This window comes from Listeria booriae, assembly GCF_000766865.1.
Classification (GTDB): Bacteria; Bacillota; Bacilli; order Lactobacillales; family Listeriaceae; genus Listeria_A; species Listeria_A booriae.
Window position 1 is genome coordinate 173,015 of record NZ_JNFA01000024.1, and the last position, 57,671, is coordinate 230,685.

Annotated in this window: 54 protein-coding genes (2 of these 54 running past the window's edge); 40 read left to right on the top strand and 14 right to left on the bottom strand. The window is 43.1% G+C overall.

Annotation, left to right across the window (positions count from 1 at the left end):
* Window positions 1-844: the 3' portion of an N-acetyldiaminopimelate deacetylase gene (locus tag EP57_RS10505; protein WP_036086543.1), read on the top strand. The gene continues 278 nt to the left of window position 1, outside the view; only the last 844 of its 1,122 coding nucleotides appear in the window; its start codon lies beyond the left edge, outside the window; it ends in the stop codon at window positions 842-844.
* Window positions 845-1,015: 171 nt separating this feature from the next.
* Window positions 1,016-1,696 carry a YoaK family protein gene (locus EP57_RS10510; protein ID WP_206539135.1) on the top strand — a complete coding sequence of 227 codons (681 nt, stop codon included), beginning with the start codon at window positions 1,016-1,018 and terminating at the stop codon, window positions 1,694-1,696.
* Window positions 1,697-1,734: 38 nt separating this feature from the next.
* Here the strand turns inward: EP57_RS10510 and EP57_RS10515 are convergent, their stop codons facing one another.
* Together EP57_RS10515 and EP57_RS10520 are read right to left on the bottom strand one after the other, a co-directional pair.
* Window positions 1,735-2,661, bottom strand: a complete 927-nt coding sequence (locus EP57_RS10515; protein ID WP_036086549.1) for an acyltransferase family protein — start codon at window positions 2,659-2,661, stop codon at window positions 1,735-1,737.
* A gap of 154 nt (window positions 2,662-2,815) precedes the next feature.
* Window positions 2,816-3,601: a mechanosensitive ion channel family protein gene (locus EP57_RS10520; protein WP_260508363.1), complete on the bottom strand. Its 786-nt coding sequence runs from the start codon at window positions 3,599-3,601 to the stop codon at window positions 2,816-2,818.
* 383 nt (window positions 3,602-3,984) lie between these two features.
* Here EP57_RS10520 and EP57_RS10525 point away from each other — a divergent pair, with 383 nt between their 5' ends.
* From EP57_RS10525 to EP57_RS10580, 13 genes are all read left to right on the top strand, one after another.
* Complete coding sequence (locus EP57_RS10525) at window positions 3,985-4,476, top strand: PTS sugar transporter subunit IIA (protein WP_036086553.1); 492 nt, start codon at window positions 3,985-3,987, stop codon at window positions 4,474-4,476.
* Between the two features lie 63 nt (window positions 4,477-4,539).
* A complete protein-coding gene (locus tag EP57_RS10530) occupies window positions 4,540-5,370 on the top strand; it encodes a PRD domain-containing protein (protein WP_036086555.1) in 831 nt (276 codons plus the stop codon).
* An 18-nt stretch (window positions 5,371-5,388) separates the two neighbouring features.
* Complete coding sequence (locus tag EP57_RS10535; RefSeq protein WP_036086557.1) at window positions 5,389-5,862, top strand: PTS transporter subunit EIIC; 474 nt, start codon at window positions 5,389-5,391, stop codon at window positions 5,860-5,862.
* 28 nt (window positions 5,863-5,890) lie between these two features.
* Entirely contained in the window at window positions 5,891-7,348 is a 1,458-nt protein-coding gene (locus tag EP57_RS10540) for a PTS transporter subunit EIIC (protein ID WP_036086558.1), read from the top strand.
* 115 nt (window positions 7,349-7,463) lie between these two features.
* Window positions 7,464-8,156, top strand: coding sequence for a copper homeostasis protein CutC (locus tag EP57_RS10545; protein WP_036086560.1), 693 nt, complete (start codon window positions 7,464-7,466; stop codon window positions 8,154-8,156).
* A gap of 106 nt (window positions 8,157-8,262) precedes the next feature.
* A complete protein-coding gene (locus tag EP57_RS10550) occupies window positions 8,263-9,141 on the top strand; it encodes a CvfB family protein (protein ID WP_077916839.1) in 879 nt (292 codons plus the stop codon).
* Window positions 9,142-9,177: 36 nt separating this feature from the next.
* Entirely contained in the window at window positions 9,178-9,336 is a 159-nt protein-coding gene (locus EP57_RS16980; protein ID WP_159106426.1) for a hypothetical protein, read from the top strand.
* A gap of 147 nt (window positions 9,337-9,483) precedes the next feature.
* Window positions 9,484-10,197 (top strand): cell wall-active antibiotics response protein LiaF, encoded by a 714-nt coding sequence (gene liaF, locus EP57_RS10555; RefSeq protein ID WP_036086562.1) that lies wholly within the window; start codon window positions 9,484-9,486, stop codon window positions 10,195-10,197.
* Window positions 10,194-11,246, top strand: coding sequence for a sensor histidine kinase (locus EP57_RS10560; RefSeq protein WP_036086564.1), 1,053 nt, complete (start codon window positions 10,194-10,196; stop codon window positions 11,244-11,246). Before liaF ends, EP57_RS10560 begins: the two co-directional genes overlap by 4 nt.
* Window positions 11,243-11,881, top strand: coding sequence for a response regulator (locus EP57_RS10565; protein WP_036086566.1), 639 nt, complete (start codon window positions 11,243-11,245; stop codon window positions 11,879-11,881). Before EP57_RS10560 ends, EP57_RS10565 begins: the two co-directional genes overlap by 4 nt.
* A 17-nt stretch (window positions 11,882-11,898) precedes the next feature.
* Window positions 11,899-12,558, top strand: coding sequence for a potassium channel family protein (locus EP57_RS10570; protein ID WP_036086567.1), 660 nt, complete (start codon window positions 11,899-11,901; stop codon window positions 12,556-12,558).
* Window positions 12,559-12,721: 163 nt separating this feature from the next.
* On the top strand, window positions 12,722-13,633 hold the full coding sequence (locus EP57_RS10575; RefSeq protein WP_036086569.1) for a hypothetical protein: 912 nt from the start codon (window positions 12,722-12,724) through the stop codon (window positions 13,631-13,633).
* Window positions 13,630-14,463: an FUSC family protein gene (locus EP57_RS10580; RefSeq protein ID WP_036086571.1), complete on the top strand. Its 834-nt coding sequence runs from the start codon at window positions 13,630-13,632 to the stop codon at window positions 14,461-14,463. Before EP57_RS10575 ends, EP57_RS10580 begins: the two co-directional genes overlap by 4 nt.
* A 51-nt stretch (window positions 14,464-14,514) precedes the next feature.
* On the opposite strand, the gene EP57_RS10585 is transcribed toward EP57_RS10580, so the two are convergent.
* The gene (locus tag EP57_RS10585) at window positions 14,515-15,492 is read right to left on the bottom strand and encodes an LCP family glycopolymer transferase (RefSeq protein WP_036086572.1); all 978 of its coding nucleotides are present in this window, start codon (window positions 15,490-15,492) and stop codon (window positions 14,515-14,517) included.
* Between the two features lie 393 nt (window positions 15,493-15,885).
* Between EP57_RS10585 and EP57_RS10590 the strand changes: the two genes are divergently transcribed.
* The 3 genes from EP57_RS10590 to EP57_RS10600 all read left to right on the top strand — a co-directional run bounded on the left by EP57_RS10590 (window position 15,886) and on the right by EP57_RS10600 (window position 22,666).
* Window positions 15,886-18,996 (top strand): alpha-mannosidase, encoded by a 3,111-nt coding sequence (locus tag EP57_RS10590; RefSeq protein WP_036086573.1) that lies wholly within the window; start codon window positions 15,886-15,888, stop codon window positions 18,994-18,996.
* Between the two features lie 192 nt (window positions 18,997-19,188).
* Window positions 19,189-21,498, top strand: coding sequence for a 5'-nucleotidase C-terminal domain-containing protein (locus EP57_RS10595; RefSeq protein WP_036086574.1), 2,310 nt, complete (start codon window positions 19,189-19,191; stop codon window positions 21,496-21,498).
* A gap of 91 nt (window positions 21,499-21,589) precedes the next feature.
* A complete protein-coding gene (locus EP57_RS10600) occupies window positions 21,590-22,666 on the top strand; it encodes a GntR family transcriptional regulator (protein WP_036086575.1) in 1,077 nt (358 codons plus the stop codon).
* Between the two features lie 66 nt (window positions 22,667-22,732).
* On the opposite strand, the gene rnjA is transcribed toward EP57_RS10600, so the two are convergent.
* Together rnjA and EP57_RS10610 are read right to left on the bottom strand one after the other, a co-directional pair.
* On the bottom strand, window positions 22,733-24,400 hold the full coding sequence (rnjA, locus tag EP57_RS10605) for a ribonuclease J1 (RefSeq protein WP_036086576.1): 1,668 nt from the start codon (window positions 24,398-24,400) through the stop codon (window positions 22,733-22,735).
* 6 nt (window positions 24,401-24,406) lie between these two features.
* Window positions 24,407-24,616, bottom strand: a complete 210-nt coding sequence (locus EP57_RS10610; protein ID WP_036086579.1) for a DNA-dependent RNA polymerase subunit epsilon — start codon at window positions 24,614-24,616, stop codon at window positions 24,407-24,409.
* A gap of 540 nt (window positions 24,617-25,156) precedes the next feature.
* Here EP57_RS10610 and EP57_RS10615 point away from each other — a divergent pair.
* The 4 genes from EP57_RS10615 to EP57_RS10625 all read left to right on the top strand — a co-directional run bounded on the left by EP57_RS10615 (window position 25,157) and on the right by EP57_RS10625 (window position 28,833).
* Window positions 25,157-25,927, top strand: a complete 771-nt coding sequence (locus EP57_RS10615) for a Cof-type HAD-IIB family hydrolase (RefSeq protein ID WP_036086581.1) — start codon at window positions 25,157-25,159, stop codon at window positions 25,925-25,927.
* Between the two features lie 228 nt (window positions 25,928-26,155).
* Complete coding sequence (locus tag EP57_RS16675) at window positions 26,156-26,263, top strand: putative holin-like toxin (RefSeq protein ID WP_077916840.1); 108 nt, start codon at window positions 26,156-26,158, stop codon at window positions 26,261-26,263.
* 309 nt (window positions 26,264-26,572) lie between these two features.
* A complete protein-coding gene (locus EP57_RS10620; protein WP_036086582.1) occupies window positions 26,573-28,471 on the top strand; it encodes an OPT family oligopeptide transporter in 1,899 nt (632 codons plus the stop codon).
* A 17-nt stretch (window positions 28,472-28,488) separates the two neighbouring features.
* Window positions 28,489-28,833: a PqqD family protein gene (locus EP57_RS10625; RefSeq protein ID WP_036086583.1), complete on the top strand. Its 345-nt coding sequence runs from the start codon at window positions 28,489-28,491 to the stop codon at window positions 28,831-28,833.
* 345 nt (window positions 28,834-29,178) lie between these two features.
* Here EP57_RS10625 and EP57_RS10630 read toward each other — a convergent pair whose 3' ends face one another.
* Genes EP57_RS10630 through EP57_RS10645 form a run of 4 tightly spaced genes read right to left on the bottom strand, consistent with a single transcriptional unit; the run spans window position 29,179 to window position 31,865 of the window.
* On the bottom strand, window positions 29,179-29,973 hold the full coding sequence (locus EP57_RS10630) for a DUF817 domain-containing protein (RefSeq protein WP_036086584.1): 795 nt from the start codon (window positions 29,971-29,973) through the stop codon (window positions 29,179-29,181).
* A 19-nt stretch (window positions 29,974-29,992) separates the two neighbouring features.
* Entirely contained in the window at window positions 29,993-30,553 is a 561-nt protein-coding gene (locus EP57_RS10635) for a molybdenum cofactor guanylyltransferase (RefSeq protein WP_159106427.1), read from the bottom strand.
* A complete protein-coding gene (locus tag EP57_RS10640; protein WP_036086586.1) occupies window positions 30,540-31,190 on the bottom strand; it encodes an ATP-binding cassette domain-containing protein in 651 nt (216 codons plus the stop codon). Before EP57_RS10640 ends, EP57_RS10635 begins: the two co-directional genes overlap by 14 nt.
* Before the next feature lie 3 nt (window positions 31,191-31,193).
* Window positions 31,194-31,865, bottom strand: a complete 672-nt coding sequence (locus EP57_RS10645) for a molybdate ABC transporter permease subunit (RefSeq protein ID WP_036086587.1) — start codon at window positions 31,863-31,865, stop codon at window positions 31,194-31,196.
* A gap of 196 nt (window positions 31,866-32,061) precedes the next feature.
* On the opposite strand from EP57_RS10645, the gene EP57_RS10650 reads away from it, so the two are divergent.
* The 12 genes from EP57_RS10650 (at window position 32,062) to moaA (ending at window position 44,724) form a co-directional block, all read left to right on the top strand.
* On the top strand, window positions 32,062-35,736 hold the full coding sequence (locus tag EP57_RS10650) for a nitrate reductase subunit alpha (RefSeq protein WP_036086769.1): 3,675 nt from the start codon (window positions 32,062-32,064) through the stop codon (window positions 35,734-35,736).
* The gene (gene narH / locus EP57_RS10655; RefSeq protein WP_036086588.1) at window positions 35,726-37,321 is read left to right on the top strand and encodes a nitrate reductase subunit beta; all 1,596 of its coding nucleotides are present in this window, start codon (window positions 35,726-35,728) and stop codon (window positions 37,319-37,321) included. Before EP57_RS10650 ends, narH begins: the two co-directional genes overlap by 11 nt.
* Window positions 37,314-37,886 (top strand): nitrate reductase molybdenum cofactor assembly chaperone, encoded by a 573-nt coding sequence (gene narJ / locus EP57_RS10660; RefSeq protein ID WP_036086589.1) that lies wholly within the window; start codon window positions 37,314-37,316, stop codon window positions 37,884-37,886. The genes narH and narJ overlap by 8 nt, the downstream gene beginning before the upstream one ends.
* Window positions 37,876-38,544 (top strand): respiratory nitrate reductase subunit gamma, encoded by a 669-nt coding sequence (gene narI, locus EP57_RS10665; protein WP_036086590.1) that lies wholly within the window; start codon window positions 37,876-37,878, stop codon window positions 38,542-38,544. Before narJ ends, narI begins: the two co-directional genes overlap by 11 nt.
* 54 nt (window positions 38,545-38,598) lie before the next feature.
* Entirely contained in the window at window positions 38,599-39,774 is a 1,176-nt protein-coding gene (locus tag EP57_RS10670; protein ID WP_036086591.1) for a nitrate/nitrite transporter, read from the top strand.
* A gap of 253 nt (window positions 39,775-40,027) precedes the next feature.
* Window positions 40,028-40,786, top strand: a complete 759-nt coding sequence (modA, locus tag EP57_RS10675; protein WP_036086592.1) for a molybdate ABC transporter substrate-binding protein — start codon at window positions 40,028-40,030, stop codon at window positions 40,784-40,786.
* 87 nt (window positions 40,787-40,873) lie between these two features.
* The gene (locus tag EP57_RS10680) at window positions 40,874-42,094 is read left to right on the top strand and encodes a molybdopterin molybdotransferase MoeA (protein ID WP_036086593.1); all 1,221 of its coding nucleotides are present in this window, start codon (window positions 40,874-40,876) and stop codon (window positions 42,092-42,094) included.
* Entirely contained in the window at window positions 42,073-42,558 is a 486-nt protein-coding gene (mobB, locus tag EP57_RS10685; protein ID WP_036086594.1) for a molybdopterin-guanine dinucleotide biosynthesis protein B, read from the top strand. Before EP57_RS10680 ends, mobB begins: the two co-directional genes overlap by 22 nt.
* Window positions 42,555-42,977, top strand: a complete 423-nt coding sequence (locus EP57_RS10690) for a molybdenum cofactor biosynthesis protein MoaE (RefSeq protein ID WP_036086770.1) — start codon at window positions 42,555-42,557, stop codon at window positions 42,975-42,977. Before mobB ends, EP57_RS10690 begins: the two co-directional genes overlap by 4 nt.
* Window positions 42,964-43,206, top strand: coding sequence for a molybdopterin converting factor subunit 1 (moaD, locus tag EP57_RS10695; protein WP_036086595.1), 243 nt, complete (start codon window positions 42,964-42,966; stop codon window positions 43,204-43,206). The genes EP57_RS10690 and moaD overlap by 14 nt, the downstream gene beginning before the upstream one ends.
* An 18-nt stretch (window positions 43,207-43,224) precedes the next feature.
* Window positions 43,225-43,704 carry a cyclic pyranopterin monophosphate synthase MoaC gene (gene moaC, locus EP57_RS10700; protein WP_036086596.1) on the top strand — a complete coding sequence of 160 codons (480 nt, stop codon included), beginning with the start codon at window positions 43,225-43,227 and terminating at the stop codon, window positions 43,702-43,704.
* Between the two features lie 18 nt (window positions 43,705-43,722).
* The gene (moaA, locus tag EP57_RS10705; protein ID WP_036086597.1) at window positions 43,723-44,724 is read left to right on the top strand and encodes a GTP 3',8-cyclase MoaA; all 1,002 of its coding nucleotides are present in this window, start codon (window positions 43,723-43,725) and stop codon (window positions 44,722-44,724) included.
* A gap of 67 nt (window positions 44,725-44,791) precedes the next feature.
* Here the strand turns inward: moaA and EP57_RS10710 are convergent, their stop codons facing one another.
* The gene (locus EP57_RS10710) at window positions 44,792-45,277 is read right to left on the bottom strand and encodes a MogA/MoaB family molybdenum cofactor biosynthesis protein (protein WP_036086598.1); all 486 of its coding nucleotides are present in this window, start codon (window positions 45,275-45,277) and stop codon (window positions 44,792-44,794) included.
* 14 nt (window positions 45,278-45,291) lie between these two features.
* Window positions 45,292-46,290: a ThiF family adenylyltransferase gene (locus EP57_RS10715; protein ID WP_036086773.1), complete on the bottom strand. Its 999-nt coding sequence runs from the start codon at window positions 46,288-46,290 to the stop codon at window positions 45,292-45,294.
* Window positions 46,291-46,431: 141 nt separating this feature from the next.
* Here EP57_RS10715 and EP57_RS10720 point away from each other — a divergent pair, with 141 nt between their 5' ends.
* Window positions 46,432-46,827, top strand: a complete 396-nt coding sequence (locus EP57_RS10720; RefSeq protein WP_036086599.1) for a DUF805 domain-containing protein — start codon at window positions 46,432-46,434, stop codon at window positions 46,825-46,827.
* Between the two features lie 135 nt (window positions 46,828-46,962).
* On the top strand, window positions 46,963-48,132 hold the full coding sequence (locus tag EP57_RS10725; RefSeq protein ID WP_036086600.1) for a spr1629 family repressor/antitoxin: 1,170 nt from the start codon (window positions 46,963-46,965) through the stop codon (window positions 48,130-48,132).
* A gap of 74 nt (window positions 48,133-48,206) precedes the next feature.
* Here the strand turns inward: EP57_RS10725 and EP57_RS10730 are convergent, their stop codons facing one another.
* On the bottom strand, window positions 48,207-50,444 hold the full coding sequence (locus tag EP57_RS10730; RefSeq protein WP_036086601.1) for a glycoside hydrolase family 65 protein: 2,238 nt from the start codon (window positions 50,442-50,444) through the stop codon (window positions 48,207-48,209).
* A 52-nt stretch (window positions 50,445-50,496) separates the two neighbouring features.
* The gene (locus tag EP57_RS10735; RefSeq protein WP_036086602.1) at window positions 50,497-52,827 is read right to left on the bottom strand and encodes a glycoside hydrolase family 65 protein; all 2,331 of its coding nucleotides are present in this window, start codon (window positions 52,825-52,827) and stop codon (window positions 50,497-50,499) included.
* Between the two features lie 169 nt (window positions 52,828-52,996).
* Between EP57_RS10735 and EP57_RS10740 the strand changes: the two genes are divergently transcribed.
* Entirely contained in the window at window positions 52,997-53,755 is a 759-nt protein-coding gene (locus EP57_RS10740; RefSeq protein WP_036086603.1) for a DUF1189 family protein, read from the top strand.
* Window positions 53,756-53,777: 22 nt separating this feature from the next.
* Here the strand turns inward: EP57_RS10740 and EP57_RS10745 are convergent, their stop codons facing one another.
* A complete protein-coding gene (locus EP57_RS10745) occupies window positions 53,778-54,791 on the bottom strand; it encodes a LacI family DNA-binding transcriptional regulator (protein ID WP_036086604.1) in 1,014 nt (337 codons plus the stop codon).
* Between the two features lie 182 nt (window positions 54,792-54,973).
* On the opposite strand from EP57_RS10745, the gene EP57_RS10750 reads away from it, so the two are divergent.
* The 3 genes from EP57_RS10750 to EP57_RS10760 all read left to right on the top strand — a co-directional run.
* Complete coding sequence (locus tag EP57_RS10750; RefSeq protein ID WP_036086605.1) at window positions 54,974-56,251, top strand: ABC transporter substrate-binding protein; 1,278 nt, start codon at window positions 54,974-54,976, stop codon at window positions 56,249-56,251.
* Between the two features lie 69 nt (window positions 56,252-56,320).
* Window positions 56,321-57,244, top strand: a complete 924-nt coding sequence (locus EP57_RS10755) for a carbohydrate ABC transporter permease (protein WP_052167650.1) — start codon at window positions 56,321-56,323, stop codon at window positions 57,242-57,244.
* Window positions 57,241-57,671, top strand: partial view of a carbohydrate ABC transporter permease gene (locus EP57_RS10760; RefSeq protein ID WP_036086607.1) — the 5' portion only. Its footprint extends 394 nt past the window's final position; the window shows 431 of its 825 coding nt (coding positions 1-431); the start codon lies at window positions 57,241-57,243; its stop codon lies off the right edge, out of view. Before EP57_RS10755 ends, EP57_RS10760 begins: the two co-directional genes overlap by 4 nt.

The following is a 57,671-nucleotide window of genomic DNA, read 5'->3' on the forward strand; positions in this document are numbered from 1 at the left end:
CGCGTGTGGTCATGATTGCCATATGAGTATTGCGCTTGGTTTGTTGACACATTTTGCGAGTCAACCGCTCCGTGATAATTTACTGATTGTTTTTCAGCCAGCAGAAGAAGGTCCGGGCGGCGCGAAGCCAATTATGGAAAGCGCTGAGTTTAAAGCGTGGTGGCCAGATGTGATGTTGGGGCTACACATTGCGCCAGAATACAAGGCCGGAGAAATCGCAGTGAAACCAGGTTTGCTTTTTGCGAATACGTCGGAACTGTTCATTTCGTTTAAAGGCAAGGGCGGACACGCGGCATATCCTCATTTAGCGAATGACATGGTGGTAGCGGCGAGTGCTTTTGTCGGTCAAATGCAGACGATTATTAGTCGGAATATCGATCCGCTTGATTCTGCAGTTATTACGATTGGCCAAATTCGCGGCGGGGAAGTGCAGAACGTCATTGCCGAAGAAGCCTATCTAGACGGCACGATTCGCACACTTTCCATAGAGACGATGGACATTGTCTGGACACGTCTAAAACAGCTCGCAAAAGGCTGGGAAGAAGCGTATCAATGCGAAGTTAACTTCATTCCAGGATCCGATTACATGCAAGTAGACAACGACACAGCACAAACCGAACAATTCATCGACTACTTACAAAAAAACTATCCACAAAGTTATATTGCTTGCAAAGAAGCCATGACGGGCGAAGATTTCGGATACTTCCTTGAAAAAATCCCAGGCTTTATGTTCTGGCTTGGCGTAGACTCAGAATATAGTCTGCATCATGCCAAACTAAATCCAGATGAAAACGCAATTCCATTTGCGGTTGAAGTTTTAACAGGTTATCTCGAAAGTATGTAATATATTTTCGTGATTTTACTTCTCATTATAAAAGAGATTTGGACAAAACCGCCGAGCCATTTACTTTGGGAAGATGAAAAGTTTTGCTCTACACAAATCGAGCGCTTGTCGCCGATTTATTTGGATTATGTTCCAGACTCACCATTTAAATTGATATAAAGGATGATGTATATGCCTTCTCATGAACATCCATCTGTAGGTTTATCGCTTACATTTATCAGTGGCATGATCAATACAGCTACATACATCAACTACCAAGCATTTGCTACTGCTCAAACGGGAAATCTGATTCTTGCCCTCAGTCAGCTGTATCATCAACAATGGGACAGCGCCGGGAAGAAAATTCTTTCTCTTCTTTTTTTCTTTCTAGGTATTCTTTTAGCTATGTGGATAAGGGACTACTTTCTAAAAAAGAATCCTTCGCTCCATTGGCGTTTGTACTTATTATATGGGCAAGTATTTTTATTTCTAGCTTTTTGTTTGCCCGCTCTACAGCGCCATCCCGCCCTCATCGTGATACTTATTTCTTTCGTTTCGGCTATTCAGTGGGAATCCTTTGATAAAATAAACGGATTGCCGTATACGAACTTATTTACCACAGGAAACTTGAAGGGCATGGCTTCTAGTCTCTATGATTTTAGGAAGACAAAAGAAACGGCGGCTAAAATTCGATTTCTTCATTTCTCAAGGGTAATTATTGCCTTCATATTAGGCTGTCTCATGACCTTATTTTGGCTTTCATTCGTACATGTAAATATTTTTGTAGCTATAGCTGGTGCCTTTTTCTTGTTAGCTCTCTTTAGGTCTTATTGGATTCTAAGAAAAAATGGCTCGCCAGAAAAGAAACAATGACTGGAGCCACTTTTAAATATGCAATAATAGAACGTGGATTATGTAGTCCAGAGATCTTGTATCGTTTTACTCTGTAGCAGGAATTTACGAGCAACTACCCAAAGCAAATAAGATCCAGTCAATAGACCTAAGTATAAAAATAGATTTATGAACTCAGAATATCTATCGTAAATAAAACCTGTAGAATAGAGCCAGAATCCCTCTATTAGGTATAATTCATAAGAGTTTTTTCCGAGGTATTCTAAAATAGAGTTATGTGCCACAACTTTATAAACAAAACAAAGTATCAGTAATGCTGCAAGTAATGTAGTAGGCATCGCGGTTTTAAATGAGTGAACTATGCTTGTACTTGCTGTGGCCAAGGCTAAGAATAGCGCCAAGTATAACCAACCTGAAATTTTCTGAATAATTCTAAGGAAAACATGTTCATAACTATTCCATAGAACCCCGATTGGTAATCCAAATGCGTAAAAAGCCCAATTAGGTAAGTCAACAAATACTATGAATATACTGGCAACCAAGAAGAACAAGATTATGGCTTGCATTTTATTTTTTGCAACAGAGAAAATGATGGAGCCAGTAATATACCAAACAATAATATATAAAATAAACCACATTGTCGCGTCAATCGTCTTATTCATATCGAAAAAGAGCGCTTCGGCGATTACTGCAACTGAAACGGATAAGACACCGAGCAACATTAATGCAATGATTTTACAAATGGTGACTAGCCAGTATGGAACCATTATTTTCTTCATACGTTTAAGTCTAGCAAACCACTTTTTATTTTCTGGGTTACTATTTACGCTGGCCGTGATTCCGTACCCTGACAAAATAAGAAAAAGAAAAACACCGATGGATTGAATGAAAGTATGGACATGAAAAAGTTCCAGCAAAATATGACCAAAGATAACAAGCAAAATAGCGATTCCTTTACCGATATTTGTGTGAGTCTTTGTTAGCATACTAAGTCCTCCCAATGTTTGAATTTAAATTCATTCTAACACATAATGAGTGGCATTGCCAAGCGTAGCATTGTTGACGAAAGTAGTATATATGAATAAAGGGTCATAAAAATAGCGCAAAACCGCAGTACAAAAAGCAGTTTTGCGCTATTTATTATTTTCCTGGTTCTAAAGGAGCTAAGTAAGAAAGCGGCAACTCAATCTGATTGGCAACTAATTCTTCGCGGATGTCTTTCAAAAGATTGCGCTGCACTTCAAATTGTTCCCCGTTCACGGCTTTCCCCATGACGCGAATCACGGTATTTGTGGCACTCACTTCCTGCACACCAAGTACAGTTGGCCCGTCCACGATGTTTTTATTCGTTGCTTTTTCTTGTTCGCAAGCATGTTTAATGATGTCCATCGCCTTTTCCGCATCAGCAGTCGGCGCAATTCGTACATCCACCAAAAAACGCATATTGCCACGCGAATGATTACTAACAATCATAATTTGCCGGTTTGGAATAAAATGCAACGTGCCGTCAAAATCCCGAACTTGGGTTGTCCGCAATCCTAGCGCTTCCACATTCCCATTCACTTGCTCAAGCGTAATGCTATCCCCAACATCGAGCTGTCTTTCCAGCAAAATAAAGAATCCGGTCACAACGTCGCTGACTAAGCCTTGCGCACCGAACGCAATCGCTAAACTGGCAACCCCAGCCCCAGCAATAATCGCAGTCACATTAATAAAATTCTGCAAAATCAAAATCGCAAACGTGAAAAACATGATGTAACCAAATAAATTTAAAATCAAGCTTTCTAACGTATTCGCCCGATTCTCTGACACCATCTGCTGCGTCCGATATCGGCGGAAAAAACCACGAATTAGTTTGCGTCCAATCCACGACAATACAAAATATAAAATTAACAAAATCAAGATTTTTACACCTTTTGAAATCATATCTAGCCAAAATTTGTCCCAATCAATCTGGGAAAACCACTGCGTTAAACGGTCCAACTATGTCACTTCCTTATCTATCTTCAAGCATTTATAATCTATTCTAACAAAAAAACAAAGCAACTGTCTAGAATACGAGGATACATAGCGAAATGAATCGAATCTAACATTTTTTCACTTTTGCAGAAAAAAGGGTTGCAATTTTGTGAGCCACGCGTTAAGATAGGCAATGTAAAGAAACTACATATCGTTATTCATGTTACTGATTCGAACAGGCATGGAGAGACTTCGGTGATACAGTTTACGTTCACTAGGGTTTTCTCTGTGCCTTTTTTGGTGTTTAATGTACAATGAAAGAGATGTATTTTTATAAGGAGGAATGCAATATGTTTAAGAAGATGTTTAAAAAAGACAAAGAAGAAGCCGTATTCGCACCGGCAACAGGACAATTTGTGAAATTAGAAGAAGTTCCAGATCCTGTTTTTAGCCAAAAAATGATGGGTGAAGGTATTGCCGTGAAGCCAACGAACGGCACAATCGTCGCACCAGCAGCTGGAGAAATTATTCAAGTTGCCGAAACAAAACACGCATTTGGCATCAGAACCGAGCTAGGCCAAGAAATTCTAGTACACATCGGTTTAGAAACAGTCGCACTTAAAGGCGAAGGATTCAATGTGCTTGTAAAACTTGGCGACAAAGTAACAGCGGGTCAACCAGTTGTAGAAGCAGACATCGATTTCATCGAAAAAAATGCAAGTAGCACGGTCATTCCAGTTGTCGTAACAAATAGCATGGAAAATAAATTCGACTTTGATTGGAAAAACGTAACAGACGTCGTAGCCGGCGAAACAGTCGTTTTCGAATCTAAAACAAAATAATATCGCTTCGGTGGGAGCCTTGTTGTTCCCACCAAGCCAATCGTGAAGGGGAGGTCTGGGTGCATGAAAATAAGCAAAATATTGAATAATAATGCAGTGGTTGTCATGGACGGAGACCAAGAAAAAATCGCGATTGGCGCCGGTATTGCTTTTCAGAAAAAAAGAAATGATATTGTCAACGTGAACAAAATCGAAAAAATGTTCATCATGGCAGAAGAAAATGAACGTTTTCAGCAGTTATTACAACATATTAGCGAGGAATACTTTGTCGTTTCGGAGGAGATTATCTCGTACGCCGAAGCCACATTAGGAAGTAAACTAAGCGAACATATTCATATTGCGCTGACGGATCACATCGCTTTTTCCATTGAGCGTCTAAAAGAAGGCATCATTCTTAAAAATAAGCTGTTAAGCGAGATCAAAGTGCTCTACGATACGGAATTCAAAATCGGTTTATGGGCAGTCGCACTTATTAAAGAACGCTTTCAAATGGACATTCCAATCGACGAAGCCGCGTATATCGCCTTACATATTCACACTGCAAAAATGGGGGCAAGCGATATTCACGAAACGGTGCGTCAAGCAACGATTATCTCAAGCATGGTGCAAGTCATTACGGACGAATTGCAAATCGATTTATCCGAACACGATATTGCCTACCAACGCTTGATTACACATCTACGTTTTGTTTTGAATCGTGTCGATCAACGGGAGCTGCATACGATGGATGTAGAAATGTTAAACATGATTAAAAGCAAGTTTGAATTTAGTTTTAATACCGCAAGAAAAGTAGCTGATTTGTTACGGGAGGACTATAACAAAGTGTTGCCAGATGCGGAATTAGGATATATAGCGCTACATGTTGAGCGTTTGCAAAGTTTTTGGGAAAAATAATTTTTAGGAGGAATAGGAATGGATGTTTTAAAAAGATTTGCCGTTGGTGCAGTGTATCCAGTTGTTGCATTAATTATTATCGGTATTTTTTGGATAGCACAACTAAGCGGTTTGAAGGCAATGGATTCTATTTATAATGGCCTTATCTTGATGTTCCCACTTGTCGTTTCAATCGGGATTGCAATCGGAATGTCAAAAGACCAAAGTGGAGCCGCAGCGCTTGCTGGTGCAGTCGGTTGGTTAGTATACGGAGCGGTTATTGTTTCACTGAACTATCCGAAAGACGGGGCGTTTAATCCAACGACAATGTCTGCGAACTTTAACTTTTTAAGCGGTATTTATATGGGGATTACTGCTGGACTTCTTTATAACCGGTTTTATAATATTCGTTTGCCAGAATGGTTGGCATTTTTCGGAGGACGGCGTTTCGTTCCGATTATTACTGCTGTCGTAGCACTCTTTATTGGGGCATTCGTTGCGGCAATATTCTAAAGATATAGAATAGAATGGAGGAGAAAAAATGTTAGGTGGACTACAAAAAGTTGGGAAAGCCCTGATGTTACCGATCGCCGTATTACCGGCAGCGGGACTGTTAAACCGTCTTGGGGCGGACGATGTTTTCAATGTACCTTTTATTCATGCTGGTGGAGCTGCGTTATTTGATTTTCTAGCATTACTTTTTGCAATTGGTATTTCTATCGGTCTTTCTAAAGATAATAGTGGGGCTGCTGGTCTGAATGGGGCACTTGTTTACTTTATTTTGAACTTCGGGGTTATCGGTGTTAACGATAGCATCGCAATGGGTGTATTCGCTGGTTTCATCGCTGGTTTATGCGCGCCTATTTTATATAACAAACTGTATGACAAAAAGCCTTTCGGAAATCAAACGTTTTTTGATGGGAAGCATTTAGCGATTATTGTGAATGCAGTTGCGGCCTTGTTGCTTGTAGCCATCTTCGGCTGGTGCTGGCCAACGATTCAAGATTGGTTAGACTTATTGAACGGCTGGATTACAAGTGCGGGCGCGTTTGGTGCTGGTGTGTTTGGCTTACTAAACCGTGGCTTGATTCCAACTGGTTTGCATCACGTATTGAACTCGTATTTATGGTTTGCCTATGGCGACTACACAAATCCAGTGACTGGTGTTACTGCGACAGGGGATATTAACCGTTTCTTCGCGGGCGATCCAACAGCTGGAACGTTCCAAGTTGGTTTTTTCCCAATCATGATGTTCGCCCTTCCAGGTGCAGCGCTTGCAATGACGCTTGCCGCTAAAAAGAACAAACGAAAAGAAGTCGGTGGGATGATGTTCTCCCTTGCCTTCACAGCCTTTTTAACAGGTATTACAGAACCAATCGAGTTTACATTTATGTTCATCGCGCCGTTCTTGTACGGTATTCATGCCGTATTAACAGGTGTATCGATGTACATTACGAACTTGCTCGGCATTAAGCTCGGATTTACCTTTAGTGCCGGTTTCATTGACTTTGCGCTCAACTTTACGAAGGGGACAAAGGCGTGGATGCTCGTCCCAATTGGGCTCGTGTTCGCGGTCGTGTACTTCTTCCTATTCTACTTCATCATCAAAAAATTCAACTTGAAAACACCAGGTCGTGAAGATGAGTCAGAATTAGAGTTGGCAGCAGAAATGGACAACGTTGGCGTACAAGAAGCAGCCGCAGCATTAGGCTCATCGGAAGCAGATTTCCCAGTTGGTGGCGAAAAACGCGATAAGTACGAAGTGATGGCAGTCGGCTATTTAGCAGGCCTGGGCGGTCCAGACAACCTTGTTAAAGTGGACAACTGTACAACGCGCTTACGTTTACAAGTCAAAGATTCCGAACTGCTAAACGAAGCCCAATTGAAAAAATCAGGCGCACGAGGCGTCGTAAAACTAAACAAAGAAAACGTTCAAATCATCGTTGGCGCAGACGTCGAGTTTGTGGCAGACAAAATGCATGATTTAACTGGGAAATAAATAAAAGGCGAGAAAGCATTATTTTGCGAAGTGGCAGAGTAATGCTTTTCGTTTCTTTTAAGAAGAAATTAGGATAAAATAATACATAAGAATAGAGAAAAAGGAGTGGGAGTCCGTGGTTTTAGAAGTTATCGTAGAAAATCTTCGTGAGGCGTCACAAGCAGAGCATTTTGGAGTAGACCGATTGGAAGTCGTTTCGGCAATTAGTGAAGGTGGTTTAACGCCAAGTTACGGTGTTATAAAGCAAATTACGGAGAATATTAAAGTACCGGCGATGATTATGATTCGTCCGCACAGTCATTCGTTTTACTACGACGATTATGATATCGCGATTATGCAAGAAGATATTATCATGGCAAACGAACTCGGTGCACAGGGCATTGTTTTCGGCGCTTTAACAAAAGCTGGAGATATTGACCGCGATTTATTAGAAAACGTCATCGATTGGAAAGGCGATATGGATTTAACGTTCCACCGAGCGATTGAAGATGCGCGAGACATTGATCAAGCTTACTTAGAACTTCGCGAATACGGCAATGACATCACACAAATTTTAACTTCAGGTGGTGGCGCAAAAGCAACAGACTCGATAGATCGCTTAGCACAGTGGATTGCTGACGGCAAAAAGGACAGCAGCTCCTTTGAAATTTTGGTAGGTAGCGGCGTGACGACAGAAAATATCGCGTTATTACATGAAACCCTGCAAAACAGACAATATCACGTTGGCGGCGGCGCACGAATCGACGGCGACTTTAGCAAAGGGCTGGATTTAGCAAAAGTAAAAGCTTTGCAAGAAGCGATAAAATAAAAGGAAGAAGCCGAATCAGATTGGTTCGGTTTTTTACTTGATTTAACTGTACCAGGCTATTTATTTAAGCTATAATGGGAAAAGAATAACTAATGAGGTGGAAAAGTTGATAAATATGATTGGAACGGCGCAAACGATGACCGTTATTGCAAAAGAAGAAGAGGCGTTTGTATTAGAAAAGCGCGGAGAACAAGTGAAACTGCCATTTACGAATGCGGCAAATTTGAATTTAGCTGTTGGCGACACGGAAACAGTGTTTATTTATCGTGATTATGACCATGAAATTGTGGCAACGACAATTATTCCAAAAATCCAAGTGGGACGTTATGCTTGGGGGACGGTGACGGATGTCCGAAAAGATTTAGGCGTATTCGTCGATATCGGCATTCCGAAAGATGTAGTCGTTTCAATGGACGACATGCCAGCGTTAAACCATCTGTGGCCCAAAAAAGGCGACCGCTTAATGATTGCACTACGCGTAGACGAGAAGGATCGCATTTGGGGTGTGCTAGGCGAAGAACACGAATTCAAAGCCATCGCAACCAAGGCCACACAAGACATGTTCAATAAAAACGTGACAGGAACAGTGTATCGTCTTCTAAAAGTCGGCACGTTCGTAATTACAGAGGATTTCCATATCGGATTTATACACGAAAGCGAGCGCACATCAGAACCTCGCGTTGGTGAAAAACTAGAAGCACGAGTTATCGCAGTAAAACCAGACGGCACACTAAACCTATCATTACGCGGCCGTGTGCACGAAGTATTAAGCGATGACGCCGAAATGATTTTAACATATCTAAGAAGCGTTGGCGGCAAAATGCCATTCGGCGACAAATCCGACCCCGACGCAATCCGCGCTAAATTTGGCGTAAGCAAGGCCCAATTTAAACGCGCCCTTGGAACCCTAATGAAAGAACGCCGCATCAAACAAGAAGAAGGCTTCACCTACCTTATCGAAAAAGAAGAAACACCAGAAGCTTAACCTAATACCAAAGCAAAACATATGGGTTAAAAAAGGATGATCCACAAAAAAAGATGTAGCCGCTACACATCGATGATTCAGGATGTTCAGAATCGAGGCAAAAGCGAGCACCGAAGCGGAATGTACGACCTGTACATGAGCATCGGAGCGGAGCTTTTAACGAAGAAGCTGGACATCCTGAATCATCGAATTTAAGACTTGAGAACTAGTGAGAACTCCAGCCAAAGCGGCTGTTGTCGCTCCGCCAAACTATTTATAATAGGAACAGAAGCTAATTTTCTAGTACCCGTTCCTTGAGGTTTGGTTAACTCAAAAAATGAACAACGAAGGGGGTGTATTCAGATGAAAAAATTAGAAGGTTCGTTTATTTTCTTGTTTTTAGTATTAGTTGCTGTCGGCATTGCTTTTGAAATGCTTTTTAGATGGGAATTGCTTGTTTTGTTTGCGATTGGTATTTGTTTCTTGTTCACATCGCGTAAAGAAGGCATCCCGAAAAAGAAAGCTCGGACAAGGCTTTTTATTGCTGCGGTATTTATTTTGATTTCGGTATTATTAACGGCGACATTTAAAATCGGTTTAGTCGTTGCTGGTATTTTTGCGGTTTATTATTATATTAGTCGGAAACGTGCGCCGCAACTGTTGATGGTGAAGACGAAAGAGACAGCAGAGAACAACAATCCGCGTAACACGTTTATTCGCAATCAATGGTTTGGTAATCAGCGGGTGCTAGACGTTGTATATGAATGGGATGATATTAATATTCAGACTGGAATCGGTGACACGATTATTGATCTTGGCAACACGGTTTTGCCAACAGGAGAGAGCGTTGTGTTAATTCGGAGCTTCTCTGGGAAAATTCGCTTGCTCGTGCCGTTTGACTTAGGTATTTGTCTGGAGCACTCCGCGATTTTCGGTCATTTGCAGTATGATAAGGAAAGTACGATTGTCCAAAATGACACGATTAAGATTTACTCGGATAATTATGAGAAAGCACCGCGTAAGGTGAAAATTATTACGTCGGTTGTGCTTGGAGATTTAGAGGTGATTCGACTATGACATTCACGCGTATCTCGATGGCAACAACGACGGCTTTATTACTGTTAGCAACGCTTGGAACGACTTTGGTTTATCAGACGGGAAGCAAGATGTCTTGGTATGACTTATTAATAGGTCAGAAGATTTTTTACTTGCCGTTTATTGTTTTTATCGTGTTGATGGCGATTTCGATTGGCTTGATTGTTGGGGCTGTCATTGGCTACATCATTAAGCGGAAGTTCGAAGCCATTGATTTTTCATTGCGGTTATTGGAACAAGGCGAGCTTGAGAAGCGTTCGGCAGACGAGGAAGACACATACGCCGAAATTCAGCAAGTCTACAAGCAAATTGATCGATTACGTGATAAAATGAAAGCACAGACTGTGATGACACAAGAAATTGCGAATGAGCGCGCCGAAACGACAGGCCAGTCAAAAGAAGCTATTTTGGCAGAAGAACGGCACCGGATTGCGCGGGAATTGCATGATTCGGTCAGCCAGCAGTTGTTTGCAGCGATGATGCTTTTATCGGCATTAAACGAGCAAAGCGAGAAAAACGCCACGCCAACGATGCAGAAACAATTGAAAATGGTAGAATCTATCGTCAACGAATCACAATCCGAGATGCGCGCGCTGTTACTTCATTTACGCCCAATCCAGCTAGAAGGCAAGTCGCTAAAAACCGGAATTGAGCAGTTACTAAAAGAATTAACGACAAAATTACCAATCAAAGTTGAATGGCAAATCGAGGACATTTCTTTCCAAAAAGGAATTGAAGATCATTTATTCCGTATTGTTCAGGAATTGTTATCGAATACATTGCGCCACTCCAAAGCCAATTTACTAGAAGTGCGCATGATTGTAATTGATAATTTAGTGGTACTAAAAGTGGTTGATGATGGTGTTGGTTTTGATATGAACAAAGTACAGACAGGCTCTTATGGCTTGCAAAATATGCGTGAACGGGTGGCTGAATTTGGTGGCTCGATTAAGATCATTAGTTTCCCTAAGAAGGGAACGAGTGTGGAAATTAAAATACCACTGTTGAAAAAGGATGTGGACAGCGAATGATAAAAGTATTACTAGTTGACGATCATGAAATGGTACGCATTGGCGTTTCGGCGTATCTTTCCGTACAAGATGATATGGAAGTTGTTGGCGAGGCGGAAAATGGTCGTGAAGGCGTAGAGCTTGCGATGAAATTGCGCCCAGATATTATTTTAATGGACTTAGTAATGGATGAAATGGATGGCATTGAAGCGACAAAAGAAATTATGCGTCAATGGAAGACCGCCAAAATTATTATTGTAACGAGCTTTATTGATGATGAGAAAGTATACCCTGCGCTTGAAGCTGGTGCGTCGAGTTACATGTTGAAAACATCGACTGCTGGCGAAATTGCGGATGCTATTCGTGCTACATACGGCGGGGACTCGGTTTTAGAACCGGAAGTGACGGGCAAGATGATGCAGCGCTTGACGGCGAAACCGGAGAAGAATTTACATGATGATTTAACGAATCGTGAAAATGAAATTTTGCTACTCATTGCAGAAGGGAAGTCCAACCAAGAAATCGCGGACGAACTTTTTATTACACTCAAAACAGTGAAAACGCATGTCAGCAATATTTTATCGAAGTTGGACGTACAAGACCGTACACAAGCGGCGATTTATGCGTTTAAACATGACCTAGTGGAAAAAGAGTAAGGAGGCGGATTGCTGCGATGAAAGAAGGCTTTGCAGTTATTGGTTTAGGACGTTTCGGCGGCAGCATTTGTAAATCGCTTGTTGAGCAAGGGATGGAAGTGCTGGCCATCGATTCCAATGAGGAGCGAGTGAACGAATTCATGTCGATTGCGACACATGCCGTGATTTGTAATTCGACGGACGAAAATGCGTTGCGCCAACTCGGTATTCGTAATTTTGAACATGTGATTGTGTCGATTGGTGAAGATATTCAATCCAGTATTTTAACGACGCTGATTTTAAAAGAAATGGGCGTGAAATACGTTACAGCCAAGGCAACCAACGATAAACACGCCAAGCTACTCGACAAAATTGGAGCGGATCGGGTTGTCCATCCAGAGCGCGATATGGGTCGACGCATTGCGCATTATATTGTTTCTAAAAACATGCTGGATTATTTGGAACTATCCGATGAGTACAGCTTGGTCGAAATTTCCGTTTCGAATCGTCGTTTTCTCGGCAAAAGCTTACACGAACTCGATTTTCGAAACACATTCGGCGTCAACATTGTAGGTATTAAGCGCGACAAACAAATGATTATCACACCCGAAGCAAATGATGTCTTGCAGTCCAGCGACATTTTGATTGTGATTGGTAGCGATGACGATATCGAACGATTGCAAGAACAAATTCAATAAAGTAAGGAGGCGAAGTAGCGATTTTGTGCTAAGCCTTTTTATTTTGGACTTTTTTGTCTAATTGGCGCGAAATAAGGGTAAAGAAGAAACAACTATCGGAAAAATACAATGTGTGATAAAATTTCTAAGTAATACAAACTATAAAAAGAAGGGACAACATAGAATGAAAAAATTAGTATTAGCAAAACTGGGAATTAAGGGATTAATACATATGCTCCAAGTCTTTGTTTTTTCGGTTATTTGTGTGTTTGTCCACACAGTACTTGTCCCGCAACTCGTCGGACTTCTTCCTATCGCGCTTTTAATGGGGATTATTTCTATCCAACCAACAAGCGGTTTCACGAAAAAAGCGATGTCGAAAATCGGTATGATGTTTGCCGCGGCCTGTCTTATCGTTGGCGTATCATCCACATTTTTTGATACGAGTGTGTATGTTTATTTTGTCGTGATGGTGATTGCGTTACTTGTGATTAACTTTTTGATGCCGCAAAAATATATGGTTATCACGATGGCAGTTGGAACGGCGTTGTTCTTCCTCGATACATCGGATATGAGTGTGCCGTATTGGGTTGTGCTGATTATCGCCCTCATTGACGTTGCCGTTTTCTTCGTAGTTGTCCGCCTCATTGTTCATTTCATCCATATTCCAATCGAGAAAATGATCCAAATGATGATGAAACAAACAATGGGCCTATTTCAAAAAGAACTACAAACCATGCTCGTAAAAGGCGAAAAAGGTCGACCAAAACCATTGTACGGTATTTTCGTCCAGTCCCAAATGCTGATTCGTGAATACGCGAATGGCAAAAATAAAAATGAGGGACACGTTGCTATTTATCAAAAGACGCTAGCTTCGTATTTACGTGTCTATTTTAGTTTAACGACGATATCAGAATTGGAACAATATCAAGTAAGCGCAGCAAAGGCGAAGGATTTAGCCAGCCTTGGTTTTCAAAACGTTCCTGTAAGCCAGACGGAAGATCCAATTTTAACGTTTCATCTTGGTGAATATGTAGAGGGAATGCGCGAAATAAGGACAAGTTTAGAAACGCTTAAAGGGGGGCAAGCAGGATGAAAACAACATGGAAAGAACGTTTAGCGTTAGATCCTCGTGTCGCCAAGGTTTTGCTTAGTCTGCTAATTTGTGTGTTATTGTATCCGTTTTTTGGGAAGTATATTGTGTATCCGACCTATGTCTTTAATGCGATTTACATCACGGCGCAGTTAACGAAAGGTGCGACGTATAAATCGAGTATGGAGCGGATTTTTGGGACGATTCTTGGTGGGTTAACGGGTGTTTTCTTTTATTTCTTGTTGCCGGATAATCACTTTTTGATGATTCCGATTGGTGCAACGATTGCCGTATTATGGGGTTATTTATTTGTTGGTAAGTTTACGCCAGTTATTGCGGTTATTACGGTGATGGTGCTTGTCGGTAAAGGCGAGGGCGAGCCAGTGCTCTATATTAACAACCGGATGATTGATACGTTAATTGGTCTAACAATTGGTTTTATTATTTACGCGCTGTATCCGAAGAAAAAAACGGAGATGAATCAGATTTTTAATCATCACGCCAAAGCTTGTTTTGCGCAGATTGGGGCCATCCGGGCGAAGTACGCGAACAAGGAAAATATGCATGATGATTTAATGGCGGCTTGGAAGGCATTGCAGGCGCTGAAGCAAGAACGGACGAAAATCGTAGATGATAGCAGTTTTGTTCCGAAAATTGAAGAAGCCGAGCCGATGTTGTCGCTGATTCATGATTTGGAGCAGATGTTGCAGAACATGGAAGTGCTGTACCACCATCCAGAAATAGACGGTGAAGTGCAAGAAGTGCTTGCATTCCATGAACAAATTTTTGAGAAATTATACGTGAAAACAGAACAAAAAATACAAGCAATATAAGAAAAACCAGCTGTTTGGAAGAAATTCTCCTGTACAGCTGGTTTTTGTCTGTTATTCGGTTGTTGTTGTGTCTGTTGATAAACCTAAATGATCGCGGAAAACTTTCGTTGCTGCGGCTTTGGATTTATCGTCTAGTTCGTAGTAATACAAGTTAAAGCCATAAGCTTCACTGTAGATAGAGACGCCTTCGCCTTCCATTTTCAGCGTTTCTACGTCATTGCGGACGCTTGCGTATTTCGTTGCAACTTCGAGAATGTCGTCCATGCTAAGGTTTGTTGTGAAGTTATCGCCGACTGCTTTCAATAATTTATTGAAATGTGTGATTGATGCGGTACCAGCAAGTTCATTACTGATTCCCATAATCACATCGCGTTGGCGGTCCTGACGACCAAAGTCGCCGCGTGGATCTTCATGACGAATACGGACGTACTGCAATGCTTCTTTTCCGGTTAAGTCGATTTTACCTTTGACGAATTTCTTGTTTACTTCTGTTAGGTTGATGTCGTTGGTAACGCGGACACCGCCTACAGCTGATACAAGGTCGCTGAAGCCCTTCATATTAATGGTAACGTAATAATCGATAGGAACGTTCATTAGCTTCTCAACGGCGCTCACTGTGCCTTCTGCGCCACCTTTTGAATAGCTTCCATTTATTTTCCCGATATCGCCATCGTCATACGTTACTTTCGTATCACGTGGTATACTGAGCATTTTCACGGAATTCTTCTCTTTATTAATTGTAGCTAGTATCATCGAATCGGAGCGGCCATTCTTTTCGCCGGCACGAGCATCGGTTCCGATAAGCAGAATAGAAAAAGAATGCCCATCCGTAAGCGTACTTGTGGAGGCTTTATCTTTGGAGAGCGGCACATGAATGTTATTTAATGTCTCTTGAATACCATTATAGTAATGAATTGCAAAGGCACCGACTGTAAAAACAATACCTAATAATACGACAAAAGAAACTTGGAACCAGCGCATGAGCCTGGACGGTTTCTTCTCGTACGGTTGAAAATCAATAGTATCCATAATTTGTCCTGTCTTTCTGTGTATTGACACGTCTTATTTTGGTAAATTAAAAATGCAAAATTGGCATAGAAATATCAATAGTGTGAGAATTAATACTTACTACTTATCGTATCATTCTAATGGGTAGAAATCAAATTAGAATTTCATGATAAAATGAAGAAGATTTGCCATGAAAAGTAATTATTTGGGATGCATAATTGGTATGGGTAAGTAATAATTCATACTTTTTGAAGGCGTGGCTGTTAAAATTTGTATGATTTTGGTGGGCAGGGGTTTGGTGTTTGGCCTGTGTTTTTTAGTGTCTTTTTCTTTAATTTGTCTATTTGACATATTTGATTTATATGATATATTTATTGGTATAAATGAAAGCGTTTAATTTTAGGAGGGGTATGGATGTTTTGGACGAAGGAAAAGGTGCAGAATCGGAATCGTGAGGTAGAGTTGTATCGCTATAACAAAGCGGAAGTCATTCGAGAGTTTGGTATATTGGAAGATTTGGCTGGTGAAATCGGAAGTCGGCCGGATAATTTGGTTTTTGAAGACACGATTGGTCTTGGAAGTGATTGGCGTGGCAGGGATCGGTATGTGTGGTTACGTGCGACTGTGACGTTACCGGAGAAGCAAGATGGGAAGCGGATTTTGGGATTCTTTGATTTTGGTAAAACGGGCGCGGGGAACAATTCTGGTTTTGAGTCGTTGTTATATGTGAATGGGGAGCCGTATCAAGGGGTGGATCAGAACCACAAGGAAGTATTTTTTGATGATGGGCTTGCTGGGGAGACGCTGGAATTGACGTTTCGACTTTGGTCGGGGCTTGAAGGCGGCGGGAAGGTGACGACGCAGGAGCATCGCTTGAATGAGGCGTTTATTGGTTATTTAGATGTGGCGATTGATGACTTGTATTATACGGCGTATGCGGCTGTGCAAACGTTGGATTATTTGGATGAGAATAGTACGGAGCGTCATGGCTTGCTGCAGGCGCTGGACCATAGTTTTCGGGTGATTGATTGGGCGAGACCGGGGAGTCAGACGCATTTGGATTCGCTGTATGTTGCGGGAAATTTGCTGAATGAGAAAATTGATGCGATGCCGAAAAATTTCGATGTGACGGTGACGTGTGTTGGGCATACGCATATTGATGTGGCTTGGCTATGGAGATTGAAGCATACGCGTGAGAAGTCGGCGCGTTCGTTTTCGACGGTGATGCGTTTGATGGAGCAGTATCCGAATTATGAGTTTTTGCAGTCTCAGCCGCAGTTATATGCGTACATTAAAGAGGACTATCCGGAAATTTATGCGAAAATGAAAGAGCGGATTGCGGACGGGCGTTGGGAAGCGGAAGGTGCGATGTGGCTGGAGGCGGATTGTAATATTCCTTCGGGCGAGTCGCTTGTACGGCAGATTTTGCAAGGAACGCGATTCTTTAAGGACGAGTTTGGCAAGGAGAGCAAGTTTTTATGGCTGCCGGATGTGTTTGGGTATAGCTGGGCGTTGCCGCAGATTTTGAAGAAGTCCGGGATTGAGACGTTTATGACGACGAAGATTAGTTGGAATCAGTTTAATCGGATGCCGCATGATACGTTTTGGTGGCGCGGGATAGATGGTTCAGAGATTTTGACACATTTTATTACGACGCCGGAAGTGCATGATATTTATTATACGTATAACGGGAATATTACGGCGCGAACGGTGAAGGGTGTTTGGAACAATTATCGGGACAAGAATTTGAACAATGAAATGCTGGTTTCGTACGGTTTTGGTGATGGTGGCGGTGGTCCGACGCGGGAAATGCTCGAGATGATTGCGCGTTTTGATAAGATGCCAGGCATGCCAAAAGTGGAGACGGGGCTCGCGGGGCCTTATTTTGAACGGTTGCATGAGCGGATTGAGAATACGGAGGATTATGTGCATACGTGGAATGGGGAGCTTTATTTTGAGTATCATCGCGGGACGTATACTTCGCAGGCGTATAACAAGAAGATGAACCGAAAATTAGAGCTGTTGTTGCGGGACGCGGAATGGTTCCAAGTGTTGCAAGGGCTAGCGAACGGAGACTTCGCGGCGTATCCGAGTGATTTGTTGCGTGAGAGTTGGCGCATTGTGTTGCGGAATCAGTTTCATGATATCATTCCGGGGTCTTCGATTCAGGAGGTGTACGAGGATTGTGTTGTGGAATACGAGGAGGCGGAGAATTTAGCGCTTGCGGCGTATGATGAGATGAGCGCGATGGATGAGACGGCGGCTGGTAGTGTGACATTGCTGAATAGTTCGATTTGGGAACGACCTCGTTTGGCGGAGATTGCGATTCCGACGGAGGATGATGTTGTTTGGAAGGATGGGACTGGACAGTTATTAGATGCGGAGAAAAACGAGGCTGGAAGCTGGCTTGTGGCTGTGGAACAGTTGCCTTCGATGGGAGCTGGGACGCTTGTTTATGAGGTGGCTGATGGTGCCGCGAATGAGGAGGAGAAACTTGCGGAGATTGGTGAGCAGTGTTTGGAGACGGCGCGTTATGTGTTGACTTGGAATGAGGCGGGGCAATGGACGCGGTTGTATGATAAACAGAATCAGCGAGAAGTACTGGCGAGCGGTGAACGAGGCAATGTGCTGCAAGTTTTTGAAGATAAGCCGATGAATTTTGATGCATGGGATATTGATATTTATTATCAGGAAAAAATGCGAGAAGTAACGGACTTGCAAGATGTGACAGTGGTGCACAATGGCAAGTTAAAAGTGACACTGGAAATGGTGTGGGTTTATGGTGATTCGGAAATTCGTCAGCGGATGCATTTGTATCGGGATAGTGCGCGGATTGATTTTGAAACGGAAGTGGATTGGCATGAGCAGCAGCAGTTATTGAAAGTGGCATTTCCTGTAGATGTGATGGCGACGGAAGCGACATATGATATTCAATATGGCAATGTGAAGCGTCCGACGCATTGGAATACGAGCTGGGATTATGCGCGTTTTGAAACGGTTGGACATCAGTGGGCGGATTTAAGTGAAACAGGATATGGTGTGAGTATTTTAAATAATTGTAAATATGGGCACGATATTAAGGATCATGTGATACGCTTGACATTGTTGAAATCAGCTACTTATCCGGATGTTACGCAAGATCAAGGCGAGCATCAGTTCACGTATGCGTTATTGCCGCATGTTGGTGATTTTGTGGCTGGGGATGTTGTGCAAGAGGCTTGGATGCTTAATAATCCACTTCGTGCGGCGTTGGGAGCACATGATAATCGTTCATTGTTACGGGCGAATAAGGAGCAAGTGCAAATTGACGCGGTGAAAAAGGCGGAAGATGACGATGCGGTTATTATTCGCTTACATGAGTTTACTGGTGGGCGTGGCGACATTGCGATTACGAGTGATTTTGAGCTTGTTTCATGGCAGGAATGCGATTTGATGGAGCGACCAGTAGGAGAATTAAAAACAGGTGATTTTGTATTTTCGGTAACACCGTATGAGGTAAAAACATTTAAAGTGATGATGAAATAAGATTTTAGATGCAGACGCTTACTTTTTTAGGTAGGCGTTTGTAAATTTTGTCGCATTGAAAATTTGGAGCGCTTTTGTTACAATGATGGGGTAAGTTTGAAAAACGCTTACAAGTGGGGCGGGACAATAAAATAATATACATAACAAAAGACGTGGACTGCTTTGCAAAAATCAAAGGGAGGCTTTTAAAAAGTGAAAAATGTCTACAAAAAAGGGTTGAAGGTAGTTTTAGCAGCAGGATTAACACTAGGGATTGGTACGACGGCGATTGGGAGTAATGGCTATACGGCGGATGCTGCGGTAGATTCGAATTTGGTGCCTGTACAGATTTTGGGTATTAATGATTTCCACGGGGCGCTGGATACGCCTTCTAGTTCACCGCTTGGTAAGATTGGTGGCGCGGATTATTTAGCGACGAATCTGAACAATACGGAAGCAAGCTTTTTAACGGCGAACGGATTGACGGATAATACGGCGGCGAATTCGATTCGTGTACAAGCTGGAGATATGGTGGGGGCTAGCCCTGCGGTGTCTGGTTTGCTGCAAGATGAGCCAACTATTAAGGTGCTAAATCGGATGAAATTCGAGATTGGGACGCTTGGGAATCACGAGTTTGATGAAGGTTTGGCGGAGTTTAAGCGTATTTTAGATGGTGGCGATACGACTGATTTTAATGAAATCACGCAGAACTACGATCATGAGGCATCAGATATGTCGATTGTGGTGGGGAATGTGGTGAAGAAGTCGGATGGCACGATTCCTTATGGTTTTAAACCATACGAAATTAAGAATATGGGTGGCGTTGATGTAGGCTTTATCGGCGTCGTGACGACGGAGATTCCTTCTTTAGTTTTGGCGAATCATATTCAAGATTATAATTTCTTGGATGAGGCGGAAACGATTGCGAAATATTCTGCGGAGCTACAAGCCAAAGGCGTGAAGGCGATTGTTGTGCTTTCTCACGTGCCTGCTTTGACTCCTGGAAATCCGACGAATGGGGAAGGCAGTGTGTCTGGTGCTGCGGTTGACATGATGAATAAAGTGAACCAAATCGCGCCGGATAATAGTGTGGACCTTGTTTTGGCGGGACATAATCACCAATATACGAACGGCAAAGTTGGGAATACACGCATTGTACAAAGTTATAATAATGGGAAAGCGTATTCGAATGTGACGGGTGTGCTGAATAAAACGACGAAAGATTTTGAAGCAACGCCGAGTGCAGAGATTAAATATAATTTACAAGATGTGACGCCGGATGCTGGGGTTCGTTCGGTAATCGATGAGGCGTATGCGCTTGTGAATCCAGTGATTAGTAAACCGATTGGTCAAATGGATAGTGCGGTTATGACGCGTGATACGAATGCGGATAATGAGTCACCACTTGGCAATTTAATTACGGATGGTCAACGCGAAATGGCGAAAAAAGCAGGGATTGCTGTGGATTTTGCGATGACGAATAATGGTGGTATTCGTGCGGACTTGGTTGGTACAGCGGCGAATGGGTCTTACGCAGTGACGTGGGGCGCGGCGCAAGCGGTACAGCCTTTTGGCAACATTTTGCAAGTGGTAGAATTGACTGGCGCGGATATTGTGGAAGCGCTGAATCAGCAATATGATGAGTCTGAGAAGTACTTTTTACAAGTATCGGGCTTGACGTATACGTATACGAAGAATGATGCGGGTGAGAAGCGTGTGGTGGATGTGAAGAAAGAGGATGGCACGAAGCTGGATGAATCAGCGACTTATCGTGTGGTAATTAATGACTTCTTGTTTGGTGGCGGAGATTCGTTCTCGGCGTTCACGAAAGGTAAGCAAGTCGATGTTATTGATCCGGATACCGATACATTTATCAACTATATTCAATCTCAAACGAAGCTTGTAACGCCTGAATTAGGCCGCAAAGTATTCAAAACAGAAGTGGAGATTGCGAAGGAAAAAGAAGACGCGGCTATTCAAGCAATTACGGACAACACGACATTCCAATCGTATAAAGAAAAAGACGCTATCTTTAAAGGGAAAACGGTTCCTGGTGCGACGGTATCTATTCATACGCTAGCCGTGAAGATGGCGAAGGCTGCGCCGATTGTGGCGGATGCGGATGGTAATTTCGAAGTGGATATGAGCAGTGAGAACTTGAAGGAAGGCGATACGTTTGATGTGACGGTGACGGACGCGGATGGCTACAGTAAGGCGTTTACGGTAGCTGTGATGGCGGCTGATCCGGTTGATAACGGTGGCGGGGAAGAAGAGGTGCCTGGGGACAATAATGGTGGAACAACGACGCCAGACCCGGATGGTAATAATGGTGGTACGACTACGCCTCCTGTGACGCCTCCAGCGACGACTGATAATGGAAGCAAGACGCCTTCTGCTATTGTTCCTGTGAAGGATGACGGGGCATTGCCGCAGACTGGTGATGAGACGCAAACGGGTGCCATTTTCGGTGGACTTGTATTGATTGGTGCGGCGGTTTATTATTTAAGACGCAAAGCTGCATAATTTCGGGATGGTCGGGCGTGCGGAGCTGGTACGCCCGATCGTTTTTAGTATATAATGGAGTCATGATGAGATTTCTGGAAGGTATGATGGCATGAAAAATGGGACGAAACCGATGTATCAGCAAATAAGTGATGATTTGAAACGGCAAATTGCGACGGGGGAACTTGCTGTGGGCGCTAAGTTGCCGACGGAGATGGAGCTGACGAAGGTCTATAAGGTAAGCCGAATTACGACGAAGCGCGCGGTGGAAATTTTGGCGGAGGATGGGTTGATTATTCGCAGACCGGGACGGGGTTCGTTTGTTTTGGGTGAGTCACAGAAGTACGAACGGAAGCAGACGGCGATGTTTGGTGCTGTTGTTGCTGGGATTGCGGCGCCATTTGGGCAGTGTTTGATTGAGACGTTGAGCGAGGAAGTTTGGGAACGGGAAGGCTCGTTGTTATTGTTGCAATCGCATGGGAAGCCTGATTTGGAGGCGGATGCAATTTTGAAGTTGAAGCAGTTGGATGTAGATGGATTGCTGATTTGGCCTTCTGCTGGGGAGTACCTCGGGGCGGAGATTTTGCAGTTGATTGTGGATCGGTATCCGTTTGTTTTAATCGATCGCCAAGTTAAAGGTATGGAGACGAAGTCGGTTGGCACGAATAATGTGAAAATGACGAAGGAGGCGCTTGCGTATTTGTTTTCGCAGGGGCATCGGGATATTGGTTTTGTGTCGATGGAGCCAAGTTTTAATTCTTCGGTGGAGGAACGGCTGGAAGGGTTTATTGAGAGTCATGCGGATCAGGGCATTGCGATTCAGCGTGGGGCTTGGTTGGTGGATGCTAACACGGAATTGTTGCAGGAGCAGTTGGCGGATTTATTGCAGCGAAATCCTACATTGACGGCATTGTTTGTGACGGAATATGAATTGGCGGTTCGTGTTTGGGAGAGTTTACAGAGCTTGGGGTATCGTGTGCCTACAGATATTTCGCTCATATGCTTTGATTCGCCAGAGGAGCTTGCTGGTGGGGTTTGTTTTACGCATGTGAAGCAAGATGAGGTTGCGATTGCTAAAGAGGCTGTGGCGCTTTTAAAACGGGCTATTGAAGGGTACGCTAAACCGGAACGCGTGTTGTTAGATGGCGAACTTGTTTTAGGGGATACGGTAGTTGTTAGAAAACAATAAAAAGCATCAAATCGAAAGGACGAAAGCGTGAATGCTTTGCCTTAGGATTTGATGCTTTTTTGACGCCTAGACTTCCATGATGATTGGTAAGATCATTGGACGGCGTTTTGTTTTTTCGTAAAGGAATGGCTGAAGTGTGTCGGTAATTTCGTTTTTGATTTCAGACCATTGTGTGGCTTTGCCATCCATCACTTTGTTTAGGTGACGGCGCAGTAAGCCTTGTGCTTCATTGATGAGGTTGCCTGATTCGCGCATGTAGATGAAACCGCGGGAAATGATATCAGGGCCTGCCATTACTTTGTTTTTGTTCATGCTGATGGAAACAACAACGATAACGAGTCCTTCTTCGGACAAGACGCGACGATCGCGCAATACGATGTTTCCAATGTCGCCAATGCCGCTTCCGTCGATATACACGCTTGCTGCTTGGATTTTGCCTGCAACATGTGCGGAATCAGCGGTTAAAGCAAGGACATCACCGTTTTCCATAATGAAACTATTTTCTAATGGAACACCGCAATTATACGCGGATTGGGCGTGTAATTTTTGCATGCGGAATTCGCCGTGAATTGGCATGAAATATTTAGGCTTCATTAGGCGAAGCATTAGTTTTTGTTCTTGTTGACCACCGTGACCAGATGTGTGAATATTGTTTACTTTACCGTGGATAACTTCAGCGCCTGCTTGGTACAGCAAGTTGATTGTGCGGTTTACGCTGATTGTGTTTCCTGGAATCGGTGAAGAGGAGAAGACAACAGTGTCGCCTGGTTGGATTTGAATTTGGCGGTGAGTACCGTTAGCGATACGTGAAAGTGCCGCCATTGGCTCTCCTTGGCTACCTGTACAAAGAATTGTTACTTCGTTGGCTGCCAGTTTGTTCAGCTGACCCCATTCGATAAACGTGTCTTTTGGTGCTTGAATGTAACCAAGTTCAATACCGATCGCAATTGCTGAATCCATGCTACGACCGAAAACAGCGATTTTACGACCACTTTCGACAGCAGATTCCACGACTTGTTGTAAACGATAAATGTTGGACGCGAATGTTGCAAAAATAATCCGGCCGTCAACGTCGCGGAAAATATTTTTGATGCTTTCGCCAACAATGCGTTCACTCATTGTAAAATTCGGTACTTCGGCGTTTGTCGAGTCAGATAGCAAGCAAAGTACGCCTTCTTTTCCGATTTCCGCCATTTTTGTTAAGTTTGCTGGTTCGCCAACAGGTGTGAAGTCAAACTTGAAATCGCCTGTGTGGACAATGTTACCAGATGGTGTTTTGACAACAATCCCGTAAGAATCAGGGATACTATGTGTTGTCGCGAAGAATGAAATACTAGTTTTGCGGAATTTGAAAACATCATCTTCTTCAAATTCATAGATTTTTGTTTGGCGTAACAAGCCATGTTCTTCTAGTTTATTACGAATCAATGCTGCGGCTAATTTTCCAGCGTAAACTGGGATATTTAGTTCGCGAAGCAAGTAAGGAACGCCACCGATATGATCCTCGTGACCATGGGTGATGAAAAGTCCTTTAATTTTTTCTTTGTTTTTAATAAGGTAGGTGTAATCAGGAATAACGTAATCAATGCCTAGTAGTTCGTCTTCTGGGAACTTAATACCAGCATCGATGAGGATTATTTCATCCTGAAATTGCACGCCATATGTGTTTTTTCCGATTTCGCCTAGACCACCGAGTGCGAAAACGGCTGTTTCATTATTTTTTACAAATTTCATAGCAGATTACTGCCCCCACAGTTGGAAATCTTCATTTTGTTTTTCGTATTGTAGGTGTGCTTCGCTAAGTTCCTCTATTAGTTCGATATGGAAGGGTTGGTCTTTAAGAATAACGCGAACTTCTGGCGCGCCACTTGCTTCCACATAAATCGATTTTGTCTTCTCTCTTACTGGTGTTTCCGTTTTTGTTTCTTGAAAATACACTTTAAAAATCATTTTTTTCTCTCCTTTATGTTTGGGTTAATATTCATTGTAAAAACAGCACTGCTCCTCATTTGCAGTCTATTTACATACAGTTTCATGGATAAAAAGGGTGACGACGCTAAAAAGGCAAAAAGAAACAATGGTAGCCATACGTATCGAGATTGCTAAGGTGGGCTACGAGTTTAGCTTATAACATGACATTCTGCGCATTTTCTCCCTACTACAATTGAATACCATTATTCTGCGCATTTTAAACAAAATGGGAAGAAAATGATTTCAATTTATGGCAGGTATAACGAGTCACTTCATTTTGAAAAAGAATCCGAACTTTTATCCTTGAGTTCTAATATACCATAAAAATCAATAAATGCTACTACAATATCTTAAAAAAGGGTAGAAAATACAAGAAGTACTTACAAAATTTATTTTTTAGGCGCAAACAATCGTCTTTTTCGTTCGAAGTTGCCCGTTTTTGTGTTTTTTTTGGTATACTGATGTGGAGAACTTTTTGGGTGTTGTTTCCCCGCAAATTTGGTTTTGAGGAGATTGGTCATGAAAAAAATTGTGTTTTTTGACGTGGACGGTACATTGGTGAACGAACAGAAAGAAATTCCAGATTCGGCAAGAAAAGCTGTGAAAGCTTTGCAAGACAAAGGTGTTTACGTAGCTATTGCATCTGGTCGCGCACCATTTTTATTAAAAGAGATATGTAAGGAACTAGCGATTAATTCTTATGTGAGCTTTAATGGACAATACGTGGTTTTTGAAGGGGAGATGGTTTTTGATAACCCGCTGCCACAGCAATCGATGGAGCGCTTGATTGAGCTTAGCGAGGAGTTGGATCACCCGCTTGTGTTTATGAATGAGGAGACGCTTCGCACGAATATTCCGGATCATCATAAAGTACATGAAGGGATGAATTCGCTAAAAGAAGGCTATCCTGAGCTCGATGCCGAGTTTTATAAAGACCGGACGCTATATCAATGTTTGCTTTTTGCAGACGAGAGTTATGATGCGTTTTACAAAGAAAATTTTCCAGAATACGGCTTCTTACGTTGGCATGATGTATCGATGGATGTAGCGCCGGCCAATGGGTCTAAAGCAGTAGGAATTCGCGAAATGCTAAAACGCCTCGACTTCAAAATTGAAGATGCGTATGCATTCGGAGATGGCTTAAATGATATCGAAATGTTACAAGAAGTCGGCACGGGGGTTGCGATGGGAAATGGTCGTGATGAAGTAAAAGCAGTGGCGGATTATGTGACCGATTCGGTGGATGACGACGGTCTGTTAAAGGGATTACAACATTTAGGATTATTATAAAAGAAACGGCGAGTCAACTCTGATTCGCCGTTTTTGTAGTGCCACTAGAGTTTCATGAATCGCAAGGAAATACATGTTGATAGAATAATTTTTATTTAAATAAACAGGCCTTTCAGATGGTATAATAGTCATGTGGAATAGAGAGGTGCATAAGATGGTGGCTTTTCGGATTGAAGGAGGTGGTGCTTATGTATGTAAGCAAACTAATCTGGAGAAAGGGAATGCCTGATGTCAGTCGCAGAAGCGCTAACAGTAGCTCTTGGCTTTGGTATGTTTGTTGTATCATTAGTCAAGTTAGTTATTGTTATCGTGGACACATCAAGACACGACAAATAAAACCCATCTAAACCATTCTCTGACCAGAGATTTAGATGGGTTTTAAACATTTGAATTGAAAAGTCGCCGTCTTTGCAACGGTCTATGTAACTCCACAAAGAGTGAGTCATGCGACAACATGACTCTCTTTTAATGATTATATTATAGCACGCAAAAAGGGAATGCTCAAGTATAATGTGAGACATAATGGCGCTCTTTATTCCAGATATCAATTGCGAAATGGAAAGAAGAGGCGTAAAATAGATAATGAATTTTTGCTTTAAAGGAGCAAAGATGATATAGACAAAAAATAAAAGGAGTAGTTACAAAATGAGCGATAATATGGGTGGCAAGAAGTTTCAGCCTTACATACCTGCCTCTAAATCATTGCCAGAATTGACCGTGACAGCAATTGTTCTTGGTATTATTCTTTCGATTTTGTTCGGTGCAGCGAATGCTTACTTGGGGCTTAAAGTAGGCTTGACTGTATCGGCGTCGATTCCGGCAGCGGTTATTTCGATGGGGATTTTGCGGGGGATTTTTAGGCGTGATTCTATTTTAGAAAACAACATTGTGCAGACGATGACGACTGCGGGGGAAGCGCTTGGTGCTGGTGCGGTGTTCACGATTCCGGCGCTGTTCATGATGGGTGTGGAAATCAAGCAGATCATGCTCGTGTTTATTGTCCTAACTGGGGGATTCCTAGGGGTATTCATGATGGTGCCGCTAAGAAGAATGTTGATTGTTAATGAGCATGAAACATTACCATATCCAGAAGGAACCGCATGTGCCGAAGTGCTAAAAACCGGTGAAAAAGGTGGCGGTGCGCAGGCGAAACTTGTTGTTTTTGGTTTTGCGATTGGCGGTGTTGTGAAGGTTCTTACAGATGGATTTAAATTGTTTAGAAGTGATGTGCAAACAGGTATTTATAATTTCCAAAATGCATTTGTTGGGACGCAAATTTATCCCGCGTTGCTAGGTGTTGGTTTCATTATCGGGCCAAAAATTGCAGGGCAGATGGTTGCCGGTGGTTTGATGGCTTCGCTTGTATTAATTCCGGCGATTGCGTTTTTCGGGGCGGGAAGTTCGGATATTATTTTCCCGGCGACGGAAGCTTTGAAAACACTGGACGCTAGTATGATTTGGGATAATTATATTCGTTATATTGGTGCGGGGGCGGTTGCTGCGGGTGGCTTGATTACACTTGCGAAAACGTTGCCGGCGATTTGGCAGACGCTTCGTAGTACGATGGTAGGCTTGAATAAGAGTAAAGGTTATAAAGCCGTGGAATTGGAACGTACGGATAAAGATATTCCGATGAAATGGGTTTTGATTGGGATTGCTGTTTTGATTGTGGTGATTGCCTTTGATCCATTTACGAACGTTGGGGTTATCGGAGCGCTTGCAATTGCAATCTTTGGCTTCTTATTTGTAACGGTTGCGTCACGGATTGTTGGGATCGTTGGTAGTTCTTCGTCGCCTGTTTCTGGGATGACGATTGCGACTCTTCTAATCGTGGCGATTGCGTATAAATCGTTTGGATACACAGGTACAGAAGGTATTATTTTAACATTGACGGTCGCTGCGATTGTTTGTACGGCGCTTGCTGTAGCCGGAGATATTTCCCAAGATTTAAAAACGGGGTATCTGGTTGGTGGAACGCCTTGGAAACAACAGGTGGCGATGATGATTGGTGTCATGGCGAGTGGTCTTGTGATGGGGTACATTTTGACATTGCTAGATAACGCGTATGGTATGGGCTCTGAAGCTTTGCCGGCACCGAAAGCAGCTTTGATGAAAATTTTGGCGGAAGGTATTTTGAATGGGAACTTGCCGTGGACGTTGATTTTCATTGGGGTGGCGATTGCTGTTGTGATTGAATTCTTAGGCATGAACTCGCTTGTTTTCGCGGTTGGGCTTTACTTGCCGCTAAATATTAGTGCGACAGTTATGTTCGGTGGATTCGTTCGCTTGATTGTTAACCAAGTGATTAAGCACAAAAAAGACAAGGAAAAAGCGGCGCGTATTGAGCGTGGGACATTGTTTGCCTCAGGACTTATTGCTGGGGAGTCGCTACTGGGAGTTATTATCGCGTTCATCATTTCGATTAACCCAAATATTATTCCGACAGAATACTTGCTGACGAATCAGTGGCTGCCATTCTTGGTGTTCTTGATTGTGTGTGCGCTACTTTACTTCTCGACAGTGCCACGTAAGCAAAAAGCGTAATTGAGGAGCTTTGAAAAATGAAGAAAAAAGAACGACGAAATATGTTGGAAGAGATTCCGAATTTGAAGGATAACCTAAAACTGGAAGTCGTAGAAAAAGAGAAGTTCTTGATTGTCCCGCGTTCGGCTTGGCTTGAACGCGTGGCTATCAAGGTTTTGAAACAACCAGCGATACGGCGAATTAAACTTGATGAACATGGCTACTTTATTTTGACGCAAATGGACGGGAAAACAACGATTCCTGAGATGGAAGAACGGTTTTCGCGGACGTTTGGGAATGAAGACGGTATGAGTTTGGCAAGGCTTGTGCGTTTTTTGCAAGTGATGGATTCGTATAGTTGGTTGAAGTGGGAAAGAGAATAAGAGGTGTAGTGGGGATCAGGATTTGGTCTCCACTATTTTTTTGGTGTAAAATATGGTATGATTTATAGGGATATCGACATGGAGAATCGCGAAATGATTTTTTTAATTACTAAGAATTTTTGGTTTGACACCGTACGTAGAACGCATGAAAAAGGAGGAGCGGGTGTATGAATAAGCCATTTCTTTGGGAGATGATAATTTTTATCGTCACTGTAGGCGTAGCGATAATTGTTTTTAATTTGATTGATGACTTGCCTTTGCTAGCCAGGTTTGGGATTAGTGTTGTGATGTTCCTCTGTATTTTTGAGATTAGTAAATATGTACGAAAACGTTTAAACCACTGATTTAATCGCGAATCAGTGGTTTTTTCTCGTCTTCTTGTAGATCTTTTTTAAGAAACTTGAGCTCGGCGATAATCATGATGCTGATGATGATAAGTAAATACCAACTTGTGATTTTGCCGAAGCCGACGAGGTGCCAGGTGACTTCTTGATTGGGATAGTACCAAGCGCCGAAGAAGCTGGCGATGTTTTCTGCGACCCAGATGAAGAAGGCGATGAGCAGGAATGAGAGGGACAGTGGCATGTGAAGTCGTTTGTCGCCGACTGTGAAAAAGACGGTGGTGCGCAGGAATAGGAGCAGGACGGCGATGATGAGAATGTAGCGCAAATCCCAGATGTAATGGTGGGTGAAAAAGTTTAGGTAAATGGCGGTGCAGAGCGTGATGACCAGTCCGCTTTTTGGCCAGTTTGTGACGGTTAGATCGAATCGTTTCCAGGCTTGGCAAATGTAGCTGGCGACGCTTGAGTACATGAAGCCGCTGTACAATGGGACGCCGAGAATTTTTGCGTAGCCGGCTTCGGGGTAGGACCACGAGCCCATATGGATTTTGTAAATCTCAAGGACAAGGCCAATGATGTGAAAAAGCATGATGACTTTGAGTTCATCCCATGTTTCGAGGCCGAATTTGATAAGCAGAAGTTGTGCGATAATACAGATGATGAGCAGTAAATCGTACCTTGGGAGGAACGGGATGGGCAGGTACTTGGAAAAGGCTAGGGACAGGAAAATGACAGCTGGGAAAATACAGCAGAGCATTTGTTGCCACGTGAACTGCCATAGTAGATTTAGAAAACGCATGGGAAACCTCCTGAAAAATCTAACGATAGTTTTGGTTGAAGAACGGTTCTTCGTCTTGGAAGGGCTGTTTTTTTGTATGTATAGCTTGGAGTAAGGGGCGGATTCGTAGGTTGTCGTCGCGTAATAATGTTTCGATTTGGTCTTTGCAGTAAGGAATACAGGCGGTGAGGTAATGTTCTGCGGTGTTTGTGACTGCGTAGGCGTTGTTTTGTTCGATGAGTGTGGCAAAAATTTCTGTGGTGATGTTTGGCGTATCTGTGGGGGATAGCAGGTAATGACTGAACGCCGATGTTTGGGACATTGCTGCGTAAATCCCGCCGAGTGGACCTTTATCGATGAATGGTGCTTGGTCGGAAAGAACGGTGACGGCAGTGTGTTTGAATAGTTGATGAATGGCTGGGAAAAGTTGTTCGTTTGTTACGACGAATATGGCATCTACGAGTGGGAGCATTTTGGAGACGGTTTGTTCGACCCAAGTTGGTGCGTCGAAAGATTCTTGATACAATGCTTTATCTTCACCAAATCGGGTGGAATTTCCGCCAGCTAAAACGATGCCAGCGATTGGATTAGTTTTTGACAAGGCGACCATCCTTTATTTTTAAAATTTCTCCGGTTAGGGAGGTGGCTTCTTGGTGGTAATGGGTGACAAAGATGACGGGAATGTCGAAATCGCGCGCCATTTGTCCGACGAGTTCGATGCAGATGTTGCGTGTGTCTTCGTCAAGGCCGTTGAATGGCTCGTCAAGGAGCAGTAGGTTAGGGTTGGTAATCATGGCACGAGCCATTGCTACGCGTTGTTTCTCGCCGCCGGATAGTTTTTGTACGGAGGAGAATAGCAAATGGGATATTTTTAAGTAGTCGCTTATTTTGCGGACTTGTTGTTCGATTTCTGGGCGTTGTTTTTTTGCTGCGACAAGGCCGAATGCGATGTTGTTAAAGACATTCATATTTGGAAACAATGCTAGGTTTTGGAAGAGATAGCCGACTTTGCGGGCGGACGTTGGGACAAAGATGTCGCTGTAGGTGTCGTCCCATGCGGTGTTGTTGAATTCGATGATGCCTTCGTCGATGCGTTTTAAGCCGCTGATGCATTGAAATAAGGTGGATTTCCCTGAGCCGCTTGCGCCCATGATAGCTGTGATTGGGGCGACAAGGTCATAATCGATGTCAAGATCGTGAAAGGGGAGCTTCTTTTTGAATTTTAAACGGATTCCCATGGGTTACATTCCTCTCATTAGGTTGGTTTGGCGGACGGTCAGAATGTGGATGACCATTAGTGCAAAAACGCCGATGATGACGTTGATAATGCCTAGGTAAATCGCGGTGCGCATATCGCCTTGTTGCACCATGAAATAAATGCTGGATGCGATCGTATTTGTCTTGCCTTCGATATAGCCTGCGACCATGAGGCTTGCTCCGAATTCACCCATCGCCCGGCAAAAACTAAGTAAAATCCCTGCTAGGATTGGCTGCCAGCAATTCGGTAAAATGACTTTGAAAAAGATGGTTCTTGTGGTGGCAGAGAGTGTTTGCGCGGCCCAAACTAAGTCGTGGTCGATGGATAAGAAGGCGCTTTTTAGACCTTGGTACATGATTGGCAGGATGATGATGGTTGTGGCAATGATGGCGCCGGCTAGCGTGAAGATGAAGCTGTAATTGAAGTTGTTCCACAAAAAGGCACCAATCAAATCGTTCTTGCCGAAAAGACCGAGTAAGATCAGACCGACGACGGTTGGTGGTAATACGAGTGGTAGCAAAATGATGATTTCGATGGCTAATTGGAATTTTGATTTATGGTTAGCGAAATAATAACTGAGTGGTAGCATCGACAAAAACGCGAGAAATGTGGATACAATCGCGACGATTAGTGAATGCAAAACGGGTGTGAGCATTGTTTAGGACCTCCAAGACGGTTTTACTATGTATTCTTTTCTATTATGTTGTTCCAAGCCTGCAATGTCAAAGAATATAAGCGAAAAAATATAGGGATTTTCCCGATGTCAAAAAGTACTCGGAGTTGTTATTATCAAATTAAGTAAGGAAACAATAACTTTGTTTGTGAATATGATAACAAGAATGAGGTGGTACATAGTGAGGAAAAAAGGTTTGCGTTTTTTTAAGAGAACGGAGAAATTTAACGGAAATTGGACAGTGATGGAGGAGAAAAGTCGGGCTTGGGAGAAGATGTATCGTGATCGTTGGAGTCATGATAAAGTCGTTCGAACAACGCATGGTGTGAACTGTACGGGTTCATGTAGTTGGCAAGTTTTTGTGAAAAACGGGATTATTACGTGGGAAAATCAAGCGACGGATTACCCGAGTTGCGGGCCTGATATGCCGGAATTTGAACCGCGTGGCTGTCCGCGTGGGGCGAGTTTTTCGTGGTATGAGTATAGTCCTTTGCGTGTGAAATATCCATACGTGCGCGGGAAATTATGGCGTTTATGGCAAAATGCGTTGCGCCAATATAACAATCCTGTGGACGCGTGGGCGAGCATCGTGGAAGACCCTGAGAAGTCGCAAAGTTATAAGAGTGCGCGTGGTAAGGGTGGACAAATTCGGGTGACGTGGCAAGAAGCGTACTACATGATTGCGGCGATGCTGATTTACACGATTAAAAAATATGGTCCTGACCGCTTGGCTGGTTTTACGCCAATTCCTGCGATGTCGATGATTAGTTATGCGGCTGGTTCGCGCTTTTTGACGTTGCTTGGTGGGGAAATGTTGAGTTTCTACGATTGGTATGCGGATTTACCGCCTGCTTCGCCTCAGATTTGGGGAGAGCAAACGGATGTGCCGGAGTCGAGTGACTGGTATAATGCGGGCTACATTATGATGTGGGGCTCGAATGTGCCGCTGACGCGGACGCCGGATGCGCATTTTATGACGGAAGTTCGTTATAAGGGGACAAAAGTGGTTGCGGTGGCACCGGATTATGCGGAGAATGTGAAATTTGCGGATAACTGGTTGGCGCCGAATCCTGGAACGGATGCTGCTTTAGCGCAAGCGATGACGCATGTTATTTTGAAAGAATTTTATGTGGAGCGCGCGGAGCCTTTGTTTATTGATTATGCGAAACAATTTACGGATTTGCCGTTCTTGTTGTTGCTGGATGAGACGGAAAAAGGTTTGACGCCGGGACGGTTTTTGCGCCAGGAAGATTTGTACGGTGGGCTTGCTAGTGAGTCGCATGCGGATTGGAAGACGTGCTTGATCGATGAGGTGACGGGTGAGATTGTCGTGCCGAACGGGACGATGGGGCAGCGCTGGGAAGATGGCGTGAAATGGAACTTGTCGCTTGAACGGGAAGATGGCACGATGATTCAACCAGCGATGACGGTTGGATTAGATAGACTTGATACGGTTGCGTTTCCTTATTTTGATAATCGTGGTAACGGGATTTTTGAACGGGAGTTGCCGGTTCGGGAAATTACGCTTGCGGATGGTTCGAAGCGCTTAGTGGCGACGGTGTATGATGTGATGCTGAGTCAATACGGTGTGTCGCGTCATGCGGAAGATAAGATGGCGGCGCGTGGTTTGGATGATGCGGATAGCTTGTATACGCCGGCTTGGCAAGAGCCGATTACTGGTGTGAAAGCGGATATTGTGACGCAAATTGCTCGTGAGTTTGCGCAAAATGCGATTGATACTGGTGGTCGTTCGATGATTATTATGGGCGCTGGTATTAACCACTGGTTTAATAGTGACACGATTTACCGCTCGATTTTGAACTTGGTTATTTTGACGGCATCGCAAGGTGTGAACGGCGGAGGCTGGGCGCATTATGTTGGTCAGGAAAAATGTCGCCCGATTGAAGGCTGGCAAACAGTGGCTTTTGCAAAAGATTGGCAAGGCGCTGTGAGACAACAAAACGCGACGAGCTTCTGGTATTTTGCGACGGATCAGTGGCGTTATGAGGAAATGGACACGGATGCGTTGAAATCTCCTCTAGCGCAAAAAACGAGCTACAAACATCCAGCGGACTACAATGTGTTGGCTGCGCGACTTGGCTGGTTGCCATCGTACCCGCAGTTTAACAAAAACAGTTTGCTTTTCGCAGCTGAAAATGAAGGCAAATCGGATGCGGAAATTGTATCGGGTATTGTCGATGATTTGAAAAATGATAAGTTGCAATTTGCAGTGGAAGATCCTGATAATCCGGTGAACTTCCCGCGTGGCCTTTTTGTATGGCGGTCCAATCTTGTTTCTTCTAGTGGGAAGGGCCAAGAATACTTCATGAAGCATTTGTTTGGAACGACGAATAATTTGTTGTCGACGCCAAATGATGAGTTCAAGCCAGAGGAAATTGTATGGCGTGATGAGATCGTAGAAGGAAAATTGGACATGATGGTGACGCTTGATTTCCGGATGACGGCGACGCCAATTTATTCGGATGTAGTGTTACCGGCTGCGACGTGGTATGAGAAGACGGATATTTCTAGTACGGATATGCATCCTTTTGTTCATCCGTTTAACCCTGCGATTAGCCCGCTTTGGGAGTCAAAATCGGATTGGAACATTTTTAAAGATTTAAGCCAAACGTTTTCTGATATGGCGAAAATTCACTTGCATGAAGTGCAGCGCGATGTTGTGATGTTGCCGCTAAATCATGATTCGCAAATGGAGATTTCGCAATCCTACGGCGAGATTAAAGACTGGAAGAAAGGCGAAGTGGAAGCCATTCCTGGTAAAACAATGCCGCATTTCCAATTTGTCGAGCGGGATTATACGCAGATTTATGATAAGTTCATTACGCTTGGTCCGAATGTAGGGACTGGCAAGGTCGGCGCGCACGGGACGCAGTTCTCGGTTGCCGAAGAATATGAAGAAATGAAACGCATTAACGGGATTTATGAGGATGACACGATTAAAAATGAGAAACCAGTGATGGAGACGGAACGGCAAGCGGCGAATGCGATTTTGCATATTTCAAGTGCGACGAACGGAAAAGTAGCGGTTCGAGCTTGGAAAGTGGCAGAGGATGCGACGGGTGTGGAACTGCGCGACTTGGCGCAATCACGGGAAGCGGAACGGATTACGTTTGAGAGTATTACGGCGCAACCGCGTGAGGTTATTCCGACGCCAGTGTTTACGGGTTCGAATACAGACGGCAAGCGTTATTCACCGTTTACAACGAACATTGAACGGCTTGTGCCTTTCCGGACATTAACGGGACGCCAGCATTTTTATATCGATCATGAGATGTTTTTACAATATGGTGAGGCATTGCCGGTTTATAAGCCAACGTTGCCACCTCAAGTTTTTGCACCTAGGGATAAACAGATTGAGGAGACGCCAGATACGATTGTGTTGCGTTATTTGACGCCGCATGGTAAATGGAATATTCATAGTATGTACCAAGATAATCAGCATATGTTGACGCTTTTCCGTGGTGGCCCGAACGTTTGGATTAACCATGAAGATGCGGCGGCTGGAAATATTAAAGATAATGATTGGCTAGAAGTATACAATCGTAACGGTGTCGTGACGGCGCGTGCAGTCGTGAGTCACAGAATGCCGAAGGGGACGATGTATATGTACCATGCGCAAGACCGTCATATCAATGTTCCGGGAACGTCAATTACAGGAACACGCGGTGGCAGTCACAATGCGCCAACGAAAATCCACATGAAACCTACACAAATGGTTGGCGGTTACGCACAGCTAAGCTACGGTTTCAACTACTATGGACCAATTGGAAATCAGCGCGATCTCTATGTTGCAGTCCGGAAATTGAACGAGGTGAATTGGCTTGAAGATTAAAGCGCAAATTGGAATGGTAATGAATTTAGACAAATGCATCGGCTGCCATACATGTAGTGTAACGTGCAAAAATACATGGACAAACAGGCCTGGAGCAGAATACATTTGGTTTAATAACGTCGAAACAAAACCCGGCATTGGCTATCCAAAACAGTGGGAAGACCAAGAACGCTACAAAGGCGGCTGGAAACTTAAAAAAGGCAAACTAGAACTTGCCGCAGGTTCGAAATTAAATAAAGTGATGCTCGGCAAAATTTTCTACAATCCGGATATGCCGGAGCTAAAAGATTATTACGAGCCATGGACGTACAATTACGACAATCTTTTTACAACCGAAGAACGCAAAAATCAACCAGTTGCCCGTCCTAAGTCGGTGATTACAGGCAAAGACATGGAAATCGAATGGGGTCCGAACTGGGAAGATGACTTGGCAGGCGCACCAAACACAATGCCGCTTGATCCAAACATGAAAAATATCGAAACAGAAATCAAAACCAATTTTGAAACAGCGTTTATGATGTATTTGCCTCGTTTGTGCGAACATTGTTTAAACCCCTCGTGCGTGGCGTCTTGCCCAAGTGGCGCAATGTACAAACGCGATGAAGACGGTATCGTCCTTGTTGACCAAGAAGCATGTCGCGGCTGGCGTTATTGCATGACCGGTTGCCCATACAAAAAAGTATACTTCAACTGGAAAACAAACAAAGCCGAGAAATGTACCTTCTGTTTCCCGCGTATTGAAGCAGGTTTGCCAACGGTGTGTTCCGAAACGTGTACTGGGCGTATTCGTTACCTTGGCGTCATGCTTTATGATGCGGACGGCGTGAAAGAAGCAGCATCGGTGGAAGACGAGAAAGAACTATACCAAAAACAACTGGACCTGTTTCTTGATCCGAATGATCCAGCGGTTATCGAACAGGCGCGCAAAGACGGCATTAAAGAAGACTGGATTAAAGCCGCGCAGAACTCACCAATTTACAAAATGGCAAAAGAATACAAGATTGCCTTCCCGCTACATCCAGAATACCGCACGATGCCAATGGTTTGGTACGTTCCGCCACTTTCACCAATCATGAACTATTTTGAAGGAAAAGATTCGATTAACAATCCAGACATGATTTTCCCAGCGATTGACGAAATGCGAATTCCGGTCGATTACTTGGCGAGCATTTTAACCGCAGGAAATACCGATGTCATCAAAACTTCCTTGCAAAAAATGGCGATGATGCGGACATACATGCGTGCAGTAAGTTCAGGCAAAGACTTCGATACAACGAAATTAGAACGTATCGGCATGACCGAAAAAGAAGTGAAGAAAATGTATCGTTTGCTTGCGATTGCTAAATATGAAGACCGCTTCGTTATTCCGGTGAGTCATAAAGAGGATTATATCGACACATACAAAGCACAAGGTTCATCAGGTTATTCCGCAGATGTGTGTAGCGGTTGTAGCTTAGCAGATCAGATCAACCAGCCAGACGCAAAACCTGCGCCAGCACCAATCGGAAATAGCACACAGCAACCATCGAAATCAACACAAGAAATGTATGAAGAAAGCTTCTATGGGGGGATTTGGCGTGATTGATTATGCCCTTTTAAACGAAAAAAGAGCTGTATTTGGCGCTTTATCAGCAATACTTTCCTATCCAGAAAAACGGTTTATTAACGACAAGTTTTTATTCTCAGAAGTATTCCAAAAAGCGGATTCGGGGAAACTCCTTCACGCTTTTTGGGAAGAGATGTCTGCGTTAACGTTTGGTGAAATTACAGAAACGTATGTGGATACATTTGATTTTAATAAGAAAACAACACTTTATATGACTTTTTACAAGTTTGAAGATGCGCGTGAGCGAGGCCAGATGTTGGCGAAGTTGAAAGTGCTGTACGAAATGTTTGGTTTATTGCCTGATGATGCGGAATTAACGGATTATTTACCGCTCATGCTTGAGTTTATTGATGCCGGAGATTGGTACATGGATGAGCGTGCTAGCGACAGTATCGAGTTGCTCATTGGTGTTATCGAAGACGGTTCTTACCATCTACTTCAAGAATTAGAGAAAGCTGGAAATCCGTATCGTTACATTATCGAAGCGTTGCGACAAGAAATGCGCGTTTGCGTAAAACAAGGAGGACAACAACATGTGGAATAATTTTTTATGGGTGGTGTTGCCTTATCTTGTGTTAGCAAGCTTTGTGTTCGGCCATATTTTCCGCTATCGTTATGACCATTTCACAGTAACGGCAAAATCGTCCGAAATGATTGAGAAAAAGCAATTGATGATTGGCAGTATTTTATTTCATATTGGGATTATTTTCGTTGTCGGGGGCCATTTTATCGGCTTGGTTATTCCAAAAACTTGGACAGAAGCGGTTGGTATTAGTGAACATGCGTATCATATCGTAGCTGTTGGGATTGGTAGTGTTTTTGGGATTATGGCATTTGTCGGGATGTTTTTGTTAACGTTCCGACGCTTGTCGCATGCTAGAGTGCGGATGACGAGTTCGATTATGGATATTATCGTGAATTTGACGCTATTGTTCACGCTGTTTCTAGGAATGGCGAGTACGCTGATTGCGAACCCTGCAAATCCGGGTTTTGATTATCGGGAGTCGATTTCGATTTGGTTCCGCCAGTTGTTCTTATTTCAGCCGGATGCAAGTCTGATGGCGAATGTGCCTGTGTTTTTCCAGCTCCACATTATTAGTGCGTTTCTTATTTTTGCGCTATTTCCGTATACAAGGCTGGTCCACGCATGGAGTGTACCGTTAACGTATTTGAAGAGAAGTTACATCATATACAGAAGATAAACACTTGTTCCGAAGTTTTTTATAAAGAGGATCAAGTACAGGGAGGAAAACAAAATGCAACAAACATCAAAAAAAGACGCGTATATCGCACTCACCATTGCGACGATTGCAATGGCCATTTCATTCATGGTCTGGGCATCTTTATCTCCAGTATCTAACCAGATTGCAACAGAGTTCGGCTTATCGGCTTCACAAAAAAGTTTACTGATTGCAACGCCTGTTTTGCTAGGCTCAATTATGCGCATACCGATGGGAATCTTAAGTGATCGATTTGGTGGGAAGAAAATCTACATTATCACCATGTTATTCACACTGATTCCACTGGCATTGATTCCATTTGCGAGTACTTATTTGTTCTTAATGCTTTGTGCGTTTTTCATCGGTATGGCTGGAACAACATTTGCAATCGCGATTTCTTACGTTTCAACCTTTTTTCCAGCTGAAAAACAAGGGCTTATTCTTGGGATTGCGGGAATGGGAAATATCGGGAATGCACTTGCAGGACTCATTATTCCGCGTATTAATGCGAATTGGGGCTTTGACTGGGTGTATTACACGCTCATCATTGCGATTACGGTCATCGTTATCATTTTTGCGATTTTTGCGAAAGAAATGACATTATCGGCAGAGAAGAAGACGCTAAAACAATCCCTTTCTGTTGCAAAAGACAAAAATACATGGTATTTATCTTTATTTTATTTTCTAACGTTCGGTTCGTTTGTGGCGCTAAGTAATTACTTGCCAGCGTTTATGGGCGATCAGTTCTCGATTAGTGCGGTCAATGCGGGCTTGTTCTCGGCAGGATTTGCGGCTACGGCAACATTTATGCGTCCAGTCGGCGGTATTTTAGCGGATAAACTGAATCCGACGAAACTTTTAACGACAGGATTTGCGCTTGTGGCAGTGATGGCTTGTATTATTGCCTTTTCACTAACACAATACGGTTTGTTTACAACCATGATTTTCTTAACGGCATTGACAGTCGGACTTGGAAACGGAATTATTTTCAAAATGGTACCGATGGTTTCAAAAGGAAATACGGGTGCGGTTACAGGATTCGTCGGCGCGGCTGGCGGACTTGGCGGATTTTTCCCACCGTTGTTATTAGGAATTATTAAACAAACAACAGGAACTTATACGCTTGGCTTTATTTTACTAAGTGTATTTGCGGTTATCTGTCTTGTTACGGTTTGGGCAGTGTATGTTAGAAAACCAGCTGCAACAGCATAAGCAGCGTGGCGACAAACGCCCATTTTCGTCGTTAAAAGCTCTGTTCCGATGCTCACGTACCTAAGTACGCTCCGCTCCGGTACTCGCTTTTGCCTAGAAACTGAACATTTGTCGCCACGCTGAGGTTTGGAGGCACGGATAGGTTTTTGTATAAAAAATAATTTTCTACAGTTCGGGGCAGCGAGAAAATCGCTGTCTCTGCTTGCATTCATATCAGTCTTTTTCGTACAATGATGAAGGAGGGGGAATTCGGATGAAGAAATGGATAGCAGGTAGTTTCGTTATGGTGATGATGGCGTTTGTACTCGTTGGGTGTGGGACGCAGGAGCCAGAGACGGTACATATTTCAGTGGCTGCAAGTTTGAAAGATGTGATGGATGAGGTTGGTCCGGCATTTGAGAAAGAACATGATAATATTAAGTTGGAATTTGATTTCGGTGGGTCTGGACAGCTTCGTGAGCGTGTGGAGAATGGTGCGCCAGTGGATGGTGTCGTGCTTGCGAGTCAGAGTGATATGGATAAATTGTTAGACAAGAAATTGATTGCAAATAGTCAAAAAGTGGCTTCGAATACGTTGGTGGCGGTTATGCCAAAAGCAAGTACACCGGTGGGAGACATTAAAGAAGAACTTGCGAAGGCGCGCGTGATTGCGATTGGTGACCCAGCTTCTGTTCCTGCTGGGAAATATGCGGAAGAGTTTTTGACGAATGAGAAGTTGATGGATAGTGTGAAATCACGATTGGTGAAGGCGAGCGATGTGCGTCAAGTGTTGGCGTATGTGGAGGCTGGAAATGCGGATATCGGATTTGTGTACGCGACGGATGCGATGATTTCGAAAAAGGTGCAGACGGCGTATAAAATCGATGATGCGACACATAGCCCAATCGGGTATTATGCTGGGGCTGTTAAAGATTCTGATGTGAAAGATGAGGCTTCGGAATTTCTGGAATATATGAAGGGCAAGGAAGCGCAGAAAGTTTTGAAAAAATACGGATTTGGCGTGGGAAATTGACGAGAAGTGAGCGCTTACACTGTTATTTTTGAGGTGCTTGATGTATAGTAGAACTAGCTGAAATTTGCGAAAAAGGAAGTGGCTGGAATGTTGGATAGACGGGTAGCGATTCGTGTGGAGGAAGCGCAGCGGAGGTTGCTGGATAAGACGGTGATGCTGGATGCGGAGCGGATCGGGATTGCGGATGCGAACGGTCGGATTTTGGCGGAAACGGTGCATGCGACGATGGCGATGCCTTATTTCAGACGCTCAGGGTATGACGGTTTCGCGATTCGGGCGGAGGATGATGCGAATTATCCGCGGACATTTCGGGTTGTAGCGGACGTGCCGTGTGGTGCGACGTATAATCATGATTTGCAGGAGAACGAGACGGTGCGGATTATGACAGGAGCCAAGGTGCCGGAGAACGCTGGCAAGGTGATTATGTTGGAACAGTCACGCGTGACGGGTGAGGCGGACACGATTGAGCTGATAAATACGCACAAAAATACGAACATTACGGAGCGTGGTGAGGAGTTTCAGGACGGTGCGCCGTTGTTGTCACCGCATCATCATTTGAATCCGGGTTCGATTAGTCTGCTGGCTGCTTTTGGGGTGCCCGATGTGGCGGTGTTCCGCAAGCCGCGTGTGGCGATTTTGTCGACGGGCTCTGAGCTTGTGCAACCGGGGATGCCACTTCCTGATGGCAAAATTTTTAATAGTAACCATTTGATGTTGGCGGCACTGGCGACGGATGCTGGTGCGCAGGTCATTGCGGTGGAGCAAATCGAGGATGACTTGGCGCTGACGAAGGAGCGGTTGCAAAGTCTCGCGCAACAGGCGGATTTGATTTTGACAACGGGGGGCGTGTCGGTTGGCGATTTTGACTTTATGGCCATTATCGCAAAAGAGGACGCGGAACTGCTGTATAATAAAATTCAAATGCGGCCGGGTAGTGTGACGACGGCGATGGTTTATGAGGATACGCTTGTTGCTGCGCTGTCTGGGAATCCTGGTGCGTGCTTCACGGCATTCCACTTGCTGATCTCACCAGTCATTGCCAAAATGCAGGGCGACATAGAAACGCAGTTCGTATTCCAAAAAGCGAAATTAGGCGCGGATTATTCGAAAAACAACGCTTATGATCGCTTTTTGCGTGGGCAATTGCTGTACGAGGATGGCGAGCTGACGGCGATACCAGTTGGTAGTGATATGTCCAGTGCGCTCGGGAATCTGCACTTGACGGAATGCCTCATTGAGATTCCGCACGGCAAGACGGGCAAATTAAAAGGAGAGGAAGTCTCGATATGGCGCTTATCTTCCAAATAACCGGTTTTAAAAAGAGCGGGAAAACAACGATGACAAACTGCTTTGTCCACCAGCTAAAAGCGCAAGATTATACGGTTGCGGTTATAAAACATGATGCCCATGCGTTTTCGATAGACCATCCTAATACGGATACTTTTTCGTTTCGAGAAAGCGGCGCTGACGTGGTTGCCATTTCTTCCTCGTCACAACATGCGATTATGGCGAACGAGGGAATCACGTTAAAGGACATGATTGCCAAATTGCCACGCACGGATGTTGTTTTGATTGAAGGATATAAAGAAGGTCCGTTTCCGAAATTGGTGATGGTGCGTGATGAAGAGGATATGAAAACGCTAGAAGGCCTTCCGAATGTGCATTCAATAGGGACGTTTCGCGACGGGTTACCGCATGCCATTTTGAAATTAAGTACGCAAGAAGAGCAAGAGCGATTATGCCAAACTATAATAAAGGAATTTTTGCCATGATAGATGTTAGATTACAACATGAGCCGATTGATGTTGGCTCGACATACCAGCAACTTGTAAATGCGAGATTTGGTGCCGTTAACATGTTTGTCGGGACGATTCGAGAGTGGACGGGAGATATCCAAACCAAGACGATTCGCTACACGGCATACAAAGAAATGGCGCTAAAAGAACTCTCCAAACTAGCAAATGAAGTAGAAGAAAAATTTGATGCGGACGTTATCGTGATTCACCGTTTAGGCGAGTTGCAGCTCACGGATATTGCCGTATTTATCGGCGTTGCCACACCGCACCGCGCAGCCTCTTATGAAGGTTCGCGTTTCATTATCGAAGAACTAAAAAAACGTGTGCCGATTTGGAAAGAAGAAGTCGACACGGATCGCATTCGTTGGGGAGGTGAGCGAGATGACGCCCATTAAATTTTTTGCGTTTCTCATTCAAAAAGCGGGCACTTCGGAAGTGAAACTCGACCTTTCTAATTGCAAGACTGTCGCAGATGTGAGACAGTTAGTAAGTAAGGAAATTCCTGCAATTGCGCAAGACATGGATAAATGCATGATCGCCGTGAATATGGAGTTTCAAACGGACAGCACAGCGCTTACAGACGTTTCAGAAATTGCGATAATCCCTCCAGTAAGCGGAGGATGAGATGAAGGAGCCGATATTATGACTGATGAATTATCCCATTTCAATGAAGAACAGCGAGCCCACATGGTAGATGTAACAAAAAAAAGCGAGACCCAGCGCCGCGCTATCGCCACAGCCACGTTACAGATGGAAGAAGCGACATTAAGACGCATCAAAGACGGTCTCATTGATAAAGGCGATGTCCTAGCCGTTGCGCAAGTAGCAGGCATTATGGCCGCCAAAAAAACAAGTGAACTAATCCCGATGTGTCACCCGATTATGACAACGAAAGTCAACATTATGTTCACCGACGACGGCAAAGATCATTTAACTATTTTAGCCGAAGTCGTAACCATTGGAAAAACCGGCGTCGAGATGGAAGCACTGACCGCAGTCACCGTCACCGCCTTAACCGTATACGATATGTGTAAAGCAATCGATAAAAAAATCGTCATCGAAAAAACCCATCTTGTTGAAAAAACAGGAGGCAAAAGCGGGAAGTTTCGCTTTGATAAATAACGATAGGAGTTTGATATCATGCCATTATTAACCGATCGTTTTGGACGCGTCCATGACTATATTCGTATTTCCGTCACCGATCGTTGCAATTTGCGTTGTGTCTACTGCATGCCTGAAGAGGGCATGACTTTCCTGCCGCATGAGAAAGTTCTCTCTAAAGATGAGATTATTGATTTCATGAAAATTATGGTTGGATACGGCATTAAGAAAGTACGGATTACGGGTGGAGAGCCACTTTTACGTACGGATATTGTGGATATTATTGCAGGTCTTAGCGCGATTCCAGAAATTGAAGATATCGCCGTAACAACTAACGCGATGTATCTTGTTAAAAAAGCGGAAGCCTTGAAAGAAGCTGGGTTAACGCGTGTTAATATCAGTTTGGATTCGTTACAAGAGGACCGTTTTAAAACGATAACGCGAGGCGGTCGGCTACAGAAAGTCTTGGATGGTATTGCCAAAGCAGAGGAAGTTGGTTTTTTCCCAATCAAGCTGAATGTAGTTTTGATCAAGGGGCAGAATGACGATGAAATTCTGGATTTCTTGGAATTTACGCGAGATAAAGATATTAATATTCGTTTTATTGAATACATGCCGATTGGTCATGCCGGAGATAGCTGGAAAAAACAATATTTGTCGCTGCAAACGATTTTTGATGCTTGTGATGAAGCTGGATTTGCGTATCAGCCCGTGGACTCGATTCGCGGTAACGGACCTTCTGAGAATTTTCGTTTGGAAGGGGCTAAAGGAACGTTTGGCTTGATTCACCCAGTCAGCTCTCATTTTTGTGCGAGTTGTAATCGCTTGAGGTTGACGGCGGACGGCTATATTAAGGCGTGTCTGTATTGGGATGAGGAAATGAACATACGTCCACTGATTAAAGACCCTGAAAAACTGATGGAACTTGTGCAGCAATCCATTGATAATAAGCCAGAAAGTCATGAGATGGCGATTGCTTTGCAAGATGAAATGCAATCACATAAACCAACGACAAGACGCATGAGTCAAATCGGCGGATAATAGAAGAAAAGCTAAATAAAAGAAGCGTTTAGAAACCCGATTTTAGAGTTTCTAAACGCTTTTTCGCTTACTTCCTACGTTCCGCCAAGAAATGAGGCAGCTCAGGAATAATCAATTTATTAATCGCCAAGTTACACGCATTCGTCGAGCCAGGAACGACAAACAACAAGACATTGTCGTGCGTAAAACCTGCGAAGGCTCGCGATAACATCGCTCGCGTTCCAATTTCCTCGTAACTCAACATCCGAAATAGCTCGCCAAAGCCAGGAATCTCTTGTTCTACCTGATCCCAAAGCGCTTCAAAAGTGACGTCTCGAACGGCAATCCCGGTTCCACCATTCGAAATGACGCAATCAGATTGTGATTTTAATTTTGCGATGCCAGTATTGATTAGAAAATCATCGTCTTTTACGACAAGCCGTTCTGTGACAACATGTCCCGCCGCTTCTAATGCCGCAACGAGCAGTTGTCCACTTTTGTCAGTGTCCAAATTTCGCGTATCACTGATCGTCAAAATCCCGACACGCGCCTGAATAAATTCCTTTTGCTCCATCATTTTGCCTCCTTTTAAACCTCGTTAAAAAAATGCTGATATTGCTTCTTCGCTAAAACCAGATCATCTGTCCCGTGCACGAGTACGCGTCCGTTTTGGAAAACCGTAAAGTCAAAGCCGTCAAATGAAAATGTAAGCACGAAACGATTGGTGTTGCAGGTTATTTGTTGCTTCACGAGCACTTGTTGCAATGCGTCGAAATCAAGCGTCGCTCCAATCTGAAACTGCACCGTATCACGTCCGCAAAGCAAAACCGGTTGCCGCGAAAAAGCAGTATCCCCGTAATCATGATGCACACAAACCGCACAATCTGGATTTCGCTTCACATGAAACGCCTGAAACGTCATGTCCCAATTATCCAACTGATAATAACGCGCCACAAGCTGTTCACGAATCAATAACTTCGTCAAAAGTGACACCTGAAGCCCAGCCAGCATCGGAATTAGCGCCCCATGAACCCCGATAATATCACAACTCGTCTCATTGAAAAGCGGCATTTTCTCCATCAAACAATGCAAACAAGCCGTCTCACCCGGAATAATGGGCATCACATTCGCAAAAGTCCCCGCACACGACGCAAAAATCCATGGCACATCCTGCTCCAAACACCACCGGTTCAAAAACCGCCGCGTCGCAAAATTATCCGTACAATCAAGCACCGCATCCACTTCACCTGCAAAAGGCAATAAGGACGTCGCGTTCGCATCATCCACGAGAAAATCAATCCGAATATCCTGATTAATCGCGCGCAGAGCCTTCGCCGCAGCCCAAGCCTTCGCTTCTTTGTGCGCCGCATCTTGCTCCGTAAACAACGTCTGCCGTTGTAGATTCGAAAGCTCCACAAAATCCCTATCCACTAAAATCAGCCGTCCAACCCCCATACGAGCCGCAATTTCAGCCGCATACGTTCCAATGGCACCGACACCAACAATCAGCACTGTACTTTTGTTCAAACGCTCCTGCCCAGCTACACCAATCTGCGCTACCCGCATTTGCCTATCATATCGCTCGATCTGAAACACCTTCTCTCTGCTCCTCCATTTTACCAGAAAAACAAGACCGATAGTACCGTAAAAACCCCGAAAAGTAATCAGTAGGCATGATTGATAAATTTTTGTATAATGGAGGCTTAACGAAAACATCAGGAGGTTACGATGAATTTATTTTTTGCATATCGCTTATTTTGGTTAAACTATACGAATTTTAAAGGACGTTCCGTGAGATGGGAATTCTGGTATGTCCTGTTATGGCATATTGCGATTGAAAGCATTCTTGCGGGAATGACGAGAACGCGTGATATTTTTGATATATTAGGTTTTGACAGCCATGTAGGGATTATCGTTGTCGCAGTTTCGAGTGTCTTGCTAGCGCTGTATCAAATCGCCATTATTTTACCGTGCATCACACTGATTGTCCGCCGTCTTCATGACATCAATGTTAGCGGTTGGATCGCACTCGTCGGCTTGATTCCAGTAGTGGGTCAGTTGATGATTTTACTGATGATGTGCGCGAAATCGAGTCCAGGATTGAATCAGTATGATGAAGAGTAGCGTAGGCATATCACTTTAATTTTTCCTCTCATTTTGTAGTTTTTAATTTAGTAAAGTATCTATTTATGTTATAATTGACCTGATATTACTAGACTAGGAGGCTTCATATGGGAGTTTGTAAGGAGGGGATTTTTCATGTTCCAAGGTGAGAACCTTCAAAAAATCAGAACCCTCTATGGTTTATCCAGAAAAGAACTAGGTGAACAATTACAATTATCCGAGCAAGCGATTTGGCAATTCGAAAACCAGATAACGAATCCTAAATTTGAAGTCATGGTGAAACTCAAGGAATTATTCGATGTAAAGACGCAATTTTTCCTTCAAGATTCTAAATCCGAAGCCGTTTTCCAAGAAGGATCGGTGGCTTATCGTCTAGCGGACATTCATTCTCGGAAGAAAACATATACGGAGGTTACGTACCTTCAATTTATTTATGAAGTGATTACGCAATTAGAAAGCTACGTAAATGTACCGATGGGGGAAATCCATGAGCTCCGAAATAAAACGTTACAACTATACTATCAAGAAGCGAGCCCAGAAAAGCGTATCCAAGCAATTGCCACATTAGCAAGAAAAGTTTTGGCAATAGCTCCAGATAATGGTGACTTACTTCTGAAACTGGAGAAGTCAGGGATTTATGTTGTAGAAAAGGACATAGGAGACAAGGCGGATGCTTACAGTGCATGGTCAGCGAACAATGTCGCGTTTATCGTACTAGGCATCAAGAAATCAGCAGTACGCCGCCAGTTCGATTTAGCGCACGAACTAGGACATTTACTAATGCACCACAACATTGACATCCTTTCTTTGGACAAAACAACATATAATCAGTTAGAAAGCGAGGCCAACCAGTTTGCCGCTAACTTTCTGCTTCCCGAAGAAATGATCTTGCCAGAATTTCAGAAGCTAAAAAAAGTATCCAATCCAGATGCGTACATCGAATTAAAGGCAAAATACAATGTGTCCATTCAAGCTTTAGAAATGCGTGCTTACAAATTAGGCTTTCTAACCCCACAACAAAATAGCTATTTCTATAGACAAATTACGTATAAAGGCTATAAAACAGAAGAACCACTTGATTCTGACATGCCTTTAAAGCGACCAGGTAAAATAAGAAGCCTGTTCCACGTCATCCTGTCCAATCAACTTACGACACTACCAGATATGGAAGACGTATTAAAAATAAAAACAGCGCTCTTAGAAAAGCTATTTTCCATCGAGAGCACTTTCTTCGAGAGATATCAAGCCAACGAAACTTTTTCAAATTACGGCGAAATACTACGTCCAAAATTTAATGTTAAGTAAAAAAATTCCCACATTAGCAAGAAGCTAACAGGGGAATTTTTTGTTGTAGATAACTATTCTTAGCAAGACTTCTGCTACAGTTGTACGCTATTATTATCCGAAAAAATAGAAATAGTTTCTCCGTGAATTAAGCGATATGTTGTTCCTTTGAGGTTCGTTGTTACTTCAATCAGCCGCCCTTGGAAGGTAATGCGGAACTGATAACTTGTCCATTCTTTGGGCAGTTTTGGTTGGAAATGTAGGTTGCCATTTTTGATACGTAAACCAGCAAAACCGTAAACAATCGCTAGCCAGCTTCCTGCCATTGCTGCAGTGTGTACGCCATCTTTGACATTGTGATGATAATCATCTAAATCGGTTCTGGCTGTATAGTAGAAGAATGATACGGCTTGTTCCATACGATTAAGTTCGGCTGCGATAATGGCATGGGTTGCGGGTGAAAGAGAGGAATCATGTGTTGTTAACGGTTCATAATAATCATAGTTTACTAATTTTTCTTCGGCTGTGAAACGTTCGCTTTGTAAAACCATTGCAAGAATGAGATCGGCTTGTTTTAAAACTTGTTTTTGATAAATTTTCATGGGATGGAAATGAAGTAATAATGGGTACTGCGCTTCGTTTGTTGCTTCAAATGGCCATTTTCCTTTTGTTAGGAAGGAATCATCTTGTCCAATAAGCGCCGAATCGGTTCGGTGAATGTACATTTGTTTAGCTGCCTGTTTCCATTGCTTTATTTCGGTATCTGTAACGTCAAATTGTGTGCTTATTTCTTCCGTTAATGATGCGACTAGAAATTCCAGCTGATCTTTTACCATCAAGTTAGTATACGTATTGTTATTAATAAGCGCTGTATATTCGTCAGGCCCTGTGACGCCATTGATTACAAATCCACGACCTGCAACAAAATCGCCGTAATCCATATAAAAACGACTAGTTTCGATAAGCATTTCTAGTCCTTTTTCTCGTAGAAATTGCGTGTCACCAGTAACCTCAACATATAGTTTTAAAGCATGCATAATATCTGCATTAATATGAATTTGCGCAGTCCCAGCAGGGTAGTAAGCAGATGCCTCCTCGCCATTAATCGTTCGCCACGGGAAGAGCGCGCCAGAACAGGCCAAATCGCGAGCACGTTCCTTAGCATTAGGAAGAAGGCTATATCGATGTTCGAGCAATTTCTTCGCAATCTCAGGTTTTGTAAATACGAAAAATGGAAAAATGAAAATCTCCGTATCCCAAAAATAATGACCTTCATAACCTTCTCCAGTAACGCCTTTCGCCGCAATATTTGTCTTACCGTCACGACCTACTGATTGCAAAAGATGAAAAGCATTGAAACGCAGTGCTTGTTGCAATGCATCATCTCCAGTTACTTGAATATCAGCAGTCTCCCAAAAATCTGTAAGAAAAGCAGTTTGTTCTTGTAAAAGCGTGTCAAAACCAAGCGAGGAAGCAGTTGCTAGTTCATTGCATAACGTTTCGCGATTATTTTCTGTTGTTGCGACATAGCTAATAAATTTCGTGATTTCTATCGGCTCTGAACCGTCAAAATACCATTTTTCGGACCAGAAATCCGTTTTTTGAGTGATTTCGCCTGGCATACTATGTTTGATTCCGCTCGCAATTTCAAGTTCGGAAGCGAGTGTTTCCTGCACAAGCCCAAGAATGCCGCTTTGCTGGATTGTTTCTTTCGTTCGCAACACTTGTCCAGAAAATGCCGCGCCTGCACGTGGATCTCCGTCATGCTCTTGATTTGTTACAGCGCCTTGCAGAGCCGACTCAATTGTGATGTCTGCTTGCGTGAAATTGATTGGGATTACTTGGATTTTAAGCGCCGCGATATGTTTTCGCGTAAAGGATACAAGTCGGGAAAATGTGATGGCAATTTGTTTCCCAGTTTTTGCAGAAGTCCATGTGATATGCCGTTCGTATAATCCGTTTTTAAAATCAATTTTTCGTGTGTGATTCGTGATTTTACCTGTAAATAATGAGATTTTCTCGCCATCCATTGTAATCGTGACGGGCAGCGCATTTGGCACATTTAGGATGGTCTGGTGACTTTTCGCATAGCCGTAAGCCGCCTCGCCATATATAATTGGCGCTGTTTCATAAAAGCCGTTGATGTAGGTTCCTGGCAATGTGTGATTTTCGAGTTCACTGCTATTTTCTTCGAGACAGCCACGAATACCAATATACCCATTTCCAACGGTGAAAATTGTTTCACTACGCTGATTGGTGGTGATATCAAATTCGGTTTCAGAAACGTGCCAGTTTTCGATTGGATAAATAATGCTCGGATTAATTTGTTTCATAAACGCACCTCGTAAAAGGAGGAGCAGACCGTGATGGCATGCCCCTCATATTTTAATTTGTTGTAAATGTTGTGTTTGCTAAAATCGAAATTTCCTTACCGTTAAGCGTGAGCACGACATCTTGATTCGATGTATTCGAAATTTCCGTTGCTGTTTGTGTGACATGAATGAGTAGCCGTGAACCTTTCCAGTAAATCGGGAAGGAAAGTGCGGTCCATTTTTCTGGAAGATGCGGATGAAGGAATAGTTTGCCGTCCAACATACGTACACCGCCGAAACCATTCACAACTACTTGCCAAATCCCACCAATTGATGCGGAGTGAATGCCAGCGTCGCTTGATTTCATATTTTGGCCAAGGTCAATGCGACTCGCTTTTTCGAACATACTATAAGCCAATTCTTTGTCGCCTAAATCAGAGGCTAAAATGCTATGCGTTGCCCGACTTAGTGAGGAATCATGCAGTGTTTTTGGCTCGTAATAATCCCAGTTGGCCTGTTTTACTTCTGGAGAAAATTCGTTTTCTAATAAATAAAGCAAAATCATCACGTCTGCTTGCTTAGTGATTTGCATATCATTCACTTGGTCCAAATTATAGTCTAAGAAGAGAGCACCAACTTGCGCAGAAGCTTTGTAAGGGGCTAAATCAATGATTTTTTTCGATAAATAAGTATCGTCTTGCGGGATAACAAGCTCCGCGTTTGGCTGTGGCAAATAAAGCTTGGCCGATTTTTCTTGCCACTCCGTATAATTGCGCGTCAAGTCCCATTTAGCAGAAAGAGAAGCCAGTAATGCCGGATTTTCCTGTTGCAGCAACTCGTAATAATGAATTGCTTTCTCCAAATTCCAGTGCGCCATATAGTTCGTAAAAGCATTATTATCCACATGCTCTTTATATTCATCCGGTCCAACCACGCCAGTAATTTCGTACTGATCGCCCTTTTTCTCAAGACGAGATTGCCAGAAAACAGCCGTTGCAAAAATGAGTTCGTAACCATGTTTCTCCATGAAATCTTTGTCGCCAGTAAACTGATAATATTGCCACACTGCAAAAGCGATATCCGCGGTAATATGTTGCTCAATAAAACCAGACCAGATTTTTGTCGGTTCGCCAGTAATAATGTCCGCCGCTCCCCAAACAGGCGTCACTTCGCCATCTTCCAACCAAGCCGATTCCCATGGGAACATGGCACCTTCGTAATTGTTTTCAACGGCTTTGCGGACAGCTCCAGGTAAAGAAAGCCAGCGATACTCTAGCAATTGGCGCGCAATTGTAGGATTAGACGTTGTGAAGAACGGTAATACAAAAATCTCTGTATCCCAAAAAGCATGGCCTTTATAACCTTCACCAGAAAACCCTTTGGCACCAATGTTCATACGATTATCGTGAGCCGGCGTCATGCCTGTAAGATGATATACAGCAAATCGAATCGCAAGCTGATCAAAGTTGGCACCTTCAATTTGAATCGGGTATTGCTTCCAAACTTTGCTTTGCCAAGCATGTTGATGGGCCGTAAAAAGGGTGTCATAATTCCCGACTTTAGAGAATAGTTCTAGCGCAGTCTCGACGCTGTTCCAGTCCTTATCACGGCTTGTATATACGCCAGATATTTTTTCAATCGTCATCGTTTGGTTTTTGGCAACCGTTTCTGGCTCAAATGTCGTAAAAATCTTACGGCGATCCATAAAAATCGTATTTTTCGGTGTAAATTCCTCATTTTCTAAAGCAAAAGCATGACGCGAAAAATGAACAAAATCAATAGCTGACTCGGTTGTGCGCGCCTCTAGTTTCATAATTTTTTGGTCATATAAACGGAGCACACCTTCCTGAAAATGCTGTGTGCCAGTGTTTGTCATCTGACCATTAATACCCGAATTCAGCTTTACCGTGACATCATTTGTGAGCGGTGTAATCGTAACTTTTTGGGCGATCACATGGAGATTATCGAGAGACACAAAACGGGAAAAAACAATTTTGTACTCCTCGCCAGCTGGCGAACGCCAATGAATATCGCGCGATAGTTCCGCTTTTTTTAGATTCAATGTGCGTTCATAAAAGAGGATTTCGCCTTGGGTTAACTGGAACGTCTCACCATTTAAGGTAAATGTCATCTCCAGCATATCCGCGGCGTTAGGCAGTTCTGTAACCTCCTTGTCACCTAAAAATTTATTAAAAGTACCTGCGATAAAGTTACCGCGAACTTCGTTGGAATAACGTTCTTCGGTAGCAGAGCGCAAGCCCATATAACCGTTGCCAAGGCTAAAAACTGCCTCCACTTTCCCGAGCGCTTCTGGATCAAACCGGGTTTCGGTAACGAGCCAATTCTTCTCCTCGCCAGTTCCTTTATCGTAATTTAAAGCTGGATAATCATTTTTTAATAACATAATAGCATCCTTTCGCAATCTTAATAAATGAATAGTTAACGCTTTCTTTGTGATTCACATTTTATACGAAACGTTTCGGAAAGTCAAATTTATTTTTAGGATTGATTTAAATAATATAATGGTTTAATATGATTTTTAAGGACAAATAACGTTTTGGATGTGATGAGGAATGGGGATTATAGAACAGTTTCAGCAAAGTTTGTTTTATCAGTGGAAAGCGGTTGGAAAATGGAAGCCGCAGAGTATTTGGAAGTCCTTTTTTTATTTGCTATGCATCGTGTTGATTTCATCGTTTATTCTTAGTTTTGCTAGCTTTCAGAAGACGTCAAAATTGGATTATGAGGCGCTTTTGACGGAAATGGAGCCATTTACTTTGACGCAACAAGGTTTTGCTTATGATGGGGAGCCGCTTATTGTGCCGATTCCGGTTTTTGATATGACGATTATGATTGGGGATGTGAAAGAGCGGGCGCAGACGGATTATGTGATTATGTTGCAAGATGATGGGTTTAAATTTGGCAAAAATGGCTTGATGTCGCCGAGCGCTACGCCATACAGTAGTCTGCCAATTTGGGGTGAGCAGGAGCGCTATACGAATGCAGATGTGTTGCGGTTACTGCAAGACAACGAATCACAGCTAAAACAACTAGCATTTTTCTACCAATACGCGAAGGCCTTTTTGCAAGTTTTTATTAGTGTGGCACTCATTTTTATCATCGCGCTCGTTTCGATACCGTTTGGAAGGGGAGTTGGGGTCGGCTTTCAGCAACTTTGGATGTTCGCGGCGTATGGTTTAACATTGCCGCTTGCTATTAAGACAATTTTGAAACTAACGGGATTCTTTATTCCATATTTCACGATGATTTATTGGTTTTCAGTGATTATATTTGTTTTTCTAACGGTAAACACATTAAAAAGGAGCTCATAAGTTATTTATGGACTCCTTTTTTTTAAAGGTTTGGACCACTTGATTCGCGTACGATTAGTTCGTTTTGCAAGATAAGATGGTGGTCGCTTGATGTTTCGTTTATAATTTCTAACACTAGTTGTGCCGCCGCTTTGCCAAGCTCGAACGGGTTTTGGGCAACAGTGCTAAGCGATGGGCTGACGTAACGCGTTAGTAAAATATTATCAAATCCGATGATGGAAAGTTCTGCGGGGACGCTAATTTGAAGTTCTCGAGCTGCTTGTAAAACGCCTAAGGCCATGATGTCGCTGGCACAAAAAATTGCAGAGACGCCCTGTGTTGCAAGCAAGAAGTTAAGCGCGGTCTGATATGCTTTTTCTTCTTCAAAGTCGCCATAACAAAGCAATTTTTCATCATAATCTATACCGATTTCGGATAAGGCTTCTTGATAAGCTTTGAAGCGGATTTCGCTAACATAGGCATGTTTATGTCCGTTCATGAAGGCGATTTTTCGATGTCCCAGCCGCGATAAATATTTAATGGCTGTTTTTACACTGTCTTCTTGATCGGATGTGACAAACCCAGTCGTACTATTTTCAATGGGAATATCAATGAGTACAGTTGGTAAATTGCTCGCAACGGCTTCTGTCAAATAAGGGTCGTCTTTTTTTAAGCCTTGAATCACAACGCCATCTAAGTTACGCTCGCCAACCACTTGGCTAAATGTTTTGTTGCGTTGCCTGGATGTCGTCGTACTGATTAGAATCATTTCGTAGTCTATAGTTGCAACGTATTCACTGACGCCACACAACACTTCGAATACAAAATTGTCTTTCACGCTCTCTCTTTTCAGGTCACTTACTAGCAGGCCGATTGTTTTGGACTTCTTCGTGACGAGGCTTTGGGCCAGCATATTCGGACTATATTGTAATTTTTTTGCAGAGGCGCGAATAATGGATCGTGTCTCTTCGTTTACGTCGCTATAACCATTTAGCGCACGTGAAACAGTAGTTATGGAAAAACCGGTGTCTTTCGCGATATCTTTGATTGTTGCCAAAACGTTATACCTCCAATTTTTGAATTACTATTTATCCCTATTTTAGGGTATATTGGCGAAACTTACAACTCTAAACTTTTAATTTTATTAAGATAAGCCCTTGACATCCGAAACGTTTTGGACTAGAATAACGTTAAATGAAGACGCTTTCTTGAAATCATAACGAAAAGGAGAGGTAAGGTATGAAAAAGGCAATAAAATTAGTGGGAGTTTTAACAGCGGTGTTTGCATTAATGTTTACGGTGGCTTGTGGAAATGGAGAGAAAGATAATGCGTCAGCTGGCAACGGCGGAAAAACATTGACGCTCGGTGTTTGGAAAGGAACGGAAGCTGAGAATACAACGCGTAAGAAGTTAATTGCTGATTTTGAGAAAGCGTCTGGTATTAAAGTGAAAGAGAAAGTGTACAACGATTATGAAACGCAACTTCAAACAGATTTAGTAGGCGGAACCGCGCCGGATGTGTTTTATGTAGACGCGTATCTGGCGCCTAGCCTCATCGAGAAGAAAGTATTAGCGCCGCTTGATGATTACATTACTAAGACCAAGGATTTTGATACAGAAGATTTCTATAAACCGGTATATAAAGCTTTTACGGGTGAAGATAAAGTACAATATGGTTTGTCAAAAGATTATTCGACGCTAGGCATTTTTTATAACGAGAAAATGTTCGCCGACGCTGGCATTGATCCAAACACAATCCCAACAACGGCCGACAAAATGGGAGCATTTTTAGAAAATTTAAAAGCAAAATTACCGAAAGATGTCGTTCCGAGCGCCTTCACGGCTGACTTAGCGCGTCAAATGTATATCGCACAATCATCTGGTGAACCAATTATCACAAAAGACGGTTACTCTAATCTGGATAATCCAAAAATTATCACCGCACTACAACCACTTGTTGATTGGTATCAAAAAGGCTTGATTAAACGTCCAGCTGATCTAGGACAAGATTGGTCTGGTGACTCGTTTGGTGCAGGTAAAGCCGCGATGATGGTAGAAGGAAACTGGGCTATTGCACATTTAGAACAAAACTTCCCAGATGTTAAATTTGGAACGAAAGAAGTTCCGACGATTGACGGGAAAAAAGGAACAATGGTATTTACAGTAAGTTATGCGATGAATGCAGCGGCAAAAGACAAAGATGCTGCTTGGGAACTTATCGAATACTTCACAGGAAAAACAGGAATGAAAACATGGGCAGAAGGAGCTTCTGTGCTTCCATCACGTCAATCCGTAGCTAAAGAAATGAATATCGAATCAGATGCGATTTTACAACCGTTTGTCGCTGGTGCTGAATATGCAACGCCTTGGCAGGATGGTACAACACTATCCATCGTGTCCGATCAATACAAAAATATGCTACCATCTGCATTAAAAGGCGAAATGACACTCAAAGAAGCGATGAAAAAAGCCACAGAAACAGCGAATAATGACATTAAAACGCAACTGAAAAATTAACCAAGCTGGGAGCGGCTACTTGCGAAGTCGCTCTTCCTTTTTATAAGGAATACGGAAAGGGTGGAAAAAATGAATCCGAAAAAATCAAAGCGTAAAGCGAAGGAGGCCACACAAGGTATTACCTTCATGTTACCGACGATTATTATTATGACGGTTTTTACGCTGATACCGATTATTTATGCCTTGTTTCTATCATTAAATAAAGTCAGCCTAGTTGGAGAGTCGAGCTACCAATTCGTTGGCTTGAAAAACTATACGAATGCGTTTCAAGATGAACGCGTTTGGATTGCACTGAAGAACACGGTTCGCTACGTTATCATCGTTGTTCCGTGCCAGACAATTTTGGCGTTATTGATGGCTTCGTTACTTAATTCGGGAATTAAATTTCAAAATACATTCCGAACAATCTTTTTCTTACCTACTTTGACATCAAGTTCTGCCTTAACGATGATTTTCATGTTTTTATTTAGTTTGACTGGTCCAATTAATAATGTTTTGGTTGATTTTGGGCTGATTGCCGAGCCGATTAATTTTATAAATGAAACGAAATTTGCGCTTGGAACGATTATGGTAATGAATATTTGGTCTACCGTACCATTTTTTATGACGATTTATTTGGCTGGTTTACAAGATATTCCGAAAACGATGTACGAAGCGGCGCAAGTGGATGGGGCGAATGCTTGGAAACGCTTGACGAGAATCACCGTGCCTCAGATTGCGCCGATTACGAACTATGTTTTGCTGATGGGCATCATTGGTTGTTTTCAATTGTTTGATCAGGCGTACATTATTTCGGGTGGGAGTGGTGGTCCGAACAATGCAACGCTTACGCTATCGCTCATCATTTATCAATATGCCTTCAAGTCGTTTGATACGATGGGATACGCTTCTGCAATCGCTATTTTACTAACCATCATTATTTTCTTAGTATCGATGCTTGCACGAAAATTAAATAAAGAAGATGTGAATGAAGAAGGAGGCGCCGCGTCATGAAAATAAAGCGTTTTTGGAAAATTATCACGTATACACTACTCATTGTTTATGGTTTAGTAACGCTTTATCCGTTTTTATGGGCAGTGATGGCTTCGTTCAAACCATACAGTGAAATTATTGGTGGCGGACTTTCCTTATTGCCGAAAAATCCGACCATTGAAAATTTCAGTTATATTTTCACGCGTGACCCGCTATTTCCTAGGTGGATTTTGAACTCGTTTATTATTGCTATTTCAGGTACGATTTTAAATATTATTTTCAATAGTATGGCTGGATATGCATTGGCACGGCTAAGCTTCCCAGGACGGAAACAGCTTTTCTTGTTGATTTTGGCGGTTATTATGGTGCCAGCGCAGATTTTGTTGATTCCGAATTACCTAATCATGAAGTCCATTGGGATTTTGGATACGTATAATGCCTTGATTTT

What these genes read in the sequence shown, in the direction of transcription:
- EP57_RS10510 (WP_206539135.1), top strand. Translation starts at nt 1,016, where the DNA reads ATGCCTTCTCATGAACATCCATCTGTAGGTTTATCGCTTACATTTATC.
- EP57_RS10515 (WP_036086549.1), bottom strand. Translation starts at nt 2,661, where the DNA reads ATGCTAACAAAGACTCACACAAATATCGGTAAAGGAATCGCTATTTTG.
- EP57_RS10520 (WP_260508363.1), bottom strand. Translation starts at nt 3,601, where the DNA reads ATGATTTCAAAAGGTGTAAAAATCTTGATTTTGTTAATTTTATATTTT.
- EP57_RS10525 (WP_036086553.1), top strand. Translation starts at nt 3,985, where the DNA reads ATGTTTAAGAAGATGTTTAAAAAAGACAAAGAAGAAGCCGTATTCGCA.
- EP57_RS10530 (WP_036086555.1), top strand. Translation starts at nt 4,540, where the DNA reads ATGAAAATAAGCAAAATATTGAATAATAATGCAGTGGTTGTCATGGAC.
- EP57_RS10535 (WP_036086557.1), top strand. Translation starts at nt 5,389, where the DNA reads ATGGATGTTTTAAAAAGATTTGCCGTTGGTGCAGTGTATCCAGTTGTT.
- EP57_RS10540 (WP_036086558.1), top strand. Translation starts at nt 5,891, where the DNA reads ATGTTAGGTGGACTACAAAAAGTTGGGAAAGCCCTGATGTTACCGATC.
- EP57_RS16980 (WP_159106426.1), top strand. Translation starts at nt 9,178, where the DNA reads ATGATCCACAAAAAAAGATGTAGCCGCTACACATCGATGATTCAGGAT.
- liaF (WP_036086562.1), top strand. Translation starts at nt 9,484, where the DNA reads ATGAAAAAATTAGAAGGTTCGTTTATTTTCTTGTTTTTAGTATTAGTT.
- EP57_RS10560 (WP_036086564.1), top strand. Translation starts at nt 10,194, where the DNA reads ATGACATTCACGCGTATCTCGATGGCAACAACGACGGCTTTATTACTG.
- EP57_RS10565 (WP_036086566.1), top strand. Translation starts at nt 11,243, where the DNA reads ATGATAAAAGTATTACTAGTTGACGATCATGAAATGGTACGCATTGGC.
- EP57_RS10570 (WP_036086567.1), top strand. Translation starts at nt 11,899, where the DNA reads ATGAAAGAAGGCTTTGCAGTTATTGGTTTAGGACGTTTCGGCGGCAGC.
- EP57_RS10575 (WP_036086569.1), top strand. Translation starts at nt 12,722, where the DNA reads ATGAAAAAATTAGTATTAGCAAAACTGGGAATTAAGGGATTAATACAT.
- EP57_RS10580 (WP_036086571.1), top strand. Translation starts at nt 13,630, where the DNA reads ATGAAAACAACATGGAAAGAACGTTTAGCGTTAGATCCTCGTGTCGCC.
- EP57_RS10585 (WP_036086572.1), bottom strand. Translation starts at nt 15,492, where the DNA reads ATGGATACTATTGATTTTCAACCGTACGAGAAGAAACCGTCCAGGCTC.
- EP57_RS10590 (WP_036086573.1), top strand. Translation starts at nt 15,886, where the DNA reads ATGTTTTGGACGAAGGAAAAGGTGCAGAATCGGAATCGTGAGGTAGAG.
- EP57_RS10600 (WP_036086575.1), top strand. Translation starts at nt 21,590, where the DNA reads ATGAAAAATGGGACGAAACCGATGTATCAGCAAATAAGTGATGATTTG.
- rnjA (WP_036086576.1), bottom strand. Translation starts at nt 24,400, where the DNA reads ATGAAATTTGTAAAAAATAATGAAACAGCCGTTTTCGCACTCGGTGGT.
- EP57_RS10610 (WP_036086579.1), bottom strand. Translation starts at nt 24,616, where the DNA reads ATGATTTTTAAAGTGTATTTTCAAGAAACAAAAACGGAAACACCAGTA.
- EP57_RS10615 (WP_036086581.1), top strand. Translation starts at nt 25,157, where the DNA reads ATGAAAAAAATTGTGTTTTTTGACGTGGACGGTACATTGGTGAACGAA.
- EP57_RS16675 (WP_077916840.1), top strand. Translation starts at nt 26,156, where the DNA reads ATGTCAGTCGCAGAAGCGCTAACAGTAGCTCTTGGCTTTGGTATGTTT.
- EP57_RS10620 (WP_036086582.1), top strand. Translation starts at nt 26,573, where the DNA reads ATGAGCGATAATATGGGTGGCAAGAAGTTTCAGCCTTACATACCTGCC.
- EP57_RS10625 (WP_036086583.1), top strand. Translation starts at nt 28,489, where the DNA reads ATGAAGAAAAAAGAACGACGAAATATGTTGGAAGAGATTCCGAATTTG.
- EP57_RS10630 (WP_036086584.1), bottom strand. Translation starts at nt 29,973, where the DNA reads ATGCGTTTTCTAAATCTACTATGGCAGTTCACGTGGCAACAAATGCTC.
- EP57_RS10640 (WP_036086586.1), bottom strand. Translation starts at nt 31,190, where the DNA reads ATGGGAATCCGTTTAAAATTCAAAAAGAAGCTCCCCTTTCACGATCTT.
- EP57_RS10645 (WP_036086587.1), bottom strand. Translation starts at nt 31,865, where the DNA reads ATGCTCACACCCGTTTTGCATTCACTAATCGTCGCGATTGTATCCACA.
- narI (WP_036086590.1), top strand. Translation starts at nt 37,876, where the DNA reads ATGTGGAATAATTTTTTATGGGTGGTGTTGCCTTATCTTGTGTTAGCA.
- EP57_RS10670 (WP_036086591.1), top strand. Translation starts at nt 38,599, where the DNA reads ATGCAACAAACATCAAAAAAAGACGCGTATATCGCACTCACCATTGCG.
- modA (WP_036086592.1), top strand. Translation starts at nt 40,028, where the DNA reads ATGAAGAAATGGATAGCAGGTAGTTTCGTTATGGTGATGATGGCGTTT.
- EP57_RS10680 (WP_036086593.1), top strand. Translation starts at nt 40,874, where the DNA reads ATGTTGGATAGACGGGTAGCGATTCGTGTGGAGGAAGCGCAGCGGAGG.
- mobB (WP_036086594.1), top strand. Translation starts at nt 42,073, where the DNA reads ATGGCGCTTATCTTCCAAATAACCGGTTTTAAAAAGAGCGGGAAAACA.
- EP57_RS10690 (WP_036086770.1), top strand. Translation starts at nt 42,555, where the DNA reads ATGATAGATGTTAGATTACAACATGAGCCGATTGATGTTGGCTCGACA.
- moaD (WP_036086595.1), top strand. Translation starts at nt 42,964, where the DNA reads ATGACGCCCATTAAATTTTTTGCGTTTCTCATTCAAAAAGCGGGCACT.
- moaC (WP_036086596.1), top strand. Translation starts at nt 43,225, where the DNA reads ATGACTGATGAATTATCCCATTTCAATGAAGAACAGCGAGCCCACATG.
- moaA (WP_036086597.1), top strand. Translation starts at nt 43,723, where the DNA reads ATGCCATTATTAACCGATCGTTTTGGACGCGTCCATGACTATATTCGT.
- EP57_RS10710 (WP_036086598.1), bottom strand. Translation starts at nt 45,277, where the DNA reads ATGGAGCAAAAGGAATTTATTCAGGCGCGTGTCGGGATTTTGACGATC.
- EP57_RS10720 (WP_036086599.1), top strand. Translation starts at nt 46,432, where the DNA reads ATGAATTTATTTTTTGCATATCGCTTATTTTGGTTAAACTATACGAAT.
- EP57_RS10725 (WP_036086600.1), top strand. Translation starts at nt 46,963, where the DNA reads ATGTTCCAAGGTGAGAACCTTCAAAAAATCAGAACCCTCTATGGTTTA.
- EP57_RS10730 (WP_036086601.1), bottom strand. Translation starts at nt 50,444, where the DNA reads ATGAAACAAATTAATCCGAGCATTATTTATCCAATCGAAAACTGGCAC.
- EP57_RS10735 (WP_036086602.1), bottom strand. Translation starts at nt 52,827, where the DNA reads ATGTTATTAAAAAATGATTATCCAGCTTTAAATTACGATAAAGGAACT.
- EP57_RS10740 (WP_036086603.1), top strand. Translation starts at nt 52,997, where the DNA reads ATGGGGATTATAGAACAGTTTCAGCAAAGTTTGTTTTATCAGTGGAAA.
- EP57_RS10750 (WP_036086605.1), top strand. Translation starts at nt 54,974, where the DNA reads ATGAAAAAGGCAATAAAATTAGTGGGAGTTTTAACAGCGGTGTTTGCA.
- EP57_RS10755 (WP_052167650.1), top strand. Translation starts at nt 56,321, where the DNA reads ATGAATCCGAAAAAATCAAAGCGTAAAGCGAAGGAGGCCACACAAGGT.